The organism is Kocuria himachalensis, assembly GCF_054784195.1.
In genome coordinates this window covers 14,888-70,341 of record NZ_BAAGPL010000001.1, presented here as the reverse complement: position 1 = coordinate 70,341, position 55,454 = coordinate 14,888, and the positions used below count along the sequence as shown (strand labels likewise).

The window sequence follows — 55,454 nt, the reverse complement described above, 5'->3', positions numbered from 1 at the left end:
GCGACGGCTCGGCCGACGTACACCTGCTCCTGGCCGGAATGGCCGTCGCGGCCAAGCGCGGGCTCAGTGATCCCGGGAGCTTGGAGCTGGCCGAGCGGCTCAGCACCGCCAACCACGATGACTTCCAGCGACTGCCCACCTCCTGCGCGGAGTCGGCCGAGGCGCTGGAGGCCGAGCGCAAGATTTTCGAGGCCGACGGCGTCTTCCCCGGCGCGCTTATCGACGCCGTGCTCGGCGGCTTACGCGACACCGACGACGCCACCCCGGTCGGGGAGCTCGCACAAGACGACAGTATCCGTGAGGAGCTCATTCGCCGCCACTGGCACGTCGGCTGAACGTGGCCAGCTTCCAGGCCGTTGGAACGTGTCGGGAAAGTAGTGATGGGGCCTTGGTGGCCTACCAGGGGCGGAGACGGGTCTGCGGGGCATCAGCCCGATCATCGCCCCGTTGACCATCGCCTCGACGTGGGCGGAGAGCCGTTCGTCGTCGTGGTTGGGACGACGACACTTACAAGCCCTTTCCAGATCCTCTGTGCAGATTGCTTTACATATGGCCGGGTAGAGGTGGAGCTGCAGGCGAGGCGCCCTTCCCTGCCGGGAGGAGCGCTGGGTCTGGTTCTGTACGGCGGTCTTGGGGCCTAGGCCGGCGTTTCGCCGCTGCCGGCGGCGGGCTGCAGAACAGTCCCGTCTGTCTGGGGTGATGGGTGGTGGATGTGTGCGGGGAGGGTCATGGTGAAGACCGTGCCTTGGCCCAGCCGGCTGGTGCAGGTGAGGGTCCCGTGGTGTCCGGTCACGATGTCTTGGGCGATGTTCAGGCCCAGTCCCAGCCCGGGGATGGCTGACATGCGGGCGCCGGGGCTGCGGAAGAACCGGCCGAAGACCTGCTCGGTGTCCTCCGGGGTCATCCCGATGCCCTGGTCGGTGACCTGTACCTGCACGGTGTCCTCGGCCCCGGTGATCCGGACGGTGACGGGTCCCCCGTGAGGGGAGTACTTGATGGCGTTGGAGAGCAGGTTGTCCAGGACCTGGCCGATGCGCATCGGATCGCACTGGACCTCTACTGTGGCCGGGGCCTGGATGCGCAGGTCCACGCCTGTCTCTGTGGCCCGCGGTTCAGCGGCCGAGACGGCTTGGACCACGAGCGGGACGAGGTCGGTGGGCACCGGCTGCAGCCGGCGGGTGCCTCCGGCGGTGCCGAGCAGGTCCTCCACCAGCACCGACAGCTGGTGGGCGTTGCGCTCGATCACCGCCAGCCCGTTCCGGGTGTGCCCGGGCAGGTCCTCGTCCATGGTCAGCAGCTCGGTGTAGCCGCGGATGGAGGTCAGCGGGGTGCGCAGCTCGTGGGAGACCCCAGCCAGGAACTCGTCCTTGGCCTGCAGGGCCGCCACGAGGTCGGTGACGTCGTGGAAGGACAGCACGGTGCCCTCCCGGATCAGCTGCTCATCGGTCATGACCCGGGTCGTGACCGACAGCGCCCGCTGGGCGGGCGGGCGCCCGATGCGGATGAGGGTGTTGGAGAACGATTCCCCGGCCACGGCCCGGGCCGCCGGGCGGTCCCCGGGAGGCATCGGTGTCACACCGTCCTCGCCGAAGAGCAGCAGTTGCGCTTCGGGGGCATCGGTGAGGCCTTCGGGTAATCCGAGCCGGTGGATGGTTTGCTGGCGGCGGTTCATGAGGATGTCGTGGCCGGCGGCGTCGATGGCCAGCACCCCGACGTCGACGGTGTCCAGGATCGTGTCCAGCAAACGTTGCCGGCGTGCGCTGTCGGCCAGCAGGGCCTCGAGCCGGGCGTCCTTGGCCTGCAACAGGGCCTGCTGGGCCTCCAGGGCGGCCTTGTGGGCTTCCATGGACCGGTCCAGGACCTGGACGGTGTAGCCGATGCCCAGCATCATGAACGGGATCAGCACCGGGGCGGTCACCGTGTCGACCGTCAGCGGGGTGCCGGTCACCAGCAGCGGGGCCCACACCATAGCCAGGGTCAGCACGGCCCCCAGGGGCACCGCGGTGCGGGGCATCCGGCCGGAGGCGGCCAACCAGATCACCGGGTACACCGCCAGCATCCCCACCCCGGTCAGCGTGGCGCCCACGGACTCCCGCAACACGGTGATCGGCACGAAGTCCAGCACCGGGATCACCAGGAACGAGGGATAGGGCAGCCGCTCCCACGGCACCAGGACACACAGCAGGCTCAGCAGCGCGGTCAGGGCCATGGCCCCCTGGAACCCAGCCCGGGGCAGGTCGTGGGGATGGAACACCGCGATGCCCACAAGCAGGAAGACCATGGTCGCGGCCAGGGGCAGTTGGCTGAGCACCACGCGCCGGCGCAGGGACAGCTCGTGGAACACCACGGTGTTGAACGTGAGGAGGCTCAGAATGCGGTCCACGGCCAGGCTCTTCCGACGACGGGGGCATCACCCCCGGGGGCGGGATGACACTTGCACAGCGTATCGACACGGTGCGGGGAAACGACCCACCGCTGCCTCTACGTCGCGGAGCAGCAACTCACCCATGGTGCCGAGCGGCGGTCGTGAAACACCTCCACCCCGTAGCCGGGAGACCCCGAATGCGGCCCTGGCAGAGGTGCGCCGACAACGGATCGCCGTGGTTGTCCACGCTGCGGAGGCCACCGGGCGGCCATGCTGGGCCGAATCCGCCGACGGCATCTTGACGGAGATTAAGGAGTCCGGTCACGAACCGGGGCTCCCTTACCAGAGGGTGGGGCACCCCGTCCGGGGTCCGTGATCCCGGGTTACGGAACCCATTGGTGCCGTACCGGCCCATGACATGGGAATCGGAACATCGACTGGTGTGGGCACCAGCCGAGATTTCCACCTGAGCTATGGAAATGACAGTATCTGTCCCGCGTCCAGATGTCTGTCCTGTTCACCCGCGGGCCCTCACTCGGGTGTTCCACAACAGTGCTCGTCTCGCGCCATCCTTCATCGTCCGGGCCATTTGCCACGGTGTTCCCTGTGTCCGCAGCCCATGTTTCTTGGTGGAGGGGCGGACGTGATGCCTCAGCGTGGTGCGGATCACTAGGGTGGGTGCATGGTCAAAATCTTCAAGTCAGGTCACGAGCGGTCGCGGCCGGAAGAGCCGGCGTCCAACCCTCTCGATCCACCCGCGACACCCCGGCTCGAGGAAAAACCGATGGCCCCTGCGACCTTCAACGAGCTGCTCACCCGGCAGGTGGGCCATGAGTTCGCCGCCTCCCACCAGTACATCGCCGTGGCGGTCTGGTTCGACAGCCAGGACCTCCCTCAGCTGGCCCGGCACTTCTACCGGCAGTCGCTGGAAGAGCGCAACCACGCCATGATGATCGTCCAGTACATCCTGGACCGGGACCTGCCCCTGACCATCCCGGGGGTGGGGGAGGTGCGCAACGACTTCGCCGACGTCCGTGAGCCCCTGGCCCTGGCGCTGTCCCAGGAGCAGGAGGTCACCGAGCAGATCAAGACGTTGTTCGCCGCCGCCCGGGCCGAGGGCGACGCGCTGGGGGAGCAGTTCATGCTCTGGTTCCTGAAGGAGCAGGTCGAGGAGGTCGCTTCAATGACGACGCTGGTGAACATCGCCGCCCGGGCGGAGAACCTCTTCGACATCGAGAACTACCTGGCCCGCGAGCACGGCCACGACGGCGGTCACGGCCGGGACTCGGGGATGCCGGAAGCGGCCGGCGGAGCCATCTAACCGGCCAAGACGGCCGTACGGTAGTCAGGCTCCCAATAGACGGACAGGGAGCTCCTGTTGCACTTCCTTGACATAAGGCTTCTTGCAGGCTGAGGCGGATCAAAGTCATGGAGATGATTCCGGCGGTGGAATGACCCTTGACTGTCTTCCATGCGGAGCGGTGTTGCCGTAGGGGTCCCTCGAGCGCCTGTCCCTGAACTGGCTCGTTTGCCAGCTCGGTCTCCGTGTGCGCGCCGGGGTTGCGGCCAGATCCTGGGGCACGGCGGGGATCGCTGCTCAGGATGGGGCGCGATGGGACCGGGCGCGAAGGACGAGTTCGAGTTCGAACCGGGTGCGGGGGTCGTTGAGGTCCTCCCCGAAGATCTCGCGCAACTGGTGGATCCGGTAGCCGACTGTCTGCTCGTGGATCTCCAGCTCCGCGGCCATCGCGGCGCGCTGCCCGTGGTGGGTGAGCCAGGACAGCAGGGTCGCGACCAGCCGTTGCTGCTGGGCGGGCCGCAGTTCCTCCAGCGGGGCCAGCCGTTGGGTGGCGAGGTCCTCGATCACGGTGGGCTCACTGTGCAGCACGAGGGACGCCAGGTGCTCCGACACCCACAAGGGCCCCTGTTCGCCGGTGTCGCCGCCCAGCAGGTCCCGGGCCATGACGGCCAGGCGCAGGGACTCCGGCGCCGCACGCCAGGACCGCCCCGGGCCCACCACCGCGTTGCGCCCGGCGAGCACCCGTGCCAGCTCCTGGCGGGCCGTGGGGGTGGCCGGTTCGGGCACGATCACCACGACCTCACCGGGGCGGGAGGTGAACAGTGCCCGGGTCCCGAGGCGGGAGCGCAGCCCGGCCCGCCGGTCGGGAGGCAGGACCACCACCACCACCCGTTCGGGCAGGATCCAGCCGGCCGTGAGCACGGCTGCGCGCACGGCGGGTTCGTCGAGGTGGCCGCGGATCAGCATCTGCGCCACCGCGTCCAGCAACCGGTCCCGCTCTCCGGCCTGCTCGGACTGTTCCAGGGCGTAGCCCTGGGCGCTGGCCGCGGAGAGCTCCTCGATGTAGGCGAAGACCGATTCGGCCAGCCCGATCAGCACCGAGGCCTCGAACCCGGCGTCCATCGCCACCTTCGACATCGACCGCAGCGTGGTACGGGCCCCGGACCGATAGGCGGCGAACAGGGCGTCCATGGGCCGCCCCTGGTGCACCTCGGCTCGACCCAGGATCTCGTAGACCAGTTGGTCTTCCGGCCGCAGCGCCGGCTGGGCCGTGCCGGCCAAGTCCGAGAAACGGGTCAGGGCGGCATCGATCCCGGCCTGGATCTCCTGGCGCAAAGGACTTTCCAGGGATGCGGCGTAGACCGGAACGTCGCGGTGCACCGCCTCCAGCATCTCCTGGGCGATGGCGGGCACATGCGCGGTGAGCAGCGGGGTCAGGGACGGTGGCAACGCCGTCCACGGCAGATCCCGATCCACAACCGACACCGCGCCCCCTTTTGTCGTGGTCTCGTCACAGTTTCTCAAGTCACCCCGGGAAGTACGCCCGGAAACGCCCCACGACACGCGGCCCGTCACCCTTCAAGAGGGGCAGCGTGGGCTCGTTCTGTTCCGGGCCCTGCGCCAGGGGCGGCGGCCATCACGGCTGGTGGCTCGATCGTGGACAGCGATGTGCGAGCAGCTCAACGTGCTCCGCTTCACATATTGCCGTTAGCAGTCGGCGACCAGGGCGAGTCACTCGCCGCATTACGGGCGTGCGGCGCTCGAGTGATCGCCATTTGCCAGCGGGCGGACTGCTCGAGGCTGCACATGCTGTCCGTCGCTGAACAGCTGCGGAGCGCAGAGAAGGGTCAAAGTCGGTGCCGGGGGAGGATCATGGATGCCAACAGGTCAAGAGGCTGCGCGGGGACCGGCCGTGAGCCCGGGTGTGGGTGGGGTGGAGATGAACGTCGTGGCATCGGATTCGTCGGTGGGGGAGCTGGCTGGCGCTTTTGCCCGCTTGCAGGGGTTGTTGCTGGATGCGGACACTGCCGCCGGTGCGGTGACGGAGCTGGCGGAGGTGGCCCGGGACTTGATTCCGTTGGCGGTCGGGGCCGGGGTGACCCTGATCGATAAGGACGGGGAGCCGACTTCCCTGGCGGCCACCGATCCGGGGGTGGAGGCGGTGGATCGGATGCAGTACGAGGCCGGGGAAGGCCCGTGCCTGACGGCTTGGGACACCGTGAGTTTCCAACGAGTCGAAGACACCTACACCGAGACCCGATGGCCGGACTGGGCCGCGGCCGCGGCGGCCACCGGGGTGCGTTCGGTGCTGAGCACCCCGTTGATCTATCAAGGGCAGGAGATCGGGGCGGTGAAGGTCTACGCCGCCGAGCCGGAGGCGTTCACCGAGCATGAAGAGCACCTGTTGGGCCTGCTGGCGGGGGCGGCTGCGACCCTATCGGGGGCGATCCAGGACTCCCGCACCGCCCACCAGCTCAGCGGGCAGCTCCACGATGCTGTGACCGGGCAGCTCGATGATGCTGTGGCTGGTCGCCCGGAGATCCAGCAGGCCGTGGGCTTGCTGATGGAACGCCACGACTTGGAGGCCGACACCGCTCACGCCCGGCTGCTGGCTGCGGCCCGCCAGCAGCAGCTGCCGGTGCTGGATCTGGCCGTGCGCCTGCTCCACCACGCCGAGGACCCCCGACTCTAGGCTCCGGTTCGCCCTGCGGTGAGGAAAGTGACGACGGCCGGGAAGACCAGGGGCGCGTATTCGGCTTGTGGGTAGTGTCCGGCCCCGGGGACGAGGAGGACCTGGCCGTGGAGCCTGGCGGCGATCAGCGCGGCTTCTGCAGCGGGGTCGGGGAAGTCCGGGTCGTTTTCGCCCATCACCACCAGAGTCGGGGCAGTGACTTCGCCCAGCCGGGCCACGGCGGGGGCGTGGGTGGTGCGGGTGGTCCCGACGAAGGCGGCCCAGTGCCGGGGGCGGCGCAGGCCGGCGTCGATCGCGGCCAGGTGCTCGTCGAATCCCGGCGGTGTGCGTCCGGGGTAAAACTGCGGGAAGTAGTGGCGCCGCACCCCGCGTCCCCAGGGCCGGCGCAGCGCCAGACGGAGCAGCCCCCGTCGCACCGGGGGCGAGGGCACGTCGCGGACGAACGGCCCGATCAGCACCAGACGATCCACCAACTCCGGGTTCCGGGCCGCGGCCCACACCGCCGCTCCGGCTCCCATCGAGTGACCTACCACGCCGGCGGGGCCACTGAGATGGGTGATCAGCGCCAGGATGTCGTGTCCGGTGGCCACATCGTCGTAGCGGCTGAAAGTCGCATCGCTGTCCCCGTGCGCGCGCAGGTCCATCACCGCCACCCGGTATCCGGCCGTCTCCAGGTCGGCGGCCAGGAAGCGGTATACCCGGTGCAAGTCACCCATGCCCGGCACGCACACCACCAAGGGACCTTCGCCGTGGACCTCGAACGCCAGCCGCCCCTCGCCCCGGGGCAGGAACCGGGGCGGGGAACCGCTCGTCGTCTCATCTGTCAGTACCATCACAGATCTCCATCACCACCGTCGTGCCCGTGAACTACTGTCCCTCGCCTCAAGGCCAACAGGATGATTTTCGGGATCATGAAACCTCCCCGAAAGTGGGAATGAACTGCCATGGTCTTCGACTTTCAGGGACGCCAGGACGGGAAGGCCAGCCCGAGCACTGATGAACGCACGCCCGTCCACAGGCTGAGAAGCTCTTGAGCCGGTGTGGCCGGACCTCCCCTTGGGAAGGGAGGCAGCCGGAGGCCCTGTGCTTTACATATGGCCGGTTAGCGGCAGCCCTCCAGCACGACGTCTACTACGTCGGTCTTGGGGAAGAGGGGCGTGCGGGGTTCCAAGGCGGTGGTCGCCCTTGCGGAGGGCGACACGCTGACGATCACCACGCTGGACCGCATGGTCCCCTCGACACCGACCATGCCGGCCCTCGTCGTGGTTTTGCGGGGTAGGGGAGGGGGTTGCGGTGCTGATCTGGGTGGGGAGATAGGGGGCCCCATCCGCCGATGGGGGCGATAATCTTGGCGAGCCTGGCGTCGATGAAATGGGGGCTCGGGCGGGAACGAATCATCAAGGTGGAAGTGGTGTCAATAGTTCGAGTGGGAGGCGACGAGGCCCACTCCGGGGCAGGATCAACGTCAACAACGATCGAAGAGCGCGCGTTGGCGACGGGGTGGTTTCTTGTCATGGTCGGGGTGGCCACGCGGGAAGCACCCGGGCGGTTGGTCCGCGATGGACGCGTTGTGGCTGGGCTCCGCCTCAGGGCTGTGGGGGTCTCCGCGAAGCGGACCGAATGGGTGACCGACCGAGTTCGCAGGCGAGCTACCAGGGGGTTGCCCAGCCGCCTGCCCTACCGTGGGGGTACCTCCTCGGGGAGCTCGCACAGCCGGTGTCCGCGGGGTGGCCCTGCGATGAAAGGTCCCCGCCATGAGCCGCACCATCTCCGTTCTTGTCCGTGTCGATGGCACCGCCAATACCGTGACCTTGACCGTCACCGGGGACCCGACCCCCGGTGACCGGCAGGAACTGACCCGGATGACCGCCCGGGCCCGCGCCCTCTTCCCGGACGCCGCGGTCACCGTGGACCTCAGCTCCACCCGGGCCCCCACCCTTCTGGACCCCCAAGGCCCGCAGGGGGAGAACACCAACCACCGCGACGACGGGCAGCCCGAGACCAGCAGCACCCCGACCGCCCCGCACCTAGGGACAGCCTCCTCCGGCCGGTGACATCGCTCCTTGCGACAGCGGGGGCCAGTGGTTCACTTCTGCACCGGTATGCGTCGTGTGCGGCACACCACATGACGTGCCGGGGTTAGGTCCCCGGGTGGGGAGCGCGCATCGTGGGAGGCAGAGGACGAACATGGTCAGCCGGGGGCTGACCCGGAAGCGTTCTCTCGCCCGGGCTGGCCACCAGGACCGGGACAACGGCGTCCTTGCCGGTGGCCACGACCAGCAGCCGACCACGGGGGCAAGCGATGGAGGCGGAACCGGCCCGGGGGGCCGGGACCGCCTTCAGTCGTCCCACGATGAGTTCCGTGGTCTGTCAGGGCCGGCCGCCGGGCACCCAAAGCTCCAGGACCGTCCAGCGCACCCCGAACGCCCTCGATTCTCCGGGGGCCTACCCCTGGATCGTTGTTCCGCTGCAGGGGCCGGGGTCCGCCCCCCGGCCTGCAGATGCGTCAGAACCTCGAGGAGACAGGTACTCCCATGAACACCACCCAGTCCCTGAAAGACCTGCTGGATGTGGCAGTGCAAAAGCACCAGACCTTTATCCGCCAGCTGAGCTGCATGGCCCAAGAGCGGGGATTCGCGGTGGAGGCCGCCACCTTGGGGCGGATCCGCAACAACACCGACGACTCGCGCCCCACCGACGAGACGGTGCGCGCCATCGGGTGGCTGGCCGGTGTCCCGGAATCCGTGGCATTCACCGCCGCGCACCGTCGGGTGCCCGGGCCGCCTCTGGCCCAGGAGCTGCCCGAGGGGGTGGACAGTCTCCCACCCCGGACCCGTCAAGTCGTCATCGGTGTGCTGCGCGTCCTGGTCGCTGCCCAGCAGCACCGCGACAGGTCAAAGGGCACCACGCCCCGGAAACGAGGGGGAGACCGTCTCGTCGCTGCGGGGCCTGCTCGCCCCGGCGGTGGACGCCCGCCGGATGCACCACCGCCGGACGCGTTCTGGGAAGACGCCGACGCCCAGGAGGACGCACTGTCCACCACGTCCCCGCTCACTGATTACCGCGGAACCTGACCTGCCCCGCTCGATGCGCCACCGGAAGGACACCGATCCGCACGCTCGGCGGGAGCGCCTCGTACAACTTGATCCCGGCCAGGCGGCCGGAGCAGCGATCTGACCCGGTTCGGCGGCTGGTAGGACCAGCAAGCAGCCTGGCTCTACAGCTGGCGGATGAGAGGCCGGAGCTACGGGAGTTCTCGCCTCTTTTCCTACTCCCGTCCGACCGATCTGGCGCTGCCTCGCGGTGCCGCGGTAGGGATTCCCATCCGGTCCGGGCTCGTGGGTGGGCATGCAGTTCGGGCGCAGCCGCGCTCGATCACCCACCGGTGCCGGCGGAGTCCGGTACCGGTGGGTGGTTCCTCTGGCGGATCTCGGCGAAGCCACCGTCTCGGTGGCCGGGCTGGGCGGGGCTCTACATGGTGATCAGCTCGAAGGCGGCGTGGTCCAGCAGATCACGCTCACTACGGGGAAGGTCCAAGCACTGGTGCACGTAGGCGTCAATCTCCAGGTGGCCGACATTTCCGCCCAAGCTGAAGTAGCGCCACCACAACGTGTGCACCGAGACCCGGGCCCTGGTGAGGGTCTGGTGCAGTGACCGGGCTTGGTAGGTGGCAAAGGAGTTGAGCATGGGGACCTCTCTCAGCGACGAGACCGCGGGGGTCCCCATGGTGAAAGGGGGCACTGGGTTCTCAGCCATCCCTGTCACTAGGAGGATAGCCCCGATCACGGGCAGGGCCATGCCGTCTTCGTTTTTCGGACCACCTCCCGGATCGGTGCGCCCGTTCCCTCGAACCCACCGGCAACGGTGCAGTAGGGGTTCTCATGCGGGCGTCCTGCGCTCCGGGGGTCGGAGGTTCAGCCGCAGTCTCACAGCCGTCCGAAAGATCGTTGGGTGATGGGCGGCGGATGCAGGAACAGGTCGACGCCCTTTGTTTTACATATGGCCGATTGGCGGCCGATTTTTGCCGAACAACAGCGGGGAGGGAGGGGGTGCGGGTGCGGAACTTTGGTGGGGGAGACGTGGACACGGCCACCCCGATGGGTTCGATGATCTTCACGGTCATGGCCGCCCTGGCGCAGATGGAGTTGGAGATCAGGCGGGAGCGGATCACCGACTCGGTGGCCAAACGGGGAGCTGCCGGCAAGGACCTCGGTGGACGCAGACAGACCTTCACCGACTCCCAGAGCCGCAACGCGATCCGCCTGATCGAGGGTGGGAGCCGGCCACTCGGGTCGCCCGCGAGCTCAGAGTGTCGAGGGCCCTCCTCTACCGGCGGATCCGGGAACTGCCGGAGGTGTCCGTCTTAGCGAACGCCCGTCGATGAATCAGATGGTGCGTCAATCAACCCGGTGCTGGCCGGGCGTCGAAAAAGTCGCTGCCGAAGCGGTGAACCGTGGGGTGGACACTACGACGGCGCCACGGAAGGCTGAAGTCGACAGCGGCACAGCCGGCCAATACCGAGATGGAGGAGCGGACCATGGGTAGCGACAGCGGCAAGGACAGTGAGAAGGCCATCGGCAAGGACTTCGAGGAGGCGGTGAACATGACTGCCCGGCAGATGTCGGACTGGCTGGAGACTGACGAATCCAAGTCCGTGGGGCAGTCCGAGGGCGGGGAGTCGGTGGGGCACCGCTCGGGACGGCGCATCGTGGAGATCCTGGAGAAGAAGAAGTCCGAGCGCACGGAGGCCGACTACGACCACATGCACAAGGTCGTGGGCTACGTGCACCGTCATCTCGCCCAGCGCCCGGACGGGGACGTGACCGGCACTCGGTGGCGGTACTCGTTGATGAACTGGGGTCACGACCCGCTTCAGGACTGACCGGCCCGCGCTCCGGCAGAAGACCGGTCCACCGGTACACGGTGATGGCAGCACCACGGCGGCGACGACGGAAGGAGCCGAGGGGATGGGCTTGAGCAAGAACCCGAAGGTCACCTGGAACACCCCACAGGCCGAGTCCGAGGGCACGACCGTGGACAAGCGGACCGAGGAGTTCGATCTGGACGCTCACACCCACCGGGCTGGTGGCGAGGACCCGCGCTACATCGTGGAATCGGACAGCTCCGGCGCCCGAGCTGCCCACCAGGGGAACCGCTCACCGAGGCCTGGGCCCTCCCCCCGGGCCTGTAACGGCCCCGGTCCCGTGAAGGAAAGCCGGGGCCGTTGCACTGTGGTTCAACGGTGCGGCTGCGGCTGCGGCTATCTGGGGTCGTCGGCGGCGTTCATGGCGGCGTCTTCGACGCTCTCACCGGCCTGCTTGGCATGACCGGCGATGTTCTGCGCCTGGCCCTGGGCCTGCAGATCCGGGTTGTCGGTGGCGGCGCCGACTTTTTCCTTGGCGGCACCGGTGGTCTTGTCGGCCGCAGCACTGATCTTGTCTCCGAGTCCCATCGGTACCTCCTTCTGTCGGTGCACAAGAGCCCCCACCATAGGCCCGCCGGCACGGATGGGGAATGGTAGGTCCAGGCCGCCGTTGCGACGACCGCGTGATACCACCCCGTCACTACCGCACTCTTTTCGACCGTCGTTGACCGGTGGCGATGTTGGGGCCGGGGTAGAACCGAGCACCGGTTCCTGAGATCGGCAGGGCTGGGGGCCTCGTGCGGGGGTCGGGTAAAGCGCTTGTCGGAGCGGGGCCCTAGACTGCCCGCCATGTGCTGGGACCGGTGTTGCTCACAGTCAGTTGCGCCCGCGAGGAAGCGGTGGGCCTCGGGTCGGGCCGTGGCCGGTATGCGGTGCGGCTGGGTGAGGGCTTTCCGCGCGTCGGGCGCCTCCACCACGAGGCCGTGGGCGTGCGTTGACGGCCACGCAGCCGGCAGCGTCAGAGGCGGGTCCTAGACCTGGTCCTGCCCAGTGGCCCTAGGGTGGTCTCACGGTGCGTCGTGGCCGGCTGTGGTTTCGTTCCCTCCTTCCGATTGGAGCCCCGATATGCCCTTCCGCAACAAGTCTTTGATGTTGGTTGTCAGCCTCACCGCTGCGATGACGGTGTTGTCCGGTTGTGGTGCGGGCTCCCGGGTGGCCGAGAGTGGTGGCGCGGAGCAGGTCTCCTGCGACGTCGAGGTCCCCGAGGAGGCCACCACGGTCAACGTCCTGGCCTACAACTCCTCGGCGATCGATCCGTTCACCAACACCATGGTCTCCAGCTGCACCCAGGACGGGCTGACCGTCAAGCACGATCCGATCGACTTCGCCGGTCAGGTCCAGCGCACCCAGGCGACGCTGGCCGGGGACTCGGGCACCTTCGACATCGTGGAGACCTACGGGTTCGTGATCCCCACCTACGCGGCCGAGGGGAAGCTCATGCCGCTGGATGATCTGTTCGCGAAGTACGAGGAGCAGTACGGCCTGGACGGGCTGAACCAGCAGATGCTCGAGGCGATGTCCTACGACGGCACGCTCTACGCGCTGCCGATGCAGGCGCAGGTCTTCGTTATGGCCTACCGCGAGGACGTCTTCGAGGACCTGGGTCTGGAGGCCCCCACCACGTTCGCGGAACTGCGCGAGGCCGCCCAGACGATCCAGGAGGCCGGGGTGATGGAGCACCCGGTGGCCCTGCCGTGGTTGGCGAGCTCGGACATCGTCACCGCTTACGACGCGGCCCTGGGCTCGCTGGGCTCCGACTTCGTGGACCACCAGGCGGGGAGGGCGAACTTCGACACCCCGGTCGCCGCGCAGGCCTTCCAGGAGCTGGAGTCGCTGCTGCCCTACATGGATCCGCAGGTCACCACCTTCGACCAGCCGGCGGTGCAGCAGCAGATGTACAACGGGGACGCCGCGATCTCGATCATGTTCTCCGGGCGGATGACCGATCTGACCGACCCGGAGAACTCGCAGTACGCGGACCGGATCGGCTTCGCCGCCCCGCCCGCGGTCGAGGAAGGCGGTAAGCAGTACAGCGCCCTGTCCGTGGACGGCTGGTCGATCCCGGCGAACACCGAGGCGGACCCCGACCTCCTGTTCCAGCTGATGGCCGTCTCGGTCGGTCAGGAAGCCTCCGAGGCCGCGGTGCCGGCCGCCTACCCGGCGCGGGAGGGCGTGGTCACCTCCGAGAACTCGCCCTACGCCGATGCCGCCAACGACGCGATCAACAACGCCCCGGCGGCGGAGCCCTACCCCTACACTTCGCTGATCAGCAACGAGATCACCCCGATGGTCGCCGGTGTGCTCACCGGCAACACCGAGCCACAGGAAGCCACCCGGAACATGCAGGACGCCGCGGAGCAGATCCTGCAGGACACCCGATGAGGACCCCGGACTCGGGCCGGGGCCTGGCCGGCGCCGGCAGCGGGCACCGTCGTTGATGCGCCGGCGGGAGTTCTACGGGCTGGTGGGCCCCAGTGTGGCCGTGATGGTCGGGCTGCTGGTCGTGCCCCTGTATCTGACGGTGAAGTGGAGCTTCCAGGAGGTCGACTACGGCTCACCGGGGGAGTTCGTGGGCCTGGACAACTACGCCCAGGCGTTCACGGACCCGCGCTTCGGGCGTGCCCTGGTGTTCACCGCCGGGCTCACCGTGGTGGTGACGGCCGTGCTGCTGGTCGCCGGCTACGTGCTGGCGGCCACGGTCAACAAGCTGGGCCGGATGCGCCCGGTGGTGCTGGGCATTCTGCTGATCTCCTACGTCATCCCGAACGTGGTGGGTGCGACGATGTTCTCGTGGCTGTTCGATCAGAACTTCGGCGGCGTGGTGAACCTGGCCTTCAGCTGGCTGACCGGCGACGAAGTGCTGTGGTACGTGCAGACCTGGCCCAACCGCATCATGGTGGCGCTCAACGTGATCTGGTCCATGCTGCCCTTCGCCACCCTCATCCTCCTGGCCGGGCTGCAGGGCGTGTCCCGTGACGTGTTGGAGGCAGCCCAGCTCGACGGTGCCGGTCCGATCCGCACGCACTGGAGCATCATCGTCCCCTCCATCCGCGGGGTCATCGGGTTCGTGGGGCTGATTTCGGTCATGGACATCCTGCGGGTCTTCGACAATCTTGTGCCGCTGTCCCCGCAGGCGGTGCAACTGGGCAACGAGTCCGTGATGCTCTACATCTTCAACATCGCGTTCCGCGACGGCGGCCAGGACCTCGGACTGGGCAGCGCGCTGTCCGTGCTGACCATCGTCGTGATTCTGGTGATGCTCTACCCGTTCCTGCGCGACGTCGTCCGGGAAGCCAAGCAGATATGAGAACCATTGCCCGCCGGCCCGGGGCCCGCACCGGGGTGGGCCCGATCGGCACCGTGATCCTGACGCTGGTGTGCCTGCTGATGCTCCTGCCGGTGATCTGGACGGTCCTGTCCGTCACGAAGCCCACCAGCGTGGCTTTTGTGAACCCGCCGGTGCTGACCTACTCGCCGACGCTGGAGTCTTTCGCTGATCTGTGGCAGACCACGTACTTCTACCGCTATCTGCTCAACACGCTTGTGGTGGCCGTGGTCAGCACGCTCGTGGCCCTGGTGCTGGGCATCCCGGCCGCCTACGCCCTCTCCCGCTTTCCCGGCTGGGTGTCCATCGCGCTGCTGCTGCTGGCCCTGGTGTTCCGCTCCCTGCCCCGTTTCGCGATCGTGCTGCCCATGTACGACATCTCCCGGAGCCTGGGCATCTACGACACCCGGTTCGTGCTGGCGATGGCTCTGGTGGCGATCAACCAGCCCTTTACGATCTGGTTGCTGCGCAACTTCTTCGCCGCGATCCCGCGCGAGCTCGACGAGGCCGCGATGCTGGACGGGTGCCGGCGTCATCAGATCCTTACCAGGATCATGGTGCCGCTGCTGGGCCCGGGCATCCTCACCGCGGCGATCTTCGTGTTCTTCTTCGCCTTTCAGGAGTACCTGACCGCCGTGGTGCTCACGAACACCGAAGCCGGCACGGTACCGGTGTTCGTCGCCACCCAGCTCGGCCAGACGCTGCCCATGCTCCAGCAAGCCGGTGCGGCCGCCGTGCTGCTCACGATCCCGGTGATGCTCTTCGCCTTCGTGGCCCAGCGCTACCTGGTGGCCGGACTCAGCTCCGGCTCGGTCCGCGGCTGAGCCGGGCCACCCAGCTCCTGTCGTCCGGGCATCGCACCCGTTTACGCGCGATAGGGCCATGGTGGGCGTTGCGGTAAAGGTTTCGTCGCGGGCATCACCCCGGCCACCGGCTTCCCGACGGACCGGGCGAGAACCCCTCGGCCTCCACCCACGAGCGGTGCCCGTCTCGGTGCCGAAGGCGTGGGATCCTGCGTTCAGTAGTGTCAGGACCAGTCGAGGAAGAGGGGCCGGGTGCGTCGTGCTCAGGCAGGCAGTCGGGGGTCGCGGCCCGACGGGTCCCGTTCTCGACGTGCCCGGACAATCGTGGTGTTGCTGGGCATCGACGGGGCCGGGAAGACAACCACTGCGAACGCGCTGGCGGCGGCAGGGCGGAACTCGGGACGGCCGGCAATCGTGCTGCGCAACCGGTCCGGGCGGCGCTGGTTGGCCCGCGCCTCGGCACGCTGCGGGCTCGAGCTGCCCGTGCGGTGGGCGGACCGGTTCGAGACCGTGGTGCGCACCGCCAACGTCGCGGTGACCCAGGTGCGGGCCGGCCACCGAGAGGGTCTGGTGGTCATCGACCGCCACCTGGTGTGCCAACTGGTACTGCGCCAGGGCCGCGGCCTGCCGCCGGGGCGCGTGCTGCCGTGGTTGGCGGCCCGGTCGATCCGCCCGTACGCGGTGGTCGTTCTCGACGTCCCGGCCCGGATCGCCCAGCAGCGGATCCTGTGCCGCGGAGAGGATCACGAGTCGCTGGACTACCTGCAGACCGCCCGCACCGCCTACCTGGAGCTCGCCCGGACCGAGGGCTGGAGCGTGGTGGACGCAACCGCAACGACCGACGTGCTGGTCGCCCAGATCGCCGCGGCCGTCGACCTCTGACAGATCGGCAGAACCAGGTCGTCCCCGGACCACGGGCCGTCCCATGATCGGCCGGCCGTGAGAACCGCAGACAATGCCTGTTCTCATCACCCCGATGTTCATGCGCTGCGTTCCCTCGCCCAGGGTGACGGCGGCGTCGGGAACCATGTTGGTGAACATCACCACCCGAGCTGACGTTTTTTCAGCTTCGAGAACGACCTGCCTCGTGAGCATGACGGCGACGGCGGTGACCACGCAGGCCAACCCGACAATGGGCGGAAGAGGGACACCCAAAATCAAACAACTTTACATATAGCCCCGCTACCGGCCTATTTCCACGGGGCGAAGCTGCAGGCGAGATTCCCCGGGATTCTTGCAGTGATGATCGTTATCCGGGGGCCACGGTCAGGAGAGATCGGGCACCGCAGTGATCGCTGCCTAGGAGGGGTTCTGGTGGGGCAGGGCGCGCAGGACGAGTTCGAGCTCGAAGCGGGTCTGCGGGTCGTTGAGTGTTTCACCGAAGACCTCGCGCAGCTGGTTGACCCGGTAGCCGACCGTTTGTTCGTGGATGAGCAGATCGGTGGCCATCGCAGTACGGTGCCCGTGGTGCTTGAGCCAGGACAACAGGGTCGCGCCCAGCCGTTCCCGCTGGGCGGGGCGCAGCTGTTCGAGCGGGGCCAGCCGTTGGGCGGCGAGGTCCTCGACCATGGCGCGGTCACTGAGCAGCAGCAGCTGGGTGAGGTGCTCGGTAACCCACAGCGGCCCCTCGACATCGGGATCGTGCTGCAGCAGGTCCCGGGCCATCACGGCCAGGCGCAGGGAATCCGGCGCTGCCTGCCAGGGTCGGCCTGGGCCGACCACCGCGTTGCGTCCGGCCAGGACGCGACCCAGCTCCTGGCGCGCTGTGGGGGAGGAGGGCTCGGGCACGATGGCGATGATGTCGCCGGGGCGGGAGGTGAGCAGCGCCCGGGGCCCCAGCCGGGAGCGCAACCCCGTGCGCCGATCCGTGGGGAGCAGGATCACCACCACCCGCTCGGGCAAGGTCCACCCGGCCGTGAGCACGGCTGCGCGTACGGCGTCCTCCTCGACGTGGCCGCGGATGAGCATCTCCGCCACCGTGTCCAGCAACCGGTCCTGCTCGCCGGCCCGCTCGGACTGCTCGGCGGCGTAGCCCTGGGCGCTGGCGGCGGAGAGCTCCTCGATGTAGGCGAACACCGACTCCGCCAGAACGATCAGCACCGAGGCCTCGGCCCCGGCTTCCATGGCCACCCCCGACATCGACCGCAAGGTGGTGCGGGCCCCGGAGCGGTAGGCGGCGAACAGCGCGTCCATGGGCCGGCCCTGATGGACCTCGGCCCGGCCGAGCAGCTCGTAGACGAGCCGATCCTCATCGCGCAGAGCCGGTTGGGTGGTGCCGGCCAGGTCCAGGAAGCGGGTCAGGGCGGACTCGACCCCGAGCTGGATCTCGGCCCGTAACGGACCGTCCAAAGAGGGGGCGTAGACCGGGACGTCCCGGTGCACCGCCGCCAGCATCCCCTGCGTGAAGGTGGGCACGTGCCCCGCCAGCAGTGGGGTGAGGGAGGGCGGCAGCGCCGTCCACGGCAGATCCCGATCCACATCAACCACCACACACCCCACTCCATGATTCCGTCAGGGTCTGCCTGGCCGGGCCAGGACGACCAGTTCGCAGCGACTTACCCCGGATATTGCTTGCTTGCGCCCTGGTCCCATCGCCCTTGCTGTCCTGTCCAGGGGCGAACCGGCCAACCGGAAACGGGGTGCTGGAGTATCAGGCGATCGGTCCTGCTTCCATGGCACCGAGGGCACCGCTACCCGGGCCAGGGGCTGCGACCAACACGGCAAAACCCTATCTCCACCGGGCCCCCCTTATGCGCTGCCGGAAAGGTCCGACAGGCCCGGCGGCCGGTCGCTCAGCCCATCACGGACAGGACCGAGAAGGGCGGATTCGTCCCGCACCGGGGTGATCGGTGGGCGTGCCAGGATGTGACCATGCCCTCGACATCGCACGGCGCCCAGCGTCCGCTGACTTCGGGGCGCAGCAATGAGCTGCTGCCGGTCCACGGTGACGCCGCTGGGGGCGTCGCTGTGTCGGTGCGGGTCGCCGCGGCGTGGTCGTGGCGACTGATCATGATCCTGGCGGCGGTGGGGTTGGCCGGCTATCTGCTGTCGAGGATCACGGTGGTCATCATCCCGGTGCTCATCGCCGGGTTGCTGGCCGGGCTGCTCTTCCCGCTGGTGAAGTGGCTGCGGGCCCAGCACGTGCCGGCCGGGGCGGCGGCGGGACTGGTGGTACTGGGACTGGTCGGTGTGGTGATGGGTCTGCTCGTGATCGCCGGCCGGCAGATCGTGCTGGGCTTCGCGCAACTGTCCGACAGCGCGGTAGCAGGCACCCAGCAGCTGCTCGCATGGCTCGAAGACGGGCCGCTGGACCTGAGCGCGAGCACCGTCAACGACTGGATCAACGACTTCGGCACCACCGTCCAGGACAACAGCCAAGCCATCCTCACCGGGGCGATGTCCTTCGGCGCCACGGCCGGCAACGTGCTGACCGGCCTGGTGATCATGGTGTTCACCCTGCTGTTCTTCCTGATGGACGGAGAACGGATCTGGCTGTTCCTGGTCCGGCTCTTCCCGGTGAACGTGCGGCGGGCGGTCAATGGTGCGGGCCGGCACGGGTGGACCTCGCTGGTGCAATACGCCCGAGTTCAGGGGTTCGTGGCGTTCATCGACGCGGTGGGCATCGGTGGCGGGGCGGCCCTGCTCGGGGTGCCCCTGGCCCTGCCGATCGGCATCCTCGTGCTCCTGGGATCCTTCATCCCGATCGTGGGGGCAGTGGCCACCGGGGCGGTGGCGGTGCTGGTGGCACTGGTAGCCAGCGGGCCCACCACCGCGCTGGGGATGCTGGCGATAGTGCTGCTGATCCAGCAGCTCGAATCCAACGTCCTGCAACCACTGATCATGGGCAAAGCCGTCTCCCTGCACCCGCTGGCGGTGTTCCTGGCCGTGGCCACCGGATCCATCCTCTACGCCATCCCCGGAGCCCTGTTCGCGGTCCCGGTGATGGCCTTGGCCAACACGGTGGTGCGCTACCTGGTGACCCGGCAGTGGACCATCGACGACGAGATCGCCTGGGAGCCCTACTACTACCCGTGGGAAATCAAAAAGCACACCCACCACGACCGGTTCACCCGGGAACAAATCATGGCGCAACTGGAACGCTTCCGCCGGACCCGGGCCAAGGAACGAGAACACGCCCAGGCCAAGCGACAGCAGACGTAACCTCAGGGCGGGCTACAGGGCAACGACCTCAGGCCATCCCGCACCGGTGAACGAGCTGATGCTGGACGGCGAGGAGATCAACGACCGGGACTGGCCCGATCCTGCTCAGCCGGGGACAACGCAAGGGCCCACTCGTGAACGAGCGGGCCCTCACAGTACAGGTGTGCCGATTCCCGGCTCTGGGGAGCCGAAGCCTCACCGGCCCGGGGTGGTCGGGGTCACCCGCGCCGGTGTAGTAGCCGCGATCGGTGTGAACTTGATTGTTCCGTTTCAGCAGCTCGGCCAGGCCCAGCAGGCCGGCCAGGCCTCACAGGCCCATCTCGCTGTTGTCGTCGTCGCTGTGCTGGGTCGTGGTGGTGGCGGGAACAGCCACTTCCGCGGCAGTGGCAGGGGCTGCCACGCCGGTCGGCGCTACCCGGGAAAGGGCGGCACTAGCTGCGCTCTTGCGCATTCTCGCTCTCCTGCGGTGCGGAGAAGGGCCATCGGCCGAGGGCCCGGCCGGCAGCCTGTTTCCCCTGCAGTTTTCCGGGGACTCCTCCTGGTTGGCGGCCTCGACCGGCCCGGCGGAGGGCGGCGCGGGCAACGTCACCATCATGGGTGAGCATGGCCATCCGGGACAGGCGGACGGTAGCGTCAGTACCCTGGCGAAGCGCTGGAGGTTCGCCGGTCCTGATCGTCGAGACGGATCGAAGGAGATGCCATGAGCACCAAGGTCGAGAAGACTGTCGTGGTCGATGTGCCGCTGAGCACCGTGTACAACCAGTGGACCCAGTTCGAGGACTTCCCGCAGTTCATGAACGGCGTGAAGAGCGTGACTCAGCTCGGCGACGACCGCCTCGAGTGGGTCGCCGAGCTCGGCGGTGTGCGCCGGCAGTGGGAGGCGAGGATCGTGGAGCAGGTCCCCGACAGCCGGGTCTCCTGGGCTGCGACCGAGGGCGCCACCAACGCCGGATCCGTGATGTTCCACGACGCCGGCAACGGCCGGACCGAGGTGCACCTGGTCCTCGAGTACGAGCCCGAGGGCCTCGTGGAGAAGATCGGCGACAAGCTCAACGTGGTCGAGAACCAGGCCGAGGGCGACCTCGAGCGGTTCAAGAAGTTCATCGAGGCCGAGGGCTACGCGACCGGTGCCTGGCGGGGCTCCGTGAACGAGGGAGCCCCGGTCGGCACGCCCGGTGTGGAGCACGCCGCGGCCTCCCGCGGTGACGACGGCAAGGCCGGGGTGTCGGGCAAGGCGGTCGCCGCGGGTGTGGCCGCGGCCGGGCTCGCGGCGGCCGGGGTGGCCGCCGCGGCGGCGGCCAAGAACGAGGATGCCGGGGAGGACACCGACACGGACATCGAGTCGGGCACGTTCGAGGAGGGCACCCCGGTCGAGGTCCCGCTCGTCGAGGAGGAGGCGGTGAGCGAGGAGTTCACGACACTGGCCCCGACTACCGGGTCTGAGGACACCGCCACGCCGATGACCCCCACGGAGCCTCCCACCGCCTACGACGCGGTCGGCCCAGCACCGGGGGAGGACCCGGATGCCCACGGTGAGGTGCCGCCGAGCGGAGGTGGCCGTCTGTCGGGCGGCGGTATCTAGAACCGTCCGGGTCCCTGGGACGGGCTCCCCCACCGGATACCGTCCCAGGGGCCCAGGGGCCCCGGGGCGAGTCGGGCAGTGACGGGCACGGGCGCCGCCGAGGACCCCGACCCGACAACGGGCAGGGAACGCCGGCAGTGCCCGGGCGTGGTCGCGCCCAGCGCCCGTCATGAGCGGGTCGAACATCAGGAGGAGGGCGCATGGCCCACCCGGTAGAGCGGCGGCAGATCGAGGTCGCCGGCACGGAACTGTCCTACCTGGCAGCAGGGACCGCCCAGGCACCGCCGGTGCTGTTGGTCCACGGCACCTTCTGGAGCCGGGTGTGGCAACCGGTCCTGCCCGCCCTGGGCCGGGCCGCCCGGTGCATCGCCGTGGATTTTCCCGGGTGCGGGGCCAGCGCCGGTGAGCTGAGCGTGGAGTCCGCCACCGTTCCTGCTCTGGCGGACACCGTGCTCGATGTTGCCGATGCCCTGGGGGTGGGGACCTTCGACGTGGTCGGTCATGACATCGGCGGTGGGGTCGCCCAGCATCTGGCCGCTACCAGCGGTCGGGTGCGGAAGATGGTGCTGATGAACTCCGTCATGTTCGATTCCTGGCCGGTTCCGGCCGTGGAGCGTTTCCGTGATCCCCAGGTGCGCGAGGCCACCACCGTCGTGGATTTGTTGCAGGCCCGTGCCGGCTCCACCCGCGGCAGTGTCCAGCGTCGCCTCAGTGACGAGGAGCTGGCCGCCTACCTTGCGCCGTGGCACGATCCGGCCCGGGTTCGGTCCTGGATGGCCATGGCTGCCGCCGCCGATCCCCGCTACACCCTTGATCTGGTACCCGCTCTGCAGGACGCCGCCGTGCCCACCCGCCTGGTGTGGGGCCGCGACGATGACTTCCAGAAAATCGGCTACGCCCACCGCTACGTCACCGACATCCCCGGGACGGACCTCATCGAGGTGGCCGGCAAGCACATCCCCACCGAGGACTCCCCGCACGCGGTCGCCCAGGCGATCCTGACCCACCTCACCGACCAGGACCATCCACGGACCTGATCGCCGGCCACACCGGGAAACACGCTGCCCCCAGTTGGACAGGGATCACCGCAGTGGGGCGTGGGTCAGCGTCGCCGGATCCGATTCTGGCTCGTCACCGGCGCGGTCGCCTACTTGCGACGGTCGCTCATTACGCGCCCCACCACCGCGGTGCCGACGACGAACAGGCTCCTTTTCCTGCCAGTACATCTCCATGAGGAGAAGAACGGGGACCTTCTGACCGGTTGGCTACCCGGGTGGAGGACCGGGCAGGTGGTGCTCACTCCGGGTTATCGACGCGCACCGGGCTGTCCTCTTCTTCCTCCAGCTCGGGCCATCCCCGGCCTTCTGCTGCGCTGTTGCCGGGGGAGGAGTCCTCGGGCGCCTGGCGGGCCAGGCGCTGCTCGACGGCGTCGGTGAAGCTGCGCGCGGCCCCGGCGCCGACCAGTCCGCCCTGGGCTTCGCCGGCGGCCTCATGGTCTTCCGTGGTCTCCTCGCCCGCGTCGTTGTCGGCGGGGTCCGTGGGGTCGGGGGCATCCGGTGCGGAGCTCATCAGATTCTCTTCTCATGGGGGGCCGGTGTGCTCAGGAAGTCGTGGCGGGCCGGGAACTCCTCGAAGGCGCCCACCTCGAGGTCCTCGATGATTCCAGCTCCTGAACCACTTCGGGCATTCCCGGGCGGAGCGGTGAGGTCGCAGCGACGGGCTGCTCCCGCCGGTGCTCGGCAGAGGGGGGCCCGCCCCTCCGGGGAGGGTATGGCGGGGCCACGGTGGTTCCAGATGCTGGGGGCGACACCCAGGCTCAGGAGACGGGGCTGGTTGCTTTACGTGCCCGGTGGGCGCGGACCTTGGCCCGGTTACCGCAGCGGGACATGGAGCACCATCGACGTGCTCCGGCGGCTGAACCGTCGTAAAAGATGAGGTCACAGTCCTGCCCGGCGCAGTCCCGGACGCGGATGAAGCTCGTGGAAAAGGCGGCGGCAGCGTTTCCCGCAATCGTGGCCAGCGTGCGCTCCACCGGCCACGGGGGCACCACAGCTGCCGGCGCATCGATCTGTCCAGGGATGCCGGGGTGTGCGGCCAGAGCACCAATGCGGGCCAGTGCATCCTCGGGGAGTTCGTGACCGCGGACCAGTGCGCGGGCCGCCTCGACGATGCAACCCCGCAGGTCCAGGGCGTGCGCCAGGTCCTGCTCATCGGCGGCGGCCACGGCAGGTGAGATGTGTTGGTGCAACCACTGGGTCAGGGCCTCGGGCCCCCGCAACTGTTCCCCGCCCTGGGACCCGGTGTCGAAGCCACCGGTGTAGCCGAAGTCGAGGCAGATCGCCCCCGGACGAAAAGGCGCTCCGGGGTCCCAGGAGGACTGGGGTTTTCGACCTCGTGCCATGGGGTTACCGTAAATGATCACGTGCGGGCCGGAACAGGTTTCCCCACCCGCTGGCATGTTCCAGCACGAGAATGACCTGCGTTGTCTGCCCCGCTGCACGCCCTCAGAGACCAGGCATGAACCCATGGGGCGGGCCCCCATCGCGTTCCCGCACAGGGTCTCTGATCACTTCTGGGCGGGGTGGTTCCTCGTCAGGGCCGCAACACTCCTCAAGACTTGAGCTTTGGACAACGTCGCGCCGGGCCTGATCGCTGGATGACCCCCTCCCGACGCTCGAAGTCCCAAGGGGTTCGACATGACATATGGCGTACTAGCGGCAGATCGTGGTGCGGTGGAGGTTACGTTCCGCCGTCGGGGGTGGAGCTCGATCCGCTGGTCGGCGGCGATGTGAGCAGGTCGAAACGCACCGGCCTGGTGGGGTGCTGGGTCGGATCCAACGCCACCTCCCAGCGCAGCAGGTCCAAGGCTGCGGCCTCGAAGTGGGTGACCGCCGTGAGGTCGACGATGACTTGGGTCTGGGAGGTGAGGGTGCGGGCGCGGTGGATCAACGGGTAGAGCATGTGCTGGTTGGTTTCGGTGAGGTGCCCGCTGGTCACCAGGCGGGCGTGCTTTTCGTCTGCGGTGACCTCGACGGACACGGAGAGCTGAAGTTCCATCCCGGGGCTCCTGGGCCGGGAAGGGATCGTGGCCGGCTGCTGGACCTGCTCCCAGACTAGGAGCGTTGTCTCCGGTGGGCCAGATGTGTGGCCGTCTTCTTCTCCTGGCGGCGCCGTGCCGTTCTCACCCACGTTCGAGAAGCGACAGGCGAAGCGCTCACCGGTCGGGGCCTCTGCCAGCACAGGGCCAGGGGCGGGTGTTGCCGGAGTTCTAGGCCTGCACGCTCACATGGTGCCGCGCGGGCGGCACCGGGACATCGCCGTCTACGACAGGGCTGGTCCGCCGGTTCACCGCCGCCCGGGGCAGGTCCTGGGCGCGACGGTAGCTCAGCGCCCCGGGGATCCGGCCCTTCTCGTTCAGTGGGGTGCCGCGGGCGAAGTCGGCCCACAGCCGGCGGATCTGGCGGCCGTGGGCGTCGATCTCTTCCCAGTCGGCGCCGGCCACGAGTCCGGTGCCGGCCCAGGTGTGCTCGTGGCCGAACAGCAGCGGAAGGTCGATGGCGTGGGCCGCCCCGTACTCGTTGCCGGCAGCGGCCCAGGAGATCTGGTAGGTGTGGGCGGTGCCACCGGCGCGGGTGTGGCGGGTGGCGAAGCGGCGGATCGCGATGGAATAGACCGCTGCGGTCACGTAGCTGACGACGGCGCGGCGGATCAACGCCCCGACCACCGGCAGCCGGATCCACCGTTGCAAGGTGGTGGCGGTGGGGATGTGCAGCCGTGCTTCTTCGGTGGTGTGGCCGATGAGGACGTCGATGTGCGGTGCCACCCGGTCCCAGGCCGCCTCGATCTCTTCTTCGTCGGGCAGGGGGTGGTGGCCGTACTGGGTGCCGAAGGCCATCGCGCCCATGAGCCCGAAGGCCGCGGCGTGGGCGGTGACCTCGGCCTGAAGGGCCACCACCTCGGCCACCGGGGTGTCGGCCGTGACGATCTCGGCGGCCTGGTTCATGGCCTCGTTCATCGCGGCTCGTCCGCGGGTGATGCCCAGCGGGGGGCTTTGGAGGATGGCGCGCCGGAACAGCGAGGTGGCCTCGGGGGTGGCCATGAGGTGGGCCACCGCGTCCGCCCCGGCGGACTGGCCGAAGGCGGTCACCTGGTGCGGGTCGCCGCCGAAGGCGGTGATGTTGCGTCGCACCCAGCGGAGAGCCTCCAGCTGGTCCAGCAGCCCGAGGTTGGCCGGGCGGTGGTGGCCCGAGCCCAGGTAGCCGAACAGGCCCAGACGGTAGGTGACCGAGACGACCACGACGCGTTGTTCGGCGACCAGCTGGGCTGGGTCCATGATCGCGGCGTCCCCGGCTCCGGTGGTGTAGGAGCCGCCGTGGATCCACACCATCACCGGCAGGACTTCTCCGGCTGCCACGTGGTGGGGCAGGGTCACCGACAGCCGTTGGCAGTGCTCGTCCCGGGGCAGGGCCCCCATGGCCCCGCCGAGGACTTCCTCCAGAAAGGGGGAACGGACCTGCGGGCATGCCGGGGCCGGGGCCGTGGCGTCGAGAGGTTCCGTCCAGTCGGTTGCTGGGGCGGGGGCGGTGAACCTGCCGGCCGTGGCGTAGGGGATCCCGGTCGCCCGGATGACCTCACCGTCGGTCCAGCCGCGGACCGGCCCGCAGGGCGGGGCGAACGTAGGAGTGGTGGTGGTCATATTTCCTGTTCTCGACAGTCATCGACAGTCATCGACAGTCATCGGCAGTCATCGGCAGGGAAGGCGGCGGTTGCACCCGCCAGGGGCAAGGGCAGGGGCGGGGATGGTGAGGCGTCGTGTCGCTCAGCCGATCACAGTCAGGGCGGAGGGGGCGGATTCGACCCGGACGGTGGTGTTCGCCGGGACGGAGCGGACCTCGCCGTCGAGCTGGTAGGGCATCGGCTTCAGCGCGGTGAACTCGTAGCGGGCCACGCTGGGCTGGTCGCCCAACCCAGTGGTGGCCGCACGGAACGCCTTGAGCAGCACGCGCCATTTGGCGGTGTGCGGAAAGAGGATGACTTCAAACTTCCCGTCGGCCGGGCGGTCCTCGGCCTCGCTGAGGGTGGCGTACTTGGCCATCTGAGGGATGTTGGCGAAGAGCAAGCTGTCGATCTTGGCCCGGGTGCCGTCGGAGTGTTCGATGCGGAAGGGCCGGAACTGCGCGAAGGTCCGCACCACCGAAATCATTTCCTTGAGGGCGCCCTTGTTGCCCTTCTCCATGTCGATGGCCACCACCGGGGTCAACCCGAAACCGATGTAGGAGTGGGCGTAGACGGCTTGAGCCTCGGGTCCGTCCCCGGTGGACAGGTGCAGCAGGTCCATCTTCCGCACGTGGCCCTCGGCAACGGCCTCCGTCAGTGGTGTGCGGGCGGTGGTGCGCTGGTGGTCATTGGCGTTGCCGGCGGCGACCACCGCGCACACGGCATCGGTGGACCCGGCGTCCATCACGCCGTTGACGACCTCGTTGTACCCGCCGTCGCCGCTGACAGAGACCACCAGGGCGTTCGGGGTGCTGGCCGCCTCCTTCGCCAGGTCCACCGCGTGCCCGGCGTGCTCCGTGGGGAGCATCCGGATCTCCGGGCTGTAGGGCAGATCCTGGGTCAGTTGATCGCGCAGCTTCGCGGCCAGTGTGGGGGCGTCGCCGGTGCTGTGCGGATTGAAGATCACACAAATGGAGTCGAACCTGCGGGCCGTCGGATTAGCGGTGTCCTCGGTGTCCTCGGTGTCCTCGGTGACAGTGGTCTCGGTGGGTTCTTGGGGGTCCGTGGTGTTCATGGTGTGCCTGTCTGTATGGGCTCGAGTGGGTCATGCGGTCTCATGCGGTGTCGCGGGCGTCCAGCTCGGCGGCCAACTCCAGGAGCCGGTCCATGGTGACCGAATGGGGCCCGGCGGGGTCGGTGAGGTAGTCCTGGTCCAGTTGACGGGTGACACGGGAGTGCAGCACCTGCAGGTCCGCCATGCCCAAACCGGCCAGGTCTTGCGGGAAGTCCTGCTCCGGGCCCAGGCGGCTGCCTGGTGTCCGCAGAGGCGCGGGGCGCTGGTGGGGTGCGGGGTACTGGTGGCGTGCGGTGTGGTCAGAGGCGGTGGTGGTCATGACAACTCCTGGGTGCAAAGGGTCAGCGGCCGAGCTGGTCGGGACGTGGTGGAGCATCCGCGGCAGCCCCAGCGGTGTCCTGGGCAGCGGCCGGGGACGCAGCGGTCGGGGTGCTGGGTGTGGCCGGGGTGGGGTGGAGCTGGCTGTAGAGGCCGGTGAGCAAGATGGTGATGCCCGCCTCGAGCTCCCCGGCCCCGTCGTAGTCGGCCAACACCGGGGCCAGGGCGCGCAGCCGGGGGAAGGAGCCGGCGGGCAGGCGGTGCAGGCCCAGGCGCAGCAGGTCCTCGTTCTCCTGCGGGTCCACGACGATCTCCTGGAGTTCGTTGAGGATGTGCCCGTAGAGGTACCCGTAGTAGGCCCGGTAGACGTGCAGGGCGTCACCGGGGGCGAAGCCGGCGTCGATGAGCAGTGCCAGGATGTTCTCCAGCGGCCGCAGGGTGCCCAGTGGGCGCAGTCCCAGCGGGGTGGACAGCGGCCGGGTCACCAGCAGCGGCACCACGTGCGGGTGGGCCAGGGCCAGGTCGCGGAAGTCGTGGGCGGTGCGGCGCAGCTGCGCCTGCCAGTCGCCCCCGTCGGTGGGGATGACCAGCTGGCCCAGCACCAGCTCGGTGATCCCGTCGAGCAGGTCCGCTCGGTTCTTCGCATACCGGTACAAACCCATGGGATCCCGCCCCAGCTCAGCCCCCAACCGGCGCATGGTCAGGGCCTCCAGACCCTCGGCGTCCACCAGTTTCAGGGCCGTGGCGAGCACGACCTCCCGGCTCAGCCGCGGCCGGCGGGCCTTTGGCGTGGGGGTAGGTGCGCCCTCCTGCTGGGCAGTGGAGTCCGGGTCTGTGGTGGGGGAGGGGATGGTGATCAGAGTCCTTCAATAAGTCCGCTTTGCTTTCTCCCTACTCTACACGTACAGTCTACGGCGTAGGCAAGGCGTCGAGCACACGGCGTCCCCCCGGCCTCCCACTGACTGCACCGACGGCAATCCGCCTCCGGCGCTGTGCTGTTCGGCTTTCTGCCGATCCGGCACCCCCTTTTTGCTTCTCCAGGAGATTCCTTTGACGAACACTGCTTCCCACACGGCCACCATCCCCGCTACCACTGCTGACGGTGGCGTGCGCCGGGCCACCGAGACCAAGAATGCGACGAAGACCACCGAGCTCATCGCCTACCTGGGCGTGCTGGTGGCCATCGTCGTCACCGCCACCCTGGTCGGTGACGGCGGGGCGGAGGACGGCGCCGACCTGTTCGACGCCCGTCAGGCCATGGAGTACATCACCTACCTGACCATCGGCTACCTGGTGGCCCGCGGGCTGGCCAAGTCCGGCAGCCGCGAGTACTACACCGCCTGAGCACCCTCGGTTCTGCCCGGCAGGTGCCACAGTGGCACCTGCCGGGCAGAACCCGTTCTACCGAGCAGAACGCCAGCGCCTGCCGGGGAACACCTCTTGAGGAGCACCACCCCACACCAGGGTGTGCACTCAGGGCCCCACTGGCCCACACTCCATCTCCCGACTCGGACCGGACAGGTCATGACCACCATTGATGTATGGATCCACGACTCGGCCCGAGTCCGCCCGGGGGAGCGGATCGAGGTCTGGAACCAGGACCACCTGCGCCATGCTGGCACCGTGAGCCAGGCCGCACCGCATCTGGGGGTGCTGTGGATTCTCGAGGACGCCACCGGGATCCCGAAGCTGATCCCTGCCCAGGACTACCGCCTGCGCCACGCCCCGCACGCCCGAGCCGCCTGAGGCGCTGCGGGCAGGCTGTCAGGCGATGGGCGGATCCCCCGCCCGGCAGGTCTCGGGTGGCGGGGGAGTCCAGCCTCTGCTGAACACCACCTCGTGCACGGCTCTGCCTGCCAAGCCCCATGCCGGGATCCCCGTTCTGCCTGTTTCCGCTGAGAAGGACATCATGCTCACTGCTCTCATGCCGGTGATCGTCGACCGCCGCGCCACGGCCCAGGCCGCCCAGGAGACCACCCTGTGCCTCGAGCGTCTGCGCGAGAAGGCCCGCAGTGCCAGTGCCGCTGCCGACGGGACCTCTTGGTTGCACCGCCGTACCCAGCGGCTGGAAGCAGCCACCACCACCGCCCAGCAGCTGGCTCAGGCCGCCGCGGAGGCTTCGGCGCAGGCCGAGCACGCCGAGGGCCAGCACCTGGCCGAGGCGGCGAACACCGCTCAGCGGGCCCGGCGGGAGATCTACGCCATGTACCTGGCCATCACCGCCTGACCGCACCCGGGCACCGGCCCACGGCCTTCCCTCAACCGTCGGGGCAACACACCTCCAGGCCCCCGGCGCATCGTGCGCCGGGGCCTGAAGGTGTCTGGCGTCAGTGGGCGTCCGGGTTCAGCCCTCGCAGTCGGTGCAGTACGACACCTCGCCGGACTGGCGGGCGAGCTGAGAGCGGTGCCGGACCAGGAAGCAGGAGGCACAGGTGAACTCGTCGACCTGCTCCGGGATGACGGCCACGGTGAGCTCTTCGTGGGAGAGATCCGCCCCGGGCAGGTCGATGCCCTCGGCGGTGTCGAAGAACTCGGCGTCGATGACCGCGCTCTGGGCGGTGGCGCTGGCACGGGCCTGGATCGCCTCCAGGGACTCGTTGGCCGGCTCGTCCTCGGGCCGGGTGCGCGGAGCGTCGTAATCAGTGGTGGCCATGATCTGGTGCGTGCTCCTTCGAGCAAGAAGGTGTATCGGCACCGACCACAACTGGGGCGGGGACCCCGCTATTCCAGGAATCTCGGGAACGTGGCACGTCCCTCACCAAATTTGTTGACACATCAAGTTACTGAGGTGTATGAATTAGGCTAAAGTCTAGATCGAGTTCCAGGAGGTCTCCTGATGTCACCCACGGTGATCACCCTCGCGACGGGTGCCGGCGGACTGGCGGCCGCAGTTGCCACCGTCGGACTGGGCTTGTCGGTCGGGGTGGGGCATGCGCCGGAGCCGGTGTCGATCGGCCTTCTGGTGGGCGGGGTGGTGGCGTTGGCCATCGGGTTCGTGTCGCACTTCGAGCACCAGTCGCGCCTGTGGGCCAACCAGATGGAATCGCAGCTACAAGAACGCCGCCGCGCTCAGCAGTCGCTGGGGATCATTCCTGGTCGATCACCTCAGCTGCACTGACGCGCACAGTAGCTGCCCGCGGTCGTCCGGTCCTCGACAGTGAGTCCCCTGCTCCACCCTGCTTTACATATGGCGGATTAGAGGCGGGCTGTGCGGCGGTGAGAATTTCCCAGGGAATCACCTCCTGGAGTCGCTGGGAAGTGCAAGGGCGTCGGGCGGCCTGATGCCTGAGCTGTCAGGCCGCCCGTTCCGGTGGGTGGCTAGAGAGCATCTGCGGGTTCGGTAGTGCTCGAGGCTGGTGTCAGGTGTCGGGCGATACGTTGACCAGTTTCGCGTAGCAGGGCGGCTGAGAGCTCCGGGTCGGTGGCGCTGTCGGCTTCGGTCATGGCACTGAGCGCGTAGACCTGCTTGATGCCGTGAGCAGGCAGCCGGTCGGTGCCCAGGGCGTTGTGGCCCACCACCGCGATCACCGGTACCGGGCCCGCGTGGCGGGCCACGACCACCGGCAGTTTGCCCGAGAGGGTCTGGGTGTCCAGCTTCCCCTCACCGGTGATCACCAGGTCGCACCCGGCCACCTGGGCGTCGAAGCCGAGCAGGTTCAGGAAGAAGTCCGCCCCGGATACCATCCGGGCGCCCAGCAGCATCGCGGCCCAACCCAACCCTCCGGCGGCTCCGGCCCCGGGGACACCGGCGGCCTCCTCGGCGGGCCAGCCGACCTCCCACAGACGCCGGATCAAGCACTCCAGCCCGGCTTCCAGCATCTGCACGTCGGCGGGGGTGGCGCCCTTCTGCGGGCTGTAGACGGCCGCCGCCCCGTTCGGGCCCAGCAGGGGATTCTGCACGTCGTTGGCCGCGATCAGCTCCACCCCCGCCAGATCGACAAGGCCGGTGAGGTCGGCGTCGGTGATCTCCTCCAGGGTGGCCCCGGTGGGCACGAACGGGTGACCCTGCCCGTCGTAGAAGACGACGCCCAGGGCGCTGAGCATCCCGGCGCCGCCGTCGGTGGTCGCGCTGCCGCCCAGGGCCAGCACGATCCGGGCCGGGCGATGGGTCAGGGCGGCCCGGATGGCCTGGCCGAACCCGACGCTGCTGCTGGTGAGCGGGGCCAGTTGTCCGGGGGCCAGCATCTGCAGCCCGGCGGTGGTGGCGACCTCGACCACGGCGGTGGTGCCGTCGAAGGCCACGGTGGTGGTGGCCGGCTCCCCGGTGGGACCGGTGATCGGGACGGTCACCGCCTGGAACCCGGCGCCCAGAGAGGCCTCAACGCTGCCGTCCCCGCCGTCGGCCAGCGGCAGGGTGCGCACGTCGATGCCTGGGGTCTCCTGGCGCAGACCGGTGGCCAGGGACTCGGCGACCTGGGAGGCGGTCAGCGACCCTTTGAACTTGTCCGGGGCGATCAGGATTCGGAGCGTGGTCGTGGTGGTGGCGCTCATCGGAGGGCCTCGCCCACCAGCTCGTTGTCGCGGTGCCAGGACCTGCGGACGGGCGTCCGGTGGGTGTTCTCGGCCATGGTGTGGTCCATGCGTGGTGTCCTCAGTCTCGAGAAGGAATGCTCTGCGGCGGTGCGCTGAGCCCTGAGTGAAAGCGTGGGTGAACCGGTCGCGGGCCCGGGACAGGCAGGGGCCGGCCGGCACGATGCCGGCCGGCCCCTGAAAGCGCCCCGTGGTGGGTGGGACTGTCCTGGACGGCTAATGCCTCAGGCGGAGGTCAGCGACTTGGCCAGGGCCTCGATGATCGCTCCGGTGATCTCGTTGGTGTCGGCGGTGCCGCCGATGTCGCGGGTGAGGTGCCCGGCGGCGGTGGTGGCCTCGATCGCGGCCTCGACACGGCGGGCTTCGGTGTGCAGGCCGAAGTGGTCGAGCATCAGGGCCGTGCTGGCGATGGTGCCGATGGGGTTGGAAATGCCCTTGCCGGCGATGTCGGGGGCGGAGCCGTGGACGGGCTCGAACATCGAGGGGAAGCGGCGCTCCGGGTTGAGGTTGGCGCTGGCGGCCAGGCCGAGGCTGCCGGCCAGCGCGGAGCCGAGGTCGGAGAGGATGTCGGCGTTGAGGTTGGAGGCCACCACCACCGACAGGTCCTCGGGTCGCAGGACGAACTTCGCGCTCATCGCGTCCACCAGCACGGACTCGGTGGTCACATCCGGGTAGTCCTTGGCGACGCGGGCGAAGACCTCGTCCCACAGCACCATGCCGTACTGCTGGGCGTTGGACTTGGTCACGCTGGAGACCTTCTTCACCTTCCGGGTCTGCGCCAGGTCGAAGGCGAAGCGGATGATCCGCTCACAGCCCTTCTCGGTGAACAGGGAGGACTGGACGGCGACCTCGTTGCCGGGCCCGCGGCCGGCGAGGTTGCGCCCGCCCAGCCCGGCGTACTCGCCCTCGCTGTTCTCCCGGACCACGACCCAGTCCAGCTCGGTGTCATCGGCCTTGCGCAGCGGGGAGACCACCCCGGGGAGGAACTTCACCGGGCGGATGTTGGCCCACTGGTCGAAGTTCTGGGTGATGTTCAGCCGCAGCCCCCACAGGCTCACGTGGTCGGGGACGTTCTGCCAGCCCACGGCCCCGAAGAGGATCGCGTCGAAAGCCTTGAGCTCCTCCAGCCCGTTGGGGTCCATCATGACCCCGTGCTGGTCGTAGTACTCCGAGCCCCAGGGGAACTCGGTCCAGTCGAAGGAGAACTTCCCGTTCGACTGCTCGGCCAGCGCATCCAGAACCTTCCGGCCGGCGGCGACGACCTCCTTGCCCACCCCGTCGGCGGGGATCGAGGCGATCTTGAACATCTGCTGCTCAGCCATGATGGTGCTCTCCTTCTCGAGTGCTTCTACCTGTTGTCCGCATCACATCGCGGTGTCAGGTACTAGTAGAGCGCCCAGACATGGATAAGGTCCAAGACTCAATTCGCATTCCCTAAATAGGGGCTCCCTATGATGCGGGGGAACGATCGGCCCTGTGCTGGGCAGCGACCTCCAGGAAGGCCCGGGCGGCTGGGGTCAGGTCCGTCGGGCGGCTGAGCACGGCCACGTGCAGCACGGTGACCGGCTCGATCCCCAGCACGCGCAGCCCGGTGGCGCGCGCCAGGGGGGTCCAGGAGGAGGGCATCACCGCGTGGCCGACCCCGGCCAGCACCAGGGGCAGCACCGAGGTGCGGTGGGCGACCTCCGCGGCGATCTGTACCTGCACGCCGCCGGCCAGGGCGTCGTCGACGAGCCAGCGCATCAGTGAGCCCCGCTGGGAGGCGACGACCCGGTGACCCTCCAGGGCTTCCCGGTGGATGGCTTCGCCGTCGCCGAAGTCGTCGGCGTTGGGGTTGACGATCAGCACCAAGGGCTGCTGCTCCAGGTGCATCACCTCGACCTCGGCGGAGCGGAACGGGCGGTCGGTGCCCAGGAGCCCGATCTCCGCGCCGCCGGTGCGCACCGCGTCGGTCACCTCGTCGGGGGTGAAGGCGGCGGCGACATTGAGGGTCACCGCGGGGTGGGACTGCGCGTAGGCGGCGATCATCGAGGTGAGCGGTTCGATGCCGGGGGAGGGCATGGCGATCACGTCCAGCCGGCCGCTGCGGACCCCGCGCAGATCATTGATGGCCGCCCGCGCCGCCTCCAGGTCCCGGACCACGACCCGGGCTGGGCCCACCAGCTCCTGGCCGGCCTCGCTGAGCACCACCCGCCGCCCGATCCGGTGGAACAGGGAAACCCCCAGCTCCCGCTCGAGTCCCTTGATGGTCTGCGACAGCGAGGGCTGAGCAATGATCAGCTGCTCCGCCGCCCGGGTGAACCCACCGTGGTCCACCACGGCCAAGAAATACTTCAGCTGTCTGACGTCCATGTTCGCCTTCCTGGATGGCCCGCCCTAGGAGATCCAAGCCTGTCCTGGGGTAGGGGATGCGCCGCCGGTGGATGGCCATCAAGTCCCTCAAAGCACCGGCGACCCGGCCGGCGGGCAGACGATAGGTTCTCTCACCTGCGGGATCCAAGCACGGAGGTGCAGTCATCATCCGTCGATTCAAGGGAGCTCCCAAGGCTCTGGGACAGCACAGTTCACCGACAACCCGTGAACCCATTGGTTCTTCCTATTGGGGTAGTAGACAACGGGCCTTTGACGTGATGCAAGTCACGGGCGCATGGTGAGTCCATTCCGACGATGGAAGGACCTGGACCGTGCAAACCCAGCAGCCTGTTCCCGCCAGCCCCGCCAGCCCCGCCAGTACCGGCCCGCGCACCGATGTGCGGACTGCTTTGCTGGGCGGCAAGACTTTCCGCAGCCTCAGCGAACAAACCCTCTCCCCCCGGGAGGAGAAGTTCGAACGCGCCCGGCAGACCACCGGGTTCTTCCTGGCTCCGGCGGTGGCGATCATCTTCGCGCTGCTGCCCCTGAACCTGGAGCACAACCAGCACATGCTGGCCGCGGTGCTGCTGGGGGTGATCATCCTGTGGATCTGCGAGCCGGTGCCCATCCCGATCGGCGGGCTGATCGGTGTGGCCGCGATCGTGATCCTGGGGGTGGCCCCGGCCTCCGACGTGCTCCAGCCGTTCGGGTCCACCACGATCTTCACCTTCATCGGCGCGTTCATCCTGGCCGCGGCGATGCTCAAGCACGGCATCGCCCAGCGGCTGGCCTTCGCGGTGCTCTCCATCCCCGGAGTCGGCAAGTCCACCTACCGGATCATCATCGCCTTCGGCGTGATCACCTGCATGCTCTCGGCCTTCGTCTCCAACACCGCCACCGTGGCGATGCTGATGCCCACCGCCTTGGGCATCCTCGCGCTGATCGCCCAGCTCATGCAGGACCGCGGGGTGGTCAAGGCCGACTTCGACCCCCTGCGCCTGCGCGTGGGTGCCGCGCTGCTGCTGATGCTCGCCTACGGGGCGTCCGTGGGTGGGCTGCTCACCCCGGTCGGCTCGCCCCCGAACCTGATCGGCCGCGGCCTGATCGAGGAGGCCACCGGCACCCGGATCTCCTTCGCGCAGTGGATGGCCATCGCCTTCCCCGTCTGCCTGGCCATGTTCGTGGTCCTGGCCCTGATCATGTTCCTGCTCAACAAGCCCGAGATCCGCCAGCTCGAGGGCGTGGAGGACTACATCCGCGAGCAGAAGGCCGCCCAGGGCAAGATGTCGAGGGCCGAGAAGAACACCCTGATCGCCTTCGGCTTCACCGTCACCCTGTGGCTGCTGCCGGCCTTCGCCAGCCTGTTCGCCGGCACGGAGTCGGCCGCCTACATCTTCCTCGACGACCGCCTCGACGAGGGCATCGTCGCCGTCCTCGGCGCCTCGCTGCTGTTCATCCTGCCCACCAACTGGAAGAAGCGCGAAGCCACCCTGACTTGGACGGATGCGGCGAAGATCGACTGGGGCACGATCATCCTGTTCGGCACCGGCATCATCTTCGGCTCCCTGCTGGCCGCCACCGGTCTGGCCGAGACCATCGGCACCGGAGCGGCCGAGAACCTCAACATCACCAACGTCGTGACCATCACCGTGTTCTCCGCGGTGCTGGCGATCCTGATCTCCGAGACCACCTCCAACACCGCCTCCGCCGCGGTGATCGTCCCGATCGTCATCCCGCTGTGCCAGGCCATGGGCGTGGACCCGTTCGTGCCCGCCATGGCCGCGACCTTCGCCGCCTCGTTCGGGTTCATGCTGCCGGTCTCCACCCCGCAGAACGCCATCGTCTACGGCACCGGGGCGGTGCCCATCACCCGTATGATCCGCACCGGCATCGTCTTCGACATCCTTGGCGCGATCCTCATCATCAGCATCGTCCCCATCATGATCGCCACCGTGGGCCTCACCGGATAACCCTCCAGCGCCGTCCCTGACTCCCCGGGCCTGCTGACGTTCGGATCGGCGGAGGAACACGCATCATTGAGGCCCCACCACGGTGGGGTCTCAATGGCGTTCCCGCCCCGGCCATCCACCCACTCCCGAGAGGGAGAGGCATCGCAAGAGGACTACCCCCATCCGGCTGTCAACACCGTGGATCCGGCCCGCACCCCTTTATCCGACTCCGGCAGCAACAGTGGGTCGCCGGTGCCGGCAGAGGGTACGACGCCGTCCACGGAAACCGGCACACGCGCACGAAAGGACCCGGAAAATGCAGGAGCACCAGGCATGACGGCTTCACCCCCACGCGGCGGAACCCGATCCGTCCCGGCACCGGTGCCCGACGCCATCTCGGGGACCTCCGGGGCCCGGCGGAGATCGTGAGGCGGCCTGGGCGGGGTGCGGCCGCAGTCGGCTCGGCCGTGCTGGTGACCGTCCTGACCAGCATGCCGGTGTTCCTGCTGGGAGCACTGGCCACGGAGATCACCGCAACGGTCCACGTCCCCGCCTACGGGATCGGCGTGGCGGTCGGGATCTACTGGGCCGCAGCCGCTCTGACCTCAGCATCCACCAGCGCGATCGGGCGGGTGCTGAGCGAGAAGCGCATGGGGATCACCGCCCTGCTGCTGGCGGTGCTGAGCCTGACCGGCAGTGCGGCCTGGATTCCCGCGTGGCCGTGGCTGATCCTGTGGGCCGCCCTGGGCGGTGCCGGCAACGGGCTGGGCCACCCCTCCTCCAACCACCTGCTGGTCACGCACCTCCCGGCCTCCTCGCGCGGGCTGGCATTCGGGGTGAAACAGGCCGCCGTGCCCCTCGCAGGTTTGGTCGCCGGCGCGTCGATCCCCCTGATCGCCCTCACCCTGGGCTGGCCGGTGGCGTTCCTGCTGATGGCGATCGCCGGCGCGGTGGTGCTGATCCCCACCGCCCTGATCCGTGCAGCACCTTCCCCACGGGGCGCAGCTCGTCCGGCGGGACAGCTGGATCCCAGGCTGCGTCCCGCGCTGGTGCTGATGGCCACGATGACGATGTTCGCCGCCGGTTCCGCCAACTCCGCCGTCGCCTTCGCCGTGACCGGTGCCGTGGAGCGCGGGATCGACCCCGGCCCGGCAGGGGTGCTGCTGGCCGCCGGCAGCGCGACCGGGGCGATCACCCGCATCGTGATCGGCCGGGTTGTCGACCGCGGCGGCGTCTCGGCCCTGCCACTGATCCGCTGCGCCATTGTGGCGTGCGGCCTCGGGCTGGCTCTGATGGCCGTCCCCGCCACCGGCAGCTACGTGGCCGGCTTCCTGATCACCGCAGGCCTCGGCTGGGGGTGGCCCGGACTCGTGCACTACTTCGTCTCCCACCTGGCACCGGACGCCGCCGCAGCGGCCACGGGCATCGTCCAGACCGGCTCCTACATCGGCAGCGCAGCAGGGCCCGTGCTCACCGGTGTGGTCCTCGCTCTCGGCAGCTCGACCCTGGCGTGGGCCATGCTCGCCACCATGGCCGCTGTCGCGGTCGCCATCTCCTTCCTCGTCGGGCGCCGACTGCGGAGAATCGGCCCCCGGGAATGACCGCTGAGCCCGGGAGTTCTGGCCGCCAACACCAACCGCAGCAGTCGAGCTCCTTTCTGTGACGCCAGGGCCGTGAAGTCACAGCGGGCGCGTTCCACGCCCCTGGCGTTGCCGCAGGGCTTCCTCTCGCGGGTGTCCTGGGCTCCGGGGGCGAGGGGCTGTCCGCACATCCAAAGCCGAAACAGCTACGAGTGGACCCGTAGACAGCGAAGCCAAGGTCAGGCCCCGTCCCACCCGGTTTACACATGGCCGGCTACCGGCCATGTTCCGCGAGGGCGATGTTGCGGTAGGGGTTCCTTCGTGGGTCAGGAAGTATCCCGGACAGCCTGGCGCAGGCCGCCGGGGACCACTTCGGCGCTTCGGCTGTTTGTTCCGCAGCTGCCCTGTGGCCCGGGTGCTGGCTGCGTCCTTGCGTGCTGTCGTGTGAAACATGCCGTACTGACCCCGCGGAGCCGAGGCAGCGGAGGGTGCTGCTCGCTACGGTAGTGACCACCGGCACCGCTTTGATGGCCCCGTAGGAACGGAGACCCTTCACCATGACGGAGCAGATCGTCATCGGGTACGACGGGTCCGACAACAGCAACCAAGCCCTGGACTGGGCCATTCAGGAGGCGGCGGCGCTGTCGGCCGAGCTGCAGGTGGTGGTGTCCATCGGGCGCCCTGCGCTGTTCGACTCGAGCCCGTACGCATCGTCCCTGGCGGCGGCCGAAGCGCAGGCGGGAAAGTTCGCGAGGCGGGCTGTGGCGCGCGCACGCAAGCGGGGAGCCAGTGCTGTGGGTGTTGTCGAGCGCGGTGACGCCGCTGAGGTGCTGATCGAGCGATCCAAGGGTTCCGTGGGACTCGTGCTGGGCAAGCGCGGCCGACACGGAATGCGCGGGCGGATGGGCTCCGTCTCGGCCGCCGCGGCCGCCCACGCCCAGTGCCCTGTGGTCGTGCTGCCGGGCCGGTGGAGGTCCGAGGCGCAGGACTTGGGTGCCGGCGCCCATCCTTTCGCCGGTCGTGTCGTGGTGGGTGTGGATCGGCTCGGGGCAGGCAATCCCGCGATCGTGGCGGCGGCCCGGTATGCCCAACGGCACGGCCGGGGCTTGACCTTGCTGACCGCGGTCCCGGAAGCCACGACCACGTCGACGGGGTCGGTGGATCTGGATCGGGCGATCCGCGAACAGCTCCTGGACCCGGCGCAGGTCATGGTGGATCAGGTGGCGCAGGCGCTGCGGGCTCAACATCGGGGCCTGCCGGTTGAAACGTTCGTGCTCTTCGGCTTCCCCAAAGACCTGCTCGTGGAGGCCAGCCGCTCGGCCGAGCTGGTGGTGGTGGGCAGCCGCGGCTACGGCGGGTTCCGGGGACTGCTCATGGGTTCCGTGTCGCAGGCGGTGCTCAACGAGGGCGAGAGCCCCGTGATGGTCATTTCGACCGGCAAGGGTGTTGGGCCCCCGTTCTAGCAGTGTGGCCCGGTGGAGGTGCTGCCCCTCGGGCTGGGGGGGTGCGCCTCACCGGTGCGGGGATTCGGTGCTGTCGTCTTCGGGGCCTGCGGGTGGTTGGGCGTATTCGTCGTAGGCGGTGAGCGGGTCCAGGGGGGTGTGGGCGCGGTAGGCGGCGCGGGCGATGGCGAAGCTGCCGATCGGCACGGTGAGGAGCTGCAGAACGATCGCCGCGGCGGCTTTGGTGCCGGCCTCGATGTCCGCGGCGGCGAGGGCTGCCCCTGCCACGATGCACACCACGCCCAGTCCGCCGGCTTTGCCGGCGGCGTTCATCCGGGCGTAGGCGTCGGGCAGGCGCAACAGGCCGATCCCGGCGAGCCCGATGAGGACCACACCGAGGACGAGCAGGAGAGTGATCAGGATGTCGGCGGCGGTGCTCACGGTGTGCTCCGGTCGATGAGCCGGGCCAGGGCGAGGCTGGCGACGAAGCCGACCAGCGTGGCGACGAGCACCAGGTCGAAGAACACGGGCTGGTCGAACCGGACGGCGGCCAGGGCGAGGACCCCGATGAGGACGAAGAACGCCAGATCGGCGGCGACGGCGCGATCAGCGTTCGTCGGCCCGATGGCCATCCGCCACACCGTGGTCAGGAATGCCAGACCCAGCACGAGGAAACCGGCGTCGATTAAACCCATGATGTCCTCCTCAGGCCTCGGGATCCAGGACGGTGAGCAGACGGTCCTCCAGCGCCTGCACCTGCCGGCGGAGCGTCTCGGGATCGGGGTTGTGCAGTCCGTGCACGAACATCACGGCCGGGGCGCCGCCCACTTCCAGCACGAGGGTACCGGGGGTGAGGGTGACCAGCCCGGTCAGCAGCGCCAGGTGGGACTCCTTCCTCGAGCGCAGCGGGACTCGGGCGATGCCCGGCACCACCCGGAGGCGGGGGGAGAGCACGTGCCGGGCGACCGAGATGTTGGCCACGACCAGTTGGCCGGTGTACCAGAGGACGAAGGCCAGCAACCGCCACGTGCGGATCGGCAGGCGCAGGAGTCGTCTCATCCGTTGCTCACCGCCTGGGCGTAGCCGGTGACGTCCAGTAGGTCGGTGGCGGCCTGCTCGGCCCACGGGAACAGGGCTTGGGCGCCCACGCCGAGGACCAAGGAGATCGCGGTGAGGGTCAGCGCCGGGGCGGCGACGCCGATGCCGAGTCGGGGCCGGTCGAGCACGTGTTGAGGGGCGCGGCCCCAGAAGGCACCGAGCCAAATCTTGACCATCGATGTCAGCGTCAGCAGGCTCACCGCGACGGCGACCGCGGCCGCGAGGTACTCCCCCTCGGTCACGGCCGCGACCACCAGGGCGAATTTGGCCACGAACCCGGAGAATGGGGGGAGCCCGGCCAGGGAGAGTCCGGCGCCGATGAAGGCCACCGCCAGCAGTGGTTCCCGGCGGGCCAGACCGCCGAGCTGGTCGAGGCGGTCGGTGCCGTATCCATGAATCACCGCGCCGGCGACCAGCAGCAGTGCTGCCTTCACCAGGACGTACTGCACCAGGTAGAACCCGGCCGCGGTCAGTCCGATCGGGGTGAACAGGGCAATGCCGAGCACCAGGTAGCCGATCTGGCTGACCATGTGGAAGCTGAGGATCTCGCGCATGTTCTGCTGCCCGACGGCACCGAGCACTCCGATGACCATGGTGAGCACGGCGATCGCGACGAACAGCCACCGGTAGCCGGGATCCCCATCGAAGACCACGGCGTAGACCCGCCAGGCGGCGTACAACCCGACCTTGGTCAGCAGCCCGCTGAACAGGGCCAGCACCGCCGGGTGGGCGTGCGGGTAGGCCCGCGGCAGCCAGCCGTGCACGGGCACGACCGCGGACTTCACCGCCAGAGCCAGCAGCACCACCCCCGCGGCGATCGCCACCGAAGGCGACGTCAGTGCCTGGCCGGTCAGTTCACCGAGATTGACTGTGCCGGCAGTCCCGTAGACCAGGGCGACACCGGTGATCAGCAGGGTGGAGGCGAGCAGGTTCACCGGAATATAGATGCGGGCAGCGGCCAACTGGTCCGACCTGCCCTGCAGGGTGAGCAGGACGTAGGAGGGCAGCAGCATGATCTCGATGCACACGAACAGGTTGAACAGGTCCCCGGTCAGGTAGGCGCCGTAGACACCGGCGCTGAGCAGCAGCACCAGCGGCCAGAAGTGCCGGTGCTCATCCGCTCCGGTCGCGGCGGCGAAAGCGGTGCAGGCCAGCACGAGCACCGCGGAGACCACCAGCAGCAGCGCCGAAAGCGTGTCGGCGACCAGGGGGATGGCGATCCCGCCGGGCCATCCCGCCACCTGCTCTACGAAAATTCCGTCGCCGGTGGCGCCCAGCAGCGCGGCGCCGAGGCCGAGCACCCCGAGGGTGACGAGGAAGCCGATCACCCGGTGCGCCCACCGGGGGCGGATCAGCATCAGGGCGGCGGCCGCGAGCATGGGGGCGGCCACCGGCAGGGCCAGTGCGGACATCATGGTGCCCCCCGTTCGGGTCCGCTCCGGCCGGAGAGATCCTCCCGGGCCGTCGCGGGTGTCTCCTCGGGTGCTTCCGGGGAGGTGGCGGCTGCCGGTGTCCCGCTCTCGGGAGTCGCGGCGGGGTCGTTCTCGGGCTCGTCACCGTCCTCCGGGGTGCGCAGGGACAGCACCAGCAGGTAGATGGTGATGCCGAAGGTGATCACGATCGCGGTCAGCGCGAACGCCTGAGGCAGGGGATCAGCGCTTTCGGGCGGAACACCGTCACCGACCAAGGGCAGTTGGCGCAAGTGGAGCCCTCCGGCGGAGAGCAGCACCACGTTGGCCGCGTGCCCGAGGAGAATGAACCCGAGGACCGCGCGCACCAGTTCCCGCTGCAGGGCGAGGTAGACACCGGCGAAGACCAGCAGCCCCACGATGATGGCGGCGCTCATGGGCGCACCCCCAGCCGGTCCACGGCGCGGATCACCAGGGCCACGACCACGGCGAACACCCCGAGATCGAAGATCAGGGCGGCCGTGAGCTTCACCGAACCCAGCACGGGTACCGGCACGTCGAGTTCCCCGCCGGTGAGGAAGGATCCGCCCAGCACCAGCCCGCCGAGGCCGACGAGCACGGCGACCCCGATGCCGCCCCCGAGCAGCCACGGCACGGTGCGGCGCAGCCCGTCCATGCCGGCCGGCCCGTAGGCGAGGTAGTGCAGGGCCACGGCGACACCGGCGACGAGGGCGGCGACGAACCCCCCGCCGGGTTCGTAGTGTCCGCGCAGCAACAGATACAGGGCCAGGACGATGATCAACGGGGAGAGCACACGCTGCGCCTGCCGCAGGAGCGAGGGCGGTGCGGGAATCTGTTCGATGATCTCCGGTGGGGCCGGTTTGAGCAGCACGCCCACCCCCACTGCCGCGGCCGCGAGCACCGTGATCTCCCCGAGGGTGTCCAAACCGCGGAAGTCGACCAGGATGGAGTTGACCACGTTCGTGCCCCCGGTCTGCTCCTTCGCCTCGGTGAGGAAGTAGCCGCCGGCCGTGGACAGCTCCCGGCGACCGGTCAGGGCATAGGTGGCCCCCGCGGCGGCCAGACCGACCCCGGCGGCCAGCAACGCCGCGCCGATGCGTCGCCCCCGTCTGGTGGGCGTGAACGTGCTCGGCAGCCGGCGCAGCACCAGCACGGCCACCAGCACCGTGAGGATCTCCACCACCAGGGTGGTCAACACCAGATCGGGGGCCCCGGCCAGCAGGAACCACACCGCCACGAGGAATCCCACCAGCCCCAGCAGGGACACCGCGGCGAACCGGGAACGCACCACGGCCAGAGCCAGAGCCGTCGGGGTCAGGAGAGCGACCACGAACCAGTCCTCGGGGCGGACGGTGGCCAAGGGTCGCGTGAGTTCTGGGCGGGCCAGTGCCGCGGCGGCCGCCAGCACCAGGGCCGTGACCAGGACGGGGCTCAGCTGCCCGGCAATGGAACTGGTCTGGGACGGCCGAGCGACCGCGGCACCGGTGCGCAGGGTGGTCGTGTAGAGGGCGTCGAACACGTCGGAGCCGGTGGCTGGTAGGTGCCACCGTTGCAGCCACCGCTCCACCGGGTCCCTGGCCAGGTAGAGCATTGTGCCCAGCCCCAGGGTCGCCGCGGACAGGCCCAGCGCCGGGGTGAAGCCGTGCCACAGCGCGATGTAGTACAGGGTGTCCTGCCCGCGCGGTGCGATGTCGGTGGTGATCCGATTGGCCAGCGGGGTGAGCACGCTCACGCCCAGGCCCAGGGCCACCGACGCCAGGGCCGGCACCACCGTGGGGGCCACGAAGGCCTTGGAGGGCTCGTAGAGCTCACCTTGCTGCAGGGGTCCGAAGAAGGCTCCGGCGACGATGCGTGCCGCGTAGGCGAAGGTCAGCGACGCTGCCAGCAGCGCGGTAGCGGCGGCCACGATGCCCGTCCACTCCGGGCCGCCGGTCCGGCCCGGGGCCGCCAGAAAGGCCTCGAAGAGGGTCTCCTTGCTGACGAACCCCAGCAGTGGAGGCACCCCCGCCATCGACAGCGCGGCGATACCCGTGAGGGTGGCAGTCACCGGCATCGCATGGCGCAACCCGGACAGTTCACGGATGTCGCGGCTGCCGGCCTCACGGTCGATGATCCCCACCAGCATGAACAGGGTCGCCTTGAACAGCGCGTGGGCGAAGGTGTGGGTGGCCACCGCCCCCAGCGCCGCGGGGGTGCCCACCCCGGTGGCGGCCACCAGCAGGCCCAGCTGGCTCATGGTGGAGTAGGCCAGCAGCGCCTTCAGATCGTGCTGGCGCAGCGCCAGCAGCGCACCGTAGACCGCGGTGGACAGACCAACGATGAGCAGCACGTAGGTCCACACCGGCTGGTCGCCGTAGAGCGGGGAGAAGCGCAGCAACAGATAGATGCCGGCCTTGACCATGGTGGCTGCGTGCAGATAGGCGCTGACCGGGGTGAGGGCGACCATCGCCCCGGGCAACCAGAAGTGGAACGGCAACTGAGCGGACTTCGTGAAGGCCGCGACGATGACCAGCACCTCCACGACGATGCTGAACCCCGACTCGTGCAGCAGGTCGGGGTCGGCCATGACCACGGACAGATCCGTGGTGCCGGTGCCGACGGTTAGGAAGGCCAGGGCCGCGAACAACGCCAGACCGCCGCCCCCGGTGACCAGCAGTGCCCGCATCGCCGGCTTGGCGCCGGTGGTGCCGGACCCGCCGATGAGGAAGAAGGAGCAGATCGTCGTCAGCTCCCAGCACAGGAACAACGTCAGCACGTCGGCGGCCATGACGAGTCCGAGCATCGCGGTCGCGAATCCGGACAGCAACGTGTACAGCCGCGCGGCCGGCGCGTCGGGTTCGAGATAGCGGGCGCTGTAGGCCATCACCAGGGCACCGACCCCGAGCACTAGCAGCGCGAACAACAGCCCCAGACCGTCCAGGCGCAACGCGAAGCGCACCCCCAGGGAAGGAATCCACTCCCAGCCGGCGGTGAGCGACTCCCCGCCAACCACCCGCGAGGCCTGCGCCGCGATGCTGCCGGCGGCCAGGAGGAACACCACCGCGATCGGATACCCGGCATTACGGTCCCAGTGCCGTCCCAGCACCGGGGCGGCCGCGGTCACACCCACCAGCAGGACCAGGGACAGGATCATGAGGTGTGCTCCGACCGTCCAACGCCCGGGGTCATCGGCTTGCCCCTGATGCGGTTGCGCCTGGGCGATCGTGTCCGGACAGGCGGCGGGACAGGCCGATGCCGCTGGAGATCACCCCCCAGGTGTCCTCCAGGTAGCGCTGGTGGTTTTCCCGCAGAGCCTCCACCGTGACCAGGAAGCACCCCCCGCGGGGGGAGTCCAGCAGCGCGCAGAACACCGCCTCGGAGTCGAAGCGCGGCAGGCACAACCATTCGATCACCCCGTCCCTGCCCGCCAACGCCGCACTGCGGCCATCACCGATCAACCCGTAGCCCTCGATGGGCAGATAGCCGTCCCGACCTCGCACAGGGAAGCTCATAAAACGATCACACCTCCACAGTCGACCGATTCAAGGGCGGCTCAGCAAGGCATCAGGTCGAGACGAAACCACCGTCCCCCCACGCCGCATCGTAGTAGATCCGATCGTGCCCTGCCCGGGAGGAGGGCCTCACACCAGAACCGCAGAAGGACGTGCAGCCGAGCCCATGCCTCCGATTCCGAGGCGGTGGCACGTTCGGGGCTGCCGTTCCACCGCTGCAAGAGTCACAACCTCTTCCACCACGGGCACCTCCGGCCATGGGAGGACAGGGCAGGATCAACTTCTTCCGCCTCACATATGGCTCGGTTAGCGGCCGCAGGCTTCAAGGTGGGCCGCGCTGGTCCTGGCCGGTCCCGGAGCCGGCCATAAGCCGTGACCGCCGACAATGCCTGCTCCCACCCCTCAACCGGTGCCGCGATGCGGCGGCGGAAGGTGCGGATCATCAGCCTGGAGCGCGTGGACCGGACCACCCAGTACGCCAAGAGAGCGGCTTACTCTCGGGCCGAGATGCTGATCGCCACCATCATCTTGTGATGACGATGAGCACCTCGGTGCGGTGTCAATGGGAGAGTTTGAGCCCGAGGACCCCGCCGATGATCATCAGCAGGAACACGACCTTCATCACCGAGATCAGTTCTTCACCGGTGGCCATCGCGTAGACGACGGTGAGCACCGCGCCGATGCCCACCCATACCGCGTAGGCGGTACCCACCGGCAGGTCTTTCATGGCGTAGGCCAGACCCGCCATGCTCGCGGCCAAGGCCGGGAAGAACACCAGGGTGGGGCCGAGCCGGCTAAAGTTCTCGGACTTGCCCAGCGCAGTGGCCCAGACCGCTTCGAGGATCCCGGAGAGGACCAGAACGAACCATGACATGACAGCCTCCTGTGGGCCGTCTTGTCGCGCACCGGGTACAGCACCCCTCGTCCGGGAGCCCGGTTCTTTGGGGCTCTCTCCCAAGGTCCCACACCCGGTGGCAGGCGACAACGTCAGACGTATCACCACCAGCGAGCATCAACTCATAGACCGTGGCGACGTATCGCCCGCCGCTTACGATTCTCAGGGCACGTCCTCAAGGCCCTCCGCTTTACATACGGCTCATTAGAGGCGGGTGCTGGCGTCCGCGCTTTATGTGCCGTCTTCGTCAGCGAGTTGTCGATACGCGAGCAGGGCAACACTCTGGTGACCCCCATTCTGGAGCGTCTGAGTCGTGCGACGCAGAACATGCCGGCGTTGGCTGAGCAGTTGCGGGGAGGGGGGCCAGTTCGCGCGTGCTCAACATGGGTGAGGGGACGCGGACTCTCTCATCTAGGCCCGCTCGTCGGGCTTTTTGCGCCGTCGGGACGTCCACCAGGAGGTGACCGCGACGACGAGGACCAGGGTGAACACCAGCCAAGAACCGATGGTCGACCCGGCGGCTGGCACCTCTCCCGGGGGCGCGGGGTCCTGCGAGAGGAGGTGGGGTTCGATCAGCTCCGGGGTGATGTCGCGGGCGAGGCGTACCGCGCCGGCGGCGCCGGCGTCGTGGAGCCAGTAGGAGCCGGACCCTGCGGCGGTGGAGGCCACAGCGGTGACCAGTCCCAGACGGTACTGGAACCACGACTGACGGAAGACCCAGCCGATCACGGTCCGCCGCTGGCTCACCGTGGTGGTCCGCCGCACGGTGCCGTTGCGCAGCAGGAGCAGGCAGGGATCGAGCCGGTGTCCCAGGGAGCGGTAATTGTCCTCGGCGATCACCAGTGCCGAGGCGACCAGGGCGAGCCCGGCGAGAATAAACGTCCCGACCTGGTTCTGGAGCGGTTCCCGGAAGACTGCCCAGATCACCAGCAGCACGGCCGCCGTGGAGAGGACCGCCCACCGGTAGCGTTTGCGACGGGCCTGCACGGGGTGGCCCCACAGGTCGGCGAGGTCCACCTCGCGGTCCAGGACGGCCGAGGCCGTACGAGCTGCCTGCGCCGCAGGGCCCAGCGGCAGCAGCGTCCGCCGGCGGGCGGCCGGCAGCTGCCGGAGGAGGGTCCTCTGCGAGCCTGCGCCCGTGGTGACGGCCACGAGTCGGGCCCGGTGCAGGATCCGCGGCAGCAGTGGCTGGACGAATTCGACTCCTCGCAACCGCGATTCCTGCAGGCTCACCGATCGGCGGGCGATCAGCCCGTAGCGGGTCTCCAGCGTGCCGCGAGGGGTGCGCTCCAGGCGGAACCCCCACCAGTGCTCCAGGTAGACCAGCACTGCGCCGAGGACACCGATGACCACCGGCACCACCACCAGGACGCGCAGAACCGTCAGGGGATCCACCTGCTCGGTGATCAACCACTGGGTCGTCCGCCACCACCCGAACCACGCCAGGAACAGCTGATAGGCCACGGCGTAGGACCCGGCCCACAGGCTCACCGACAGTGCCGTGAACGGCGCCCACAGCGCCCAGGACGGGCGGCCGCGGGCGAGCATCCCGCAGCGTCCCCCCACGGGGCCGGCATGCTCGAGCAGCTGCGCGCGCAGTTGCCCGGCGACCGCGGTCGGGACCCAGGCGAGGATCACCGCCGCGTCCCGGCGGGTCTCGCCGGTGCCCAGGAGGATCCGGGTCAGTCCCAGCGGTCGGGCCAGGACCCCGCTGTGCAGGACCACAGTGCGCACCCGGTGCCGGTCCACGGCCGTCCGGTGCCGCAGGAGCCACCCGCTGCGCAGCCGCACCGTGCGTTCTTCCAGGGCGTAGAAGGTCGTGGCCCTCCGCACGATCTGGTGGATCACCCCGGCGGCGGCGACCACGGTGGCAGCAGGGCACAAATACTCACGGACGAACCACTCGTCGAAGGAAAAGGACTCGCGGATCAACAGGAAGGTCAGCCAGGTCGTGATCAGGTGCGGAATCGAGCCCACCACGATCGACCGCGGATCGATGCGTCGCCACGGCGTTGCGGCCGCGCTCACGTGGCCTCCCCGGAAGCCTCCTGCGCCGCGCGCTCCAGCTCATCGGCGACCGCAGAGGCCCGGTCCTTGTCCAGGCCCACCACCACGAGCGGACCGTAGGAGGAGGCGGTGGACACGATCACCGAGGACAACCCCAGCGCCAGCTCCAGCAGGTTGCGGCGCACGTGGACGGCCTGGATCCGATCGGTCGGGGTGATCCGCCACATGATCCGCAGCAGCCCGTCGCGCACGTGCACAGATCCCGAGCCGACTTCCCACCGGTGGACCTGGTAGCGCACCGGTGGGGCGACGAGTACCATCACCGCGCCGACGACCAGCACGACGACGCTGAGCCGGTCCAGCCACATGAGGATGACTGGCACCCAAAAGAGGATGCCGGGGCTGCCGGGCGGCCGGTCCGGCACCCAGGAAAGAATCCTCAGGCCGTCGGTGAGCCAGCCCCCGAGCGAGGCCTGGATCCAGCGGACCAGCATCCACGCTCCGCCCCACCTCAGCAACTCGGCCAGGGCCCAGTACAGGACGGCCCGGCGATCGACCCGATGCTGGGGAACCCGCAGGCCCAAGGATTCACGGGCCGACGACATGTTGCCCTCGCCACATCGTGAACGACCGGTGCTGGAACGGTGCTGAGCGGACAGCCGTGAAACCCCTGTGCCACGAAGCCGAGACATTCCAGAGGAGTCCCCGCAGGACATTCCAGAGGAGTCCCCGCAGGCGCACGCCGGCACCGGAACGCCGTCGTCGCACGCGCTCGGAGGCAACCATGCGATCATGCTAGGCCGAGCGATCGCAGCGCCCCGCATGCTCGACGACGGCGGCCACCATGCCGGCCACCGATTCGGGATTTCGGCCGTGGCCGGCGAAGCCGATTGGCCCGAAAAGGAGACCGCATGAACAGCCGATGGAAAGACCCGCCGCCACAGGACTTCACGTCTGGGCCGTCAGTGGGTGGGCTTCGAGCAAGCAGTGGCCCAGGGTGTCGGCTGTGGAGGGTCAGTCGGTGCGGGTGACGGTGGCGTCGGCCAGGATGGGTTCCTCGCCGCGGTTGACGAGGTACTGGGCGGTCTGCTGGTCCGTGACTCGTTGCAGGGCGTCGAGGTCGTCGACGGTGAAGACGTCGCGTTCGACCACCGTGCCGGTGGCTTCCACGTCGTCCCCGGCACTGAGGCCCTCGGGGAGCTGCTCGGTGACGATGATCGTGTCCTCAGCCCCGATGGTGATGATGCCGTGGGCGAGGATTTCCTGGACCTCGTTGGTCAAGGTCATGGTATCCCCGACGAGCTCCTCGGTGGGGATGCCGGACTGGTCGGCTTGGGTCAGGGCGGTTTCGCTGGTGCACCCGGCGACGGCGCCGGCCGTCAGAAGGGCGGCAGCACCAGTGGTGAGCGTGCGGGTCAAGATGTGCATGGTGGTCCTCTGTTTCTGTGTTCGACAGGGGCTCTGGTGAGGTCAGCCTCCGGTCGTGGTGCCCGTCATGGAGTGAGCGCACCGTCGGTTCCCTGCGTGAGGCCGGTCCTGGGGTCGTGGTCTTTCCGCGTCCCTGGAGGACCCGGAACTGTGGCCTGCTGCGCCGGAGGTGGGTGCGGAAACGGCGTGGAAGAGAGGCTGAGCGACGATGATGGCCAGCATGACCGGTCCCGGCAGGTTTCCGGGGTCCTCCTGCGCGTCCGGGACAGTGCAAGCCTTCTGAACCGTGCCGGTGATTTCGAACGGAGCGCCGAGCCGCGCCGAAAAGCTGGTCAGGCCACGTTGCGGGCGTCAGGGCTGATCAACCTCGGTGAGCGCCCGGCTGAGCCCGCATCGGCATCCTGCCCACCATGCTCCCGGGGCAGTGGTGGGGTGGGGCGCCGGTGCGGTCCGGGCCGGCCACCGCCCGCTACGAACTGACGGGTGAGCTGCCGGTCGGTGATGCTGCGCGGGGGTGTGCCGGGCCGTGGTGGCTCATGCGGCAGGACGGAGGTTCAGCTTGGCCTCTGCCATGCCGGCGTACTCGGCTTCGACGAGGACGTCGTAGGCCTCGGCCTCGAGGCCCTGGATGCTGCGGAAGTCACGCTTGCCGCCGGTGACCGCATGCCCGATCAGCCCGAGGACCAGGCCCCAGATCGCGCCCAGAACCACGCTCCACAGCACCACCGACAGCCAGGCGCCCACGGTGAAGAGGCCGAACAGCAAGCCGATCATCAGGCCGAGCCAGGCACCGGTTCCGGCGCCGTAGAGGGCCGCCCGGCCGTTGGTCATCCGCCCGGTGACCTGCTCCACCGAGCGCAGGCCAGTGCCGACGATCCGCACGTGCTCGACCGGGAACTCGGCATCCGACAGGGCGTCGACCATCCGCTGCGCCTCGGCGTAGGTGGGCACGGTGCGCAGCACCCGGTAGTCGATGGAGGTGGTGGAAGGAATGGTGGTGGGCTGGGACATTCTGGTCGTTTCCCCTTCGTGGTGTCGTCGCGTGTCAGTTACGTATCCGTGTCGGCCCGCGGGCCGGTAATAGGTACAACAGCCGGTGGTGGTGACGGTCTTCCTGACTTCAGGGACCTCGGACGGAGCTCCCAGGAGACGTAGAGGTTCCCTCCCCTGGGGTGGGGGAGGGGGACGCCCCGTCCATGACTGCGGCAGCCGATGGGCACGCTGCTGGGGCCGCCGTAGACTCCGCCAATTGCTCTCAGCAGTGGCCTCACTGATAGCCCGCCACCGTTCCTGACACGCTCGACGGCGGCGGCATGGCCGCGGCAGACCACATCCGAATCAGAGGAGCGGACGCAGCGGCACCAGGACGGTTTCGGCGAATCGGGCGGCAGGGTGGCGGGTGCTCCACTCCTCCAGGACCACCTGCCGGCAGTTGTCGCTGTCGGCGGCGAAGATGCGTTCCATGTCCGCGGCGAAGTTCTCGTCCTGGATCGCGACGCCGGTCTCGTAGTTGAACCGCAGACTCAGCCGGTCGATGTTGGCCGTACCCACGAACGACCACTGCCCGTCGATGGTGACGGTCTTGGCGTGGATCATCGCGTGGCGATAGAGCAGCACGGTGATGCCCTCGGTCAGCAGCGCGGTGTAGAACCCGCGCGAGAGCCAGTCGGCCAGCAGATGATTGGACTCTTCCGGCAGGATCACCTGCACGTCCACACCCCGCCGGGATGCTTCGATGAGGGCGGTGAGGATCCGCTGGTCGGGGATGAAGTAGGCGGTGGTGAGGTGGATGTGGTCCTGGGCGCGGCTGATCGCGTCCAGGTAGACGCTGCGGATCGGGTAGACCAAATCCGCCGGGATGTTGTTGATCGCCCGCAGCGGAGAGATCCAGGACACCGGATTCACCGGGGACAGCCCGGGGTGCCCGATGGCGAGGTGATTCCACACCTGGGCGAAGGCGTGCCCCAGCTCGTACACCGCCGGACCGGTCAGCCGCAGGTGGGTGTCCCGCCACTGCGTGGCGTAGAGAGAACCGATGTTGTATCCACCCACGAACCCGACCTCGTGGTCGACCACCAGCAGTTTCCGGTGGGTCACCCCGGTGGCGCGCAGGGGACCGGACAGCAGGGTAGGGCCCAGTGCGGGGAACCGGAAGACGTGCACGGCGGGATGGAAATCGTAGAACGAGGACGGCACGACCAGGTTGCCGAAATGGTCGTAGGTCACATACACCTCGACCCCCCGCCCGGCGGCGTCGTTGAGGGCATCGCGGAAGGCGCGGCCGACCTCGTCGTCCTTCCAGATGAAGGTCTCCAGGAAGATCCGATGACGGGCACCACCGATCGCGGCGAGCATGTCCTCATAGAGGTCCTCACCATAGGTGTAGATCGTGGTGCCGGTCTCGGCCACAGTGCCCTTGAAGGTTCCCGGCCGGGGGAACCCGGAACGCTGGGCCCGCCCCTTCTTCTCGACCGCGTCGGTGATCACCAGTGCTGCCACCACGGCCGCCTGCACACCGATGAAGCCCAGCACCGCACGCCCCGCCCATCGGAGAACCGGATACGAACGGAGGCCGCGCGTTGAGAAGACCATGTCCCGAGCGTAGCGACGTCGACATGATTCCGGAGCGCTGCACGGCGTTCCGGGGTGGCTTGCCCTGGTATGACGACGGTCCTGCACGACAAGCGCGTGGGCACTGGCACCGAGGACGTAGACGTGAAGAACATTTCTAGCGTCGCTGGTCCAGGGCAAACAAACAGGACCCCTCGGTGCTCGTAGGCGGCTCGCGGCACAGGCGTACCCGTCTTGCCCCGCCCCCCCCCACCGCCGGCACGTCACCGGTGAACACCGATGGTTCCCCGGCCCGGAGGGGCTCGCCCCGAGTCGGTCCGTGTAGTCGATGATGAAGCCATGACCACGCCGACGATGACATTGGGCCTGATGGCCGATCCCGGTCTGCCGGAGCAACTGGCCGCGGCGGTCGCCGCCGAACTCGGCGACGAGCTGTCACACGCGGGGCAGGCACCGGTGCGGTGGGAGGTGGAGGTGAGCCGGCAGTCGCTGCCCATCGCCTCGGACGGGCAGATCCCGCTGATGGCCCACGCCCAGGCGCTGCGGGACTCCCATGGGTGGGACTATTTGGTGTATCTGACCGATCTGCTGCGTTCGCACGAGGAGGAACCGCTGATGTGCGAGGTCAGCTCCACGGCCCGAGCCGCGATGATCTGCCTGCCGGCACTGGGGGCCTACCGGTTGAGAACGAAGGCCCGCACGCTGGTGGTGACGCTGATCCAATCGGTGCAGGACGGCACCGAGGACTTTCCGTCCTCCCCAGCCGCCCGCGCCGCCCTGGGGCACAAGGCGGCACGCCGAGAGCCCGTGGCCGGTGACACGGCCTACGTCGTTCTTCCCGGGAGGCTCAACCGGCTGCGGTTGCTGGCGGGGATGGTGCGCAGCAACCGCCCCGGGCGCCTGCTGACGGCTTTGTCCGGGTGTGTGGCCGCTGCCGCGGCCACCGGCGCCTTCGGGATCTTCTACGCCTCCATCTGGAACATGTCGGATGCCCTGCACCCGGGGCGACTCGCGGTGATCAGCGTGGTGGTCATCAGCGCGCTCAGCGCATGGCTGATCGGCTCCAACGGGCTGTGGAACAAACTCCGGAACGCCACCGAGCGGTGGCGGGCAGGGGTGGACAACGCCGCCACGATCATCACCGTGGGGCTGAGCGTGGCACTGATGTACGTGATCCTGTGGTCGCTGCTGTTCGGACTGAGCCTGGCCGTCATCGCCTCCGACTACCTGAGCTCCCAGCTGGGCCACCCGGCCGACCTCACGGACTACCTCCACCTGTCCTGGCTGGCCGCCTCACTGGGGACACTGGCCGGGGCACTGGGATTGAACTTCGACAGCCACGAAGCGATCCGCGAAGCCACCTACAGCCGGCGGGAGCACGAACGCCGCCAACTCGCCGACGACTGCGGACACTGAATACCCGGGCGAACCCCATCCTAAGGCAACGGCGATGACGGCCCAGCCACAGCTCGGCGCGCGAACCGCCTCCCGTGGAGGCATCGACCTGTGCTGCTTTACATATGGCCGCCTATCGTTCACTAATCCACGGGAGTTGGCGCACCAGCACGGCATGAATGGCCTGGGTGGTTCGACGTAGAACTTGCAGGGGAGGGGTGAGGGCTTACGGGTGCTGAATCTGGGGAAAGTGGTGGACACATCCACTCCGATGCTCGCGTCTCCTTGATGCGGCGGGAGACCCAGCCCCGTCTTTCCTCGGCCTGGTGCAGGCGTCCGACCCGCGGCAGGTCAGGGATCCTGGCGCGTACGTGTCCTCAGCGGCCTCGGGGAGGACGTGGCGGTGTGCTTCTAACCGTGCGGTCCTGGGCGTGGGGCCTCAGGCAGGATTAACCAGGCTTCGTCCACCTCGGAGGACCGTTGTGGGTAGACCGACAGTTCCGCGGCCACGGTGTTGCCCTTCGGCACTGCCCAGGTGGCGGTTTCATATCCGCGGCCCGCTAAGTTCTCGATGATGGGGGCCATCCGGGTCGCGGATTGGGCGGTGAGCCTGCCGACTGTCACCCCGTCCACGTCGACCAGGCACGGCGGTGCGCTGCGCGGTGCCTCGGGTGCTCCCAGGTGCAAGGCGGCGTAGATCCCGCAGTGCGTCCCGTGACGGATGTAGGGCTGGAGTGTTTGGTGCGCACCATAACCGAGCTTGACGGTCAGGGGACCGCCCGAGGGCAGGAGCGCGACGTTGCCGCGGGGGGCGGGATTCTGAGCGAACCAGGTGAAATCTTGCCCGCCGTCATGGGTGGTCCATTGGGGTTGCGTGTAGGTCACCACGGGCACCCGCTCTCCACGGGTTTGCTCCATCGTCCCGTCCTCGTGCCACCTGGAAGGCTCCTGATACGTCCACCCGACGAAGGCAGGCAGCTCGAGACGCCAGCTTTGCGGATCGATGTTCGCCAGGGTGGTGTAGGCCTTCTGGCGATCAGCACGGTGCATTTTCCCGATGATGTGCCCTCGCCAGGACAGCCAGGGCTCACCGGCGATCAGGTGCACGCTCAGGGTGCCGGTCTTCTCCTCTTCCCAGTGGTTCCGGGACAGCTGGGGCCCGTTGTCCAGGACGAACTGGGTGCCGGTGGCGGTCAGCGCGGCGTCCTGGCGTCCCCAGAGGCGATCCGTCCAGGTCGGGATGCTGGGCAGGTCCATTCCCGGGGCCTGTGGAGCGCCCACCTCGCCCTTGTGCGGCTGGGCGGACGTGTGCTCCTGGGGTGATGGCGTTTCCTGAGGGCGTGCCGCTGCACTGGAGCGAGAAGGCTTCGAGGGGTCGGGAGTTCGCTGGCCGAAAAGGTGGTCCAAGAAGCCCATGTCCACGTCTCCTCTCCGGTACGGCCCGCGCTGTGGTCGATGACGCACCCCACCGTGGACAGTTTCTCGCACTTCACCCCTGGCGGGTATGACTGAGTTCTCACGGTCATGCCGACCTCAAAGTGGGTCAGTCGTCCGCGAAATGCCCGCAAGGCGTTCCGACGACGGGCTGGATGGACCTACCTGGACGTGCTCCGTACCGACGCCTGAGCCTTTCCACGAGCGTCGCAGTAGAAGTTCACGGTGCCGGGCACGGCACCGGGCCGACCCCTGCTGTTCACCCTTGAACCCCTTCCCGGGCACGGGCCACCTCTCTACTGTTGACGGCGGGCGACCGATGGGGCGCGTCACGCCCCGGGAGGTCCCTTCCGGGACGTCTGCTTTCCAGGAGGTCACCACCCATGAGCGTCTTGAGCACTTTCACCCAGACCGACCCCGCCCCCGCGACAGGATCGTGTGTGGCGCAGACCCCTGCCCGGCTGCGCCGCTACCGGATGCTCGCGGACCGGCCCGGGCTGAAATTGCGCGCCGGGGAGCTGGTGCTGTGCATCGATTACGAGTACGCCCCGCACCAGGCGGTGGTGCCGGTGCGCTGCGAGGCCGATGACT

At 68.8% G+C, this 55,454-nt stretch carries 55 protein-coding genes, 1 pseudogene and 1 riboswitch (1 of these 57 cut by a window edge); of the genes and pseudogenes, 25 read left to right on the top strand and 31 right to left on the bottom strand.

From position 1 onward, the window contains the following. Positions 1-335 carry the 3' portion of a glutamine synthetase beta-grasp domain-containing protein gene (locus ACYVM4_RS00375; protein ID WP_460667298.1) on the top strand. The gene continues 1,144 nt to the left of window position 1, outside the view, so the window shows 335 of its 1,479 coding nt (coding positions 1,145-1,479); its start codon lies off the left edge, out of view; the stop codon is at positions 333-335. Positions 336-637: 302 nt separating this feature from the next. Here ACYVM4_RS00375 and ACYVM4_RS00370 read toward each other — a convergent pair whose 3' ends face one another. After that, entirely contained in the window at positions 638-2,383 is a 1,746-nt protein-coding gene (locus ACYVM4_RS00370; RefSeq protein ID WP_460667297.1) for a sensor histidine kinase, read from the bottom strand. A gap of 766 nt (positions 2,384-3,149) precedes the next feature. On the opposite strand from ACYVM4_RS00370, the gene ACYVM4_RS00365 reads away from it, so the two are divergent. Beyond that, positions 3,150-3,686 carry a ferritin gene (locus ACYVM4_RS00365; protein ID WP_460667296.1) on the top strand — a complete coding sequence of 179 codons (537 nt, stop codon included), beginning with the start codon at positions 3,150-3,152 and terminating at the stop codon, positions 3,684-3,686. Positions 3,687-3,962: 276 nt separating this feature from the next. On the opposite strand, the gene ACYVM4_RS00360 is transcribed toward ACYVM4_RS00365, so the two are convergent. Next, positions 3,963-5,114: a helix-turn-helix domain-containing protein gene (locus tag ACYVM4_RS00360; protein ID WP_460667295.1), complete on the bottom strand. Its 1,152-nt coding sequence runs from the start codon at positions 5,112-5,114 to the stop codon at positions 3,963-3,965. Positions 5,115-5,604: 490 nt separating this feature from the next. Here ACYVM4_RS00360 and ACYVM4_RS00355 point away from each other — a divergent pair, with 490 nt between their 5' ends. Continuing rightward, positions 5,605-6,357, top strand: coding sequence for a GAF and ANTAR domain-containing protein (locus ACYVM4_RS00355; RefSeq protein WP_460667294.1), 753 nt, complete (start codon positions 5,605-5,607; stop codon positions 6,355-6,357). Here ACYVM4_RS00355 and ACYVM4_RS00350 read toward each other — a convergent pair. Then, positions 6,354-7,190: an alpha/beta fold hydrolase gene (locus ACYVM4_RS00350; RefSeq protein ID WP_460667293.1), complete on the bottom strand. Its 837-nt coding sequence runs from the start codon at positions 7,188-7,190 to the stop codon at positions 6,354-6,356. The two genes, ACYVM4_RS00355 and ACYVM4_RS00350, sit on opposite strands and share 4 nt — an antisense overlap. A 921-nt stretch (positions 7,191-8,111) precedes the next feature. Here ACYVM4_RS00350 and ACYVM4_RS00345 point away from each other — a divergent pair. After that, positions 8,112-8,411 (top strand): hypothetical protein, encoded by a 300-nt coding sequence (locus ACYVM4_RS00345; protein WP_460667292.1) that lies wholly within the window; start codon positions 8,112-8,114, stop codon positions 8,409-8,411. A gap of 480 nt (positions 8,412-8,891) precedes the next feature. Continuing rightward, the gene (locus ACYVM4_RS00340; RefSeq protein WP_460667291.1) at positions 8,892-9,431 is read left to right on the top strand and encodes a hypothetical protein; all 540 of its coding nucleotides are present in this window, start codon (positions 8,892-8,894) and stop codon (positions 9,429-9,431) included. 397 nt (positions 9,432-9,828) lie between these two features. Here the strand turns inward: ACYVM4_RS00340 and ACYVM4_RS00335 are convergent, their stop codons facing one another. Further along, entirely contained in the window at positions 9,829-10,113 is a 285-nt protein-coding gene (locus tag ACYVM4_RS00335) for a hypothetical protein (RefSeq protein WP_460667290.1), read from the bottom strand. A gap of 281 nt (positions 10,114-10,394) precedes the next feature. Here ACYVM4_RS00335 and ACYVM4_RS00330 point away from each other — a divergent pair. The 3 genes and pseudogenes from ACYVM4_RS00330 to ACYVM4_RS00320 all read left to right on the top strand — a co-directional run. Beyond that, positions 10,395-10,741 (top strand): annotated as a pseudogene (locus ACYVM4_RS00330) (recombinase family protein); the annotation flags it as partial. 153 nt (positions 10,742-10,894) lie between these two features. Further along, positions 10,895-11,239 (top strand): DUF3140 domain-containing protein, encoded by a 345-nt coding sequence (locus ACYVM4_RS00325; protein WP_460667289.1) that lies wholly within the window; start codon positions 10,895-10,897, stop codon positions 11,237-11,239. Between the two features lie 85 nt (positions 11,240-11,324). After that, on the top strand, positions 11,325-11,684 hold the full coding sequence (locus ACYVM4_RS00320) for a hypervirulence associated TUDOR domain-containing protein (RefSeq protein ID WP_460667288.1): 360 nt from the start codon (positions 11,325-11,327) through the stop codon (positions 11,682-11,684). Here ACYVM4_RS00320 and ACYVM4_RS00315 read toward each other — a convergent pair. After that, positions 11,618-11,809 carry a CsbD family protein gene (locus ACYVM4_RS00315; protein ID WP_460667287.1) on the bottom strand — a complete coding sequence of 64 codons (192 nt, stop codon included), beginning with the start codon at positions 11,807-11,809 and terminating at the stop codon, positions 11,618-11,620. The genes ACYVM4_RS00320 and ACYVM4_RS00315 overlap by 67 nt on opposite strands. Before the next feature lie 624 nt (positions 11,810-12,433). Here ACYVM4_RS00315 and ACYVM4_RS00310 point away from each other — a divergent pair. From ACYVM4_RS00310 to ACYVM4_RS00295, 4 genes are all read left to right on the top strand, one after another. Next, entirely contained in the window at positions 12,434-13,663 is a 1,230-nt protein-coding gene (locus ACYVM4_RS00310) for an ABC transporter substrate-binding protein (RefSeq protein ID WP_460667286.1), read from the top strand. Positions 13,664-13,718: 55 nt separating this feature from the next. Beyond that, on the top strand, positions 13,719-14,588 hold the full coding sequence (locus ACYVM4_RS00305; RefSeq protein ID WP_460667285.1) for a carbohydrate ABC transporter permease: 870 nt from the start codon (positions 13,719-13,721) through the stop codon (positions 14,586-14,588). Continuing rightward, entirely contained in the window at positions 14,585-15,430 is an 846-nt protein-coding gene (locus ACYVM4_RS00300; protein WP_460667284.1) for a carbohydrate ABC transporter permease, read from the top strand. Before ACYVM4_RS00305 ends, ACYVM4_RS00300 begins: the two co-directional genes overlap by 4 nt. Before the next feature lie 303 nt (positions 15,431-15,733). After that, positions 15,734-16,291 (top strand): AAA family ATPase, encoded by a 558-nt coding sequence (locus ACYVM4_RS00295; protein ID WP_460667283.1) that lies wholly within the window; start codon positions 15,734-15,736, stop codon positions 16,289-16,291. A gap of 417 nt (positions 16,292-16,708) precedes the next feature. On the opposite strand, the gene ACYVM4_RS00290 is transcribed toward ACYVM4_RS00295, so the two are convergent. Continuing rightward, positions 16,709-17,896, bottom strand: coding sequence for a helix-turn-helix domain-containing protein (locus ACYVM4_RS00290; RefSeq protein ID WP_460667282.1), 1,188 nt, complete (start codon positions 17,894-17,896; stop codon positions 16,709-16,711). 384 nt (positions 17,897-18,280) lie between these two features. Here ACYVM4_RS00290 and ACYVM4_RS00285 point away from each other — a divergent pair, with 384 nt between their 5' ends. The 3 genes from ACYVM4_RS00285 (at position 18,281) to ACYVM4_RS00275 (ending at position 22,189) form a co-directional block, all read left to right on the top strand. Further along, positions 18,281-19,570: an AI-2E family transporter gene (locus ACYVM4_RS00285; RefSeq protein ID WP_460667281.1), complete on the top strand. Its 1,290-nt coding sequence runs from the start codon at positions 18,281-18,283 to the stop codon at positions 19,568-19,570. A 700-nt stretch (positions 19,571-20,270) separates the two neighbouring features. Then, a complete protein-coding gene (locus ACYVM4_RS00280; protein WP_460667280.1) occupies positions 20,271-21,152 on the top strand; it encodes an SRPBCC family protein in 882 nt (293 codons plus the stop codon). A gap of 200 nt (positions 21,153-21,352) precedes the next feature. Continuing rightward, a complete protein-coding gene (locus ACYVM4_RS00275; RefSeq protein WP_460667279.1) occupies positions 21,353-22,189 on the top strand; it encodes an alpha/beta fold hydrolase in 837 nt (278 codons plus the stop codon). Between the two features lie 259 nt (positions 22,190-22,448). On the opposite strand, the gene ACYVM4_RS00270 is transcribed toward ACYVM4_RS00275, so the two are convergent. From ACYVM4_RS00270 to ACYVM4_RS00240, 7 genes are all read right to left on the bottom strand, one after another. Beyond that, a complete protein-coding gene (locus tag ACYVM4_RS00270) occupies positions 22,449-22,721 on the bottom strand; it encodes a hypothetical protein (RefSeq protein ID WP_460667278.1) in 273 nt (90 codons plus the stop codon). Between the two features lie 247 nt (positions 22,722-22,968). Then, positions 22,969-23,574, bottom strand: coding sequence for a CGNR zinc finger domain-containing protein (locus tag ACYVM4_RS00265; protein ID WP_460667277.1), 606 nt, complete (start codon positions 23,572-23,574; stop codon positions 22,969-22,971). 317 nt (positions 23,575-23,891) lie between these two features. Next, positions 23,892-24,209 carry a hypothetical protein gene (locus ACYVM4_RS00260; protein WP_460667276.1) on the bottom strand — a complete coding sequence of 106 codons (318 nt, stop codon included), beginning with the start codon at positions 24,207-24,209 and terminating at the stop codon, positions 23,892-23,894. Positions 24,210-24,420: 211 nt separating this feature from the next. Then, complete coding sequence (locus tag ACYVM4_RS00255; protein WP_460667275.1) at positions 24,421-25,848, bottom strand: carboxylesterase family protein; 1,428 nt, start codon at positions 25,846-25,848, stop codon at positions 24,421-24,423. 123 nt (positions 25,849-25,971) lie between these two features. Further along, positions 25,972-26,943: a diacylglycerol/lipid kinase family protein gene (locus ACYVM4_RS00250; protein ID WP_460667274.1), complete on the bottom strand. Its 972-nt coding sequence runs from the start codon at positions 26,941-26,943 to the stop codon at positions 25,972-25,974. 40 nt (positions 26,944-26,983) lie between these two features. After that, complete coding sequence (locus ACYVM4_RS00245; protein ID WP_460667273.1) at positions 26,984-27,262, bottom strand: hypothetical protein; 279 nt, start codon at positions 27,260-27,262, stop codon at positions 26,984-26,986. A 22-nt stretch (positions 27,263-27,284) separates the two neighbouring features. Continuing rightward, positions 27,285-28,013, bottom strand: coding sequence for a TetR/AcrR family transcriptional regulator C-terminal domain-containing protein (locus ACYVM4_RS00240; RefSeq protein ID WP_460667272.1), 729 nt, complete (start codon positions 28,011-28,013; stop codon positions 27,285-27,287). 298 nt (positions 28,014-28,311) lie between these two features. Between ACYVM4_RS00240 and ACYVM4_RS00235 the strand changes: the two genes are divergently transcribed. The 3 genes from ACYVM4_RS00235 to ACYVM4_RS00225 all read left to right on the top strand — a co-directional run bounded on the left by ACYVM4_RS00235 (position 28,312) and on the right by ACYVM4_RS00225 (position 29,488). After that, a complete protein-coding gene (locus ACYVM4_RS00235) occupies positions 28,312-28,605 on the top strand; it encodes a hypothetical protein (RefSeq protein WP_460667271.1) in 294 nt (97 codons plus the stop codon). Positions 28,606-28,785: 180 nt separating this feature from the next. After that, the gene (locus ACYVM4_RS00230; RefSeq protein ID WP_460667270.1) at positions 28,786-29,007 is read left to right on the top strand and encodes a hypothetical protein; all 222 of its coding nucleotides are present in this window, start codon (positions 28,786-28,788) and stop codon (positions 29,005-29,007) included. A gap of 163 nt (positions 29,008-29,170) precedes the next feature. Next, the gene (locus ACYVM4_RS00225) at positions 29,171-29,488 is read left to right on the top strand and encodes a hypothetical protein (protein WP_460667269.1); all 318 of its coding nucleotides are present in this window, start codon (positions 29,171-29,173) and stop codon (positions 29,486-29,488) included. Between the two features lie 117 nt (positions 29,489-29,605). Here the strand turns inward: ACYVM4_RS00225 and ACYVM4_RS00220 are convergent, their stop codons facing one another. Beyond that, positions 29,606-29,914 carry a DUF4193 domain-containing protein gene (locus tag ACYVM4_RS00220; protein ID WP_460667268.1) on the bottom strand — a complete coding sequence of 103 codons (309 nt, stop codon included), beginning with the start codon at positions 29,912-29,914 and terminating at the stop codon, positions 29,606-29,608. 183 nt (positions 29,915-30,097) lie between these two features. Between ACYVM4_RS00220 and ACYVM4_RS00215 the strand changes: the two genes are divergently transcribed. Further along, positions 30,098-30,379, top strand: a complete 282-nt coding sequence (locus ACYVM4_RS00215; protein WP_460667267.1) for a hypothetical protein — start codon at positions 30,098-30,100, stop codon at positions 30,377-30,379. Positions 30,380-30,579: 200 nt separating this feature from the next. On the opposite strand, the gene ACYVM4_RS00210 is transcribed toward ACYVM4_RS00215, so the two are convergent. The 3 genes from ACYVM4_RS00210 to ACYVM4_RS00200 form a co-directional block, all read right to left on the bottom strand. Beyond that, positions 30,580-31,752 (bottom strand): glycerate kinase, encoded by a 1,173-nt coding sequence (locus ACYVM4_RS00210; protein ID WP_460667266.1) that lies wholly within the window; start codon positions 31,750-31,752, stop codon positions 30,580-30,582. Between the two features lie 263 nt (positions 31,753-32,015). Further along, a complete protein-coding gene (locus ACYVM4_RS00205) occupies positions 32,016-33,113 on the bottom strand; it encodes a tartrate dehydrogenase (protein WP_460667265.1) in 1,098 nt (365 codons plus the stop codon). Between the two features lie 127 nt (positions 33,114-33,240). Beyond that, positions 33,241-34,143, bottom strand: a complete 903-nt coding sequence (locus ACYVM4_RS00200; RefSeq protein ID WP_460667264.1) for a LysR family transcriptional regulator — start codon at positions 34,141-34,143, stop codon at positions 33,241-33,243. Between the two features lie 332 nt (positions 34,144-34,475). Here ACYVM4_RS00200 and ACYVM4_RS00195 point away from each other — a divergent pair, with 332 nt between their 5' ends. From ACYVM4_RS00195 to ACYVM4_RS00185, 3 genes are all read left to right on the top strand, one after another. Further along, positions 34,476-36,113 (top strand): SLC13 family permease, encoded by a 1,638-nt coding sequence (locus ACYVM4_RS00195; protein WP_460667263.1) that lies wholly within the window; start codon positions 34,476-34,478, stop codon positions 36,111-36,113. Between the two features lie 452 nt (positions 36,114-36,565). Continuing rightward, positions 36,566-37,693: an MFS transporter gene (locus tag ACYVM4_RS00190; protein WP_460667262.1), complete on the top strand. Its 1,128-nt coding sequence runs from the start codon at positions 36,566-36,568 to the stop codon at positions 37,691-37,693. Between the two features lie 536 nt (positions 37,694-38,229). Further along, positions 38,230-39,135, top strand: a complete 906-nt coding sequence (locus ACYVM4_RS00185) for a universal stress protein (RefSeq protein WP_460667261.1) — start codon at positions 38,230-38,232, stop codon at positions 39,133-39,135. 48 nt (positions 39,136-39,183) lie between these two features. Here ACYVM4_RS00185 and mnhG read toward each other — a convergent pair whose 3' ends face one another. From mnhG to ACYVM4_RS00150, 7 genes are read right to left on the bottom strand one after another with little or no spacing between them, the layout of a single operon-like run. Beyond that, positions 39,184-39,555 (bottom strand): monovalent cation/H(+) antiporter subunit G, encoded by a 372-nt coding sequence (gene mnhG / locus ACYVM4_RS00180; protein WP_460667260.1) that lies wholly within the window; start codon positions 39,553-39,555, stop codon positions 39,184-39,186. Then, positions 39,552-39,809, bottom strand: coding sequence for a monovalent cation/H+ antiporter complex subunit F (locus tag ACYVM4_RS00175; protein WP_460667259.1), 258 nt, complete (start codon positions 39,807-39,809; stop codon positions 39,552-39,554). The genes mnhG and ACYVM4_RS00175 overlap by 4 nt, the downstream gene beginning before the upstream one ends. Before the next feature lie 10 nt (positions 39,810-39,819). Then, positions 39,820-40,173 (bottom strand): Na+/H+ antiporter subunit E, encoded by a 354-nt coding sequence (locus ACYVM4_RS00170; protein WP_460667258.1) that lies wholly within the window; start codon positions 40,171-40,173, stop codon positions 39,820-39,822. After that, positions 40,170-41,627 (bottom strand): monovalent cation/H+ antiporter subunit D family protein, encoded by a 1,458-nt coding sequence (locus ACYVM4_RS00165; RefSeq protein ID WP_460667257.1) that lies wholly within the window; start codon positions 41,625-41,627, stop codon positions 40,170-40,172. The genes ACYVM4_RS00170 and ACYVM4_RS00165 overlap by 4 nt, the downstream gene beginning before the upstream one ends. Continuing rightward, positions 41,624-42,058 (bottom strand): sodium:proton antiporter, encoded by a 435-nt coding sequence (locus tag ACYVM4_RS00160; protein WP_460667256.1) that lies wholly within the window; start codon positions 42,056-42,058, stop codon positions 41,624-41,626. Before ACYVM4_RS00160 ends, ACYVM4_RS00165 begins: the two co-directional genes overlap by 4 nt. Next, complete coding sequence (mbhE, locus tag ACYVM4_RS00155) at positions 42,055-44,775, bottom strand: hydrogen gas-evolving membrane-bound hydrogenase subunit E (protein WP_460667255.1); 2,721 nt, start codon at positions 44,773-44,775, stop codon at positions 42,055-42,057. The genes ACYVM4_RS00160 and mbhE overlap by 4 nt, the downstream gene beginning before the upstream one ends. Positions 44,776-44,806: 31 nt before the next feature. Continuing rightward, positions 44,807-45,133, bottom strand: a complete 327-nt coding sequence (locus ACYVM4_RS00150) for a trehalase-like domain-containing protein (RefSeq protein ID WP_460667254.1) — start codon at positions 45,131-45,133, stop codon at positions 44,807-44,809. A 372-nt stretch (positions 45,134-45,505) separates the two neighbouring features. On the opposite strand from ACYVM4_RS00150, the gene ACYVM4_RS00145 reads away from it, so the two are divergent. Further along, positions 45,506-45,667 carry a hypothetical protein gene (locus ACYVM4_RS00145; RefSeq protein WP_460667253.1) on the top strand — a complete coding sequence of 54 codons (162 nt, stop codon included), beginning with the start codon at positions 45,506-45,508 and terminating at the stop codon, positions 45,665-45,667. Positions 45,668-45,692: 25 nt separating this feature from the next. On the opposite strand, the gene ACYVM4_RS00140 is transcribed toward ACYVM4_RS00145, so the two are convergent. From ACYVM4_RS00140 to ACYVM4_RS00115, 6 genes are all read right to left on the bottom strand, one after another. Then, positions 45,693-46,007: a DMT family transporter gene (locus ACYVM4_RS00140; protein ID WP_460667252.1), complete on the bottom strand. Its 315-nt coding sequence runs from the start codon at positions 46,005-46,007 to the stop codon at positions 45,693-45,695. 10 nt (positions 46,008-46,017) lie between these two features. Next, positions 46,018-46,086, bottom strand: a riboswitch (guanidine-III (ykkC-III) riboswitch). Between the two features lie 353 nt (positions 46,087-46,439). Beyond that, positions 46,440-48,056, bottom strand: coding sequence for a PH domain-containing protein (locus ACYVM4_RS00135; protein WP_460667251.1), 1,617 nt, complete (start codon positions 48,054-48,056; stop codon positions 46,440-46,442). Then, entirely contained in the window at positions 48,053-48,529 is a 477-nt protein-coding gene (locus ACYVM4_RS00130) for a PH domain-containing protein (protein WP_460667250.1), read from the bottom strand. Before ACYVM4_RS00130 ends, ACYVM4_RS00135 begins: the two co-directional genes overlap by 4 nt. Positions 48,530-49,049: 520 nt before the next feature. Next, on the bottom strand, positions 49,050-49,463 hold the full coding sequence (locus ACYVM4_RS00125; protein WP_460667249.1) for a hypothetical protein: 414 nt from the start codon (positions 49,461-49,463) through the stop codon (positions 49,050-49,052). Positions 49,464-49,997: 534 nt separating this feature from the next. Then, entirely contained in the window at positions 49,998-50,474 is a 477-nt protein-coding gene (locus ACYVM4_RS00120; protein WP_460667248.1) for a YflT domain-containing protein, read from the bottom strand. Between the two features lie 327 nt (positions 50,475-50,801). Continuing rightward, a complete protein-coding gene (locus ACYVM4_RS00115) occupies positions 50,802-52,055 on the bottom strand; it encodes a phospholipase D-like domain-containing protein (RefSeq protein WP_460667247.1) in 1,254 nt (417 codons plus the stop codon). Between the two features lie 318 nt (positions 52,056-52,373). Here ACYVM4_RS00115 and ACYVM4_RS00110 point away from each other — a divergent pair, with 318 nt between their 5' ends. Further along, a complete protein-coding gene (locus tag ACYVM4_RS00110) occupies positions 52,374-53,450 on the top strand; it encodes a hypothetical protein (RefSeq protein ID WP_460667246.1) in 1,077 nt (358 codons plus the stop codon). A gap of 390 nt (positions 53,451-53,840) precedes the next feature. Here ACYVM4_RS00110 and ACYVM4_RS00105 read toward each other — a convergent pair whose 3' ends face one another. After that, a complete protein-coding gene (locus ACYVM4_RS00105) occupies positions 53,841-54,686 on the bottom strand; it encodes a hypothetical protein (protein ID WP_460667245.1) in 846 nt (281 codons plus the stop codon). Between the two features lie 560 nt (positions 54,687-55,246). Here ACYVM4_RS00105 and ACYVM4_RS00100 point away from each other — a divergent pair. Continuing rightward, on the top strand, positions 55,247-55,454 hold a 208-nt coding region (locus ACYVM4_RS00100; RefSeq protein WP_460667244.1), incomplete at its 3' end, for a hypothetical protein.

Excerpts from the sequence above, each read along its gene's own strand:
- ACYVM4_RS00365 (WP_460667296.1), top strand. The coding sequence starts at position 3,150 with ATGGCCCCTGCGACCTTCAACGAGCTGCTCACCCGGCAGGTGGGCCAT.
- ACYVM4_RS00355 (WP_460667294.1), top strand. The coding sequence starts at position 5,605 with ATGAACGTCGTGGCATCGGATTCGTCGGTGGGGGAGCTGGCTGGCGCT.
- ACYVM4_RS00350 (WP_460667293.1), bottom strand. The coding sequence starts at position 7,190 with ATGGTACTGACAGATGAGACGACGAGCGGTTCCCCGCCCCGGTTCCTG.
- ACYVM4_RS00345 (WP_460667292.1), top strand. The coding sequence starts at position 8,112 with ATGAGCCGCACCATCTCCGTTCTTGTCCGTGTCGATGGCACCGCCAAT.
- ACYVM4_RS00340 (WP_460667291.1), top strand. The coding sequence starts at position 8,892 with ATGAACACCACCCAGTCCCTGAAAGACCTGCTGGATGTGGCAGTGCAA.
- ACYVM4_RS00335 (WP_460667290.1), bottom strand. The coding sequence starts at position 10,113 with ATGGCTGAGAACCCAGTGCCCCCTTTCACCATGGGGACCCCCGCGGTC.
- ACYVM4_RS00325 (WP_460667289.1), top strand. The coding sequence starts at position 10,895 with ATGGGTAGCGACAGCGGCAAGGACAGTGAGAAGGCCATCGGCAAGGAC.
- ACYVM4_RS00320 (WP_460667288.1), top strand. The coding sequence starts at position 11,325 with ATGGGCTTGAGCAAGAACCCGAAGGTCACCTGGAACACCCCACAGGCC.
- ACYVM4_RS00315 (WP_460667287.1), bottom strand. The coding sequence starts at position 11,809 with ATGGGACTCGGAGACAAGATCAGTGCTGCGGCCGACAAGACCACCGGT.
- ACYVM4_RS00305 (WP_460667285.1), top strand. The coding sequence starts at position 13,719 with ATGCGCCGGCGGGAGTTCTACGGGCTGGTGGGCCCCAGTGTGGCCGTG.
- ACYVM4_RS00300 (WP_460667284.1), top strand. The coding sequence starts at position 14,585 with ATGAGAACCATTGCCCGCCGGCCCGGGGCCCGCACCGGGGTGGGCCCG.
- ACYVM4_RS00285 (WP_460667281.1), top strand. The coding sequence starts at position 18,281 with ATGCCCTCGACATCGCACGGCGCCCAGCGTCCGCTGACTTCGGGGCGC.
- ACYVM4_RS00280 (WP_460667280.1), top strand. The coding sequence starts at position 20,271 with ATGAGCACCAAGGTCGAGAAGACTGTCGTGGTCGATGTGCCGCTGAGC.
- ACYVM4_RS00275 (WP_460667279.1), top strand. The coding sequence starts at position 21,353 with ATGGCCCACCCGGTAGAGCGGCGGCAGATCGAGGTCGCCGGCACGGAA.
- ACYVM4_RS00270 (WP_460667278.1), bottom strand. The coding sequence starts at position 22,721 with ATGAGCTCCGCACCGGATGCCCCCGACCCCACGGACCCCGCCGACAAC.
- ACYVM4_RS00260 (WP_460667276.1), bottom strand. The coding sequence starts at position 24,209 with ATGGAACTTCAGCTCTCCGTGTCCGTCGAGGTCACCGCAGACGAAAAG.
- ACYVM4_RS00255 (WP_460667275.1), bottom strand. The coding sequence starts at position 25,848 with ATGACCACCACCACTCCTACGTTCGCCCCGCCCTGCGGGCCGGTCCGC.
- ACYVM4_RS00250 (WP_460667274.1), bottom strand. The coding sequence starts at position 26,943 with ATGAACACCACGGACCCCCAAGAACCCACCGAGACCACTGTCACCGAG.
- ACYVM4_RS00245 (WP_460667273.1), bottom strand. The coding sequence starts at position 27,262 with ATGACCACCACCGCCTCTGACCACACCGCACGCCACCAGTACCCCGCA.
- ACYVM4_RS00230 (WP_460667270.1), top strand. The coding sequence starts at position 28,786 with ATGACCACCATTGATGTATGGATCCACGACTCGGCCCGAGTCCGCCCG.
- ACYVM4_RS00225 (WP_460667269.1), top strand. The coding sequence starts at position 29,171 with ATGCTCACTGCTCTCATGCCGGTGATCGTCGACCGCCGCGCCACGGCC.
- ACYVM4_RS00220 (WP_460667268.1), bottom strand. The coding sequence starts at position 29,914 with ATGGCCACCACTGATTACGACGCTCCGCGCACCCGGCCCGAGGACGAG.
- ACYVM4_RS00215 (WP_460667267.1), top strand. The coding sequence starts at position 30,098 with ATGTCACCCACGGTGATCACCCTCGCGACGGGTGCCGGCGGACTGGCG.
- ACYVM4_RS00210 (WP_460667266.1), bottom strand. The coding sequence starts at position 31,752 with ATGAGCGCCACCACCACGACCACGCTCCGAATCCTGATCGCCCCGGAC.
- ACYVM4_RS00205 (WP_460667265.1), bottom strand. The coding sequence starts at position 33,113 with ATGGCTGAGCAGCAGATGTTCAAGATCGCCTCGATCCCCGCCGACGGG.
- ACYVM4_RS00200 (WP_460667264.1), bottom strand. The coding sequence starts at position 34,143 with ATGGACGTCAGACAGCTGAAGTATTTCTTGGCCGTGGTGGACCACGGT.
- ACYVM4_RS00185 (WP_460667261.1), top strand. The coding sequence starts at position 38,230 with ATGACGGAGCAGATCGTCATCGGGTACGACGGGTCCGACAACAGCAAC.
- ACYVM4_RS00175 (WP_460667259.1), bottom strand. The coding sequence starts at position 39,809 with ATGGGTTTAATCGACGCCGGTTTCCTCGTGCTGGGTCTGGCATTCCTG.
- ACYVM4_RS00170 (WP_460667258.1), bottom strand. The coding sequence starts at position 40,173 with ATGAGACGACTCCTGCGCCTGCCGATCCGCACGTGGCGGTTGCTGGCC.
- ACYVM4_RS00165 (WP_460667257.1), bottom strand. The coding sequence starts at position 41,627 with ATGATGTCCGCACTGGCCCTGCCGGTGGCCGCCCCCATGCTCGCGGCC.
- ACYVM4_RS00160 (WP_460667256.1), bottom strand. The coding sequence starts at position 42,058 with ATGAGCGCCGCCATCATCGTGGGGCTGCTGGTCTTCGCCGGTGTCTAC.
- mbhE (WP_460667255.1), bottom strand. The coding sequence starts at position 44,775 with ATGATCCTGTCCCTGGTCCTGCTGGTGGGTGTGACCGCGGCCGCCCCG.
- ACYVM4_RS00150 (WP_460667254.1), bottom strand. The coding sequence starts at position 45,133 with ATGAGCTTCCCTGTGCGAGGTCGGGACGGCTATCTGCCCATCGAGGGC.
- ACYVM4_RS00140 (WP_460667252.1), bottom strand. The coding sequence starts at position 46,007 with ATGTCATGGTTCGTTCTGGTCCTCTCCGGGATCCTCGAAGCGGTCTGG.
- ACYVM4_RS00130 (WP_460667250.1), bottom strand. The coding sequence starts at position 48,529 with ATGCTGGTCCGCTGGATCCAGGCCTCGCTCGGGGGCTGGCTCACCGAC.
- ACYVM4_RS00125 (WP_460667249.1), bottom strand. The coding sequence starts at position 49,463 with ATGCACATCTTGACCCGCACGCTCACCACTGGTGCTGCCGCCCTTCTG.
- ACYVM4_RS00120 (WP_460667248.1), bottom strand. The coding sequence starts at position 50,474 with ATGTCCCAGCCCACCACCATTCCTTCCACCACCTCCATCGACTACCGG.
- ACYVM4_RS00115 (WP_460667247.1), bottom strand. The coding sequence starts at position 52,055 with ATGGTCTTCTCAACGCGCGGCCTCCGTTCGTATCCGGTTCTCCGATGG.
- ACYVM4_RS00110 (WP_460667246.1), top strand. The coding sequence starts at position 52,374 with ATGACCACGCCGACGATGACATTGGGCCTGATGGCCGATCCCGGTCTG.
- ACYVM4_RS00105 (WP_460667245.1), bottom strand. The coding sequence starts at position 54,686 with ATGGACCTGCCCAGCATCCCGACCTGGACGGATCGCCTCTGGGGACGC.